Consider the following 54795-nt stretch of genomic DNA (forward strand, 5'->3'; position numbering starts at 1 on the left):
CGCGCACCGGGAACAAGCGGCTGAGCTCGCGGGCTTCGAGCAGGACCGGGGTCGCTTCGTTCATGATGCCGCAGCCTCTTTGCGTTGCCAGGCGTCGGCGGCCAGCGCTTCGTCGCTGCGCAGGCAGCGGTCGGCGCCGGCGCTCCGGGTTCGCAGCGCCGGCGTGCCACTGTCGCAAAGGCCGGCACGGGCGATCGGACAGCGCGGATGAAAGCGGCAGCCTGCGGGCCAGTGGCCGGCGATCGGCACGCTGCCCGGAATCGAGAACAGCGAATGGGCGCGCGACTGCGGACTCAGGATGCTGGCCAGCAGGCCCTGCGTGTAGGGATGGCGGGGCGCCGCGAACAGCGGCGCGACCTCGTTGGCCTCGACCACCTGGCCGGCGTACATGACGTTGACCCGCTGGCAGGTCTCGGCCACCACCGCCAGGTCGTGCGTGATCAGCAGGATGCCGAGGTCGAGTTCCTTGCGCAGCCGCATCAGCAGCTTCAGGATTTCAGCCTGGACCGTGACGTCGAGCGCCGTGGTCGGCTCGTCGGCGATCAGCAGCGCGGGCCGCATCGCCAGCGCGCTCGCGATCAGGATGCGCTGGCGCATGCCGCCCGAGAGTTCGTGCGGATACTGGCGCGCGACCCGTGCGGCGTGCGGCAATTCCATCAGGTCGAGCAATTCGAGGACGCGCGCCTCCAACCCGTCGGTGCGTCCGTGAGCGCGCAGCGGCTCGGCGATCTGGCGGCCGACCGGCATCAGCGGATCGAGGTAGCTGGTGGGGTCCTGGAACACCATGCCCACGCGGGCGCCGCGCACCGCCCGCAGTTCGGCGGCCGGCAGCCGGGCCAGGTCGCGGCCTTCGAGCAGGACCTGCCCGGCGGCCACCCGCGCCAGCGGCGACGGAAAGAGGTTCATCAGCGCGAAGGCCGTCATCGACTTGCCCGAGCCCGATTCGCCGACCAGGCCCACGGCCTCGCCGCGGCGCACCGTGAGCGACAGGTCGTTGACCACCCGCAGCGCGGCCGCGCCCTGCCCGATGTCGACCGACAGCCCGCGCACGTCGAGCAGCAGATCCGAATCGCTCATTTCGGGCCTCGCGGATTCAGGGCGTCGTTGAGCGCGTCGCCGAAGACATTGAACGACAGCACGGTGAGCGCGATCGCGAGGCCCGGGAAGGCCGACATCCACCAGGCGCTGCGCAGGTACTGCTGGGCGTCGTTGAGCATCGCGCCCCAGGACACGTGGTTCGGATCGCCGAGGCCGAAGAAGCTCAGGCTGGCCTCGATCAGGATGGCCATCGCGATGTCGAGCGAGCCCAGCACGATGATCGGCGCCGCCACGTTGGGCAGGATCTCACGCACGATGATCGCGCCGTGGCCCATGCCCGCCACCCGCGCCGCGTCGACGAACTGCGATTGCGCCAGCGCGGCCACCGAGGCCCGCACCACCCGCGCCAGCTGCGGCCAGGAGAGCGCCGCGATCACCACGATCATCTTCAGCACGCTGGTGCCGAACAGCGCGATGACGATCAGCGCCACCACGAAGCGCGGCAGCGTCTGGAAGAACTCGGCGATGCGCATCAGCAAGGTGTCGAGCCAGCCGCCGAAGTAGCCCGCCAGCGCGCCGACGACGACGCCGACGACCACCGCGATCAGCGCGCTCAGCACGCCGACGGTCAGCGAGATGCGGCTGCCGAAGACCACCCGGGCCCAGATGTCGCGGCCCAGGTCGTCGGTGCCGAGCCAGTGGCCCGGCGACAGCGGTTCGAGCAGCGCGTTGTCGCCGCCGCCGAGCGGGTCGTGGCCGGTGGCCAGCGGCGCGAACACGGCCAGCCCGAACAGCAGCGCGAGGAAGGCCAGCGCGAGCAACGTCGTCGGCCGCCGCAGCAGGCGCCGCCGGAAGCCGGCCTTCTGGAAGGGCGTGCCCACCGCGGGGGCCGTCATCGTCAGTGTGATCGGGTCGCTCATGCGCGTTCGATCCGGGGATCGATCCATCGGTGGATGATGTCGGTGACCAGGTTGGCGATCACCACCGTGACCGACACCATCAGGAGGATCGCCAGCATCACCGGATAGTCGCGCTTGGAGATCGATTCGTAGAGCAGCCGCCCGATGCCGGGCCAGGCGAACACGGCCTCGATCAGCGCCGAGCCGGCGAGCACGAAGCCGACGTTGTAGCCGATCACCGTGAGCACCGGCGCCGCGGCATTGCGCAGCGCGTGCACCACCACCACCGTCCACTCGGAGGCGCCGCGCGAGCGCGAAGCCAGGATGAAGTCGGCGTTCATCACCTCCAGCATCGCGGCGCGCGTGATGCGCGTGATCAGCGTGAGGTAGCGCAGCGACAGCGCAAGGGCCGGCAGCACCAGGTAGGACAGGTGCTGCACGAAGCCGTCGAAGCCGGGCAGCGTGCCGCGCACCGGGTTGTTGCCTTGCGACGGCAACCATCCCAGCCAGATCGCGAACACCAGGATCAGCAGCTGGCCGAGCCAGAAGTCGGGAATCGCGTAGCCCGCCGACGAGGCGCCCTGGATCGCCGAGTCGACCAGGCCGCGGCCCGGGCGCGTGGCGGCGCGGGCCGCGACGACGCCGAACAAGATGCCCATGACGCTGGCGAAGGCGAGTGCGCTCAGGGTGAGTTCGAGCGTGGCACCCAGCCGTTCGAAGATGAGCGTCGACACCGGCTGCTGGTTGGCGAACGAATAGCCGAAGTCGCCCTGCGCCACCTTGGCCAGGTAGCGCAGCAGCTGGACCCACACCGGCTGGTCGAGCCCGAACTCGCGGCGCATCTGGTCGAGGTACTCGGGCGGCGCCGGGAAGTCGCCCACCAACAGCGTGATCGGGTCGCCCGGCGTGAAGGCGATCAGCAGGAAGTTGAGCACCACCACCGCGAGCAGCAGCGGGATCGCATGCAGCAGGCGCCGCAGGATGAAGGAAGACATCGAGAGACGACTAGTCCAGACGCTTGACGCCGGCCCACTGATCGCGCGCATCGAGCGCAGGGAAGACCCCTGTGAGCTTCTTGCTCGCCGTGTCGACGGTTTCCTCGTCGAACAGCACCAGGGTCGGCAGGTCCTCGTTGAGAATCGCCTGCAGCTCCTTGTAGAGCTTGGCGCGGGCCTCGCGGTCGGTGGCGGTCGCGGCCCGGGCGAGCAGATCGTCGACCTTCGGATTCGAATAGCCGCTGGCGTTGGTGTTGGGCGCGGTCCCGGTGTAGCTGTTGTACAGGCGGGTGTAGCCGATGGCCGGGTCGCCGGCCGAGAAGTACGAGCCGAGCATCATGTCGTAGTCGCGCTTGGCGAACACGCGGTCGTAGTACACCGAGCGCTCGAGCGGTTCTAGCTTCACCTCGATGCCGATCTGGCGCAGGTTGTCCTGGATGATCTGCGACTGCGCGCGCATCTGCGCGCGGCTGACGTCGAAGGGCATGCGCAAGGTCGTGCCACCGGGCTTGGCGCCGGCCTTCTCGAACAGCGCCTTGGCGCGCGCCGGGTCGAGCGGGTACTTCTTCGCGTAGCTCACCTCGTCGTTGAAGAGCCACTTGAAGCCGTCGCCGAAGGCGCCGGCGCCCGGCCGGGCGATGCCGTTCATGGCCTGCTTCACCAGCCGCTGGCGGTCGATCGCCAGCGCCGCCGCATGGCGCGCCTCGATCTTCGAGAACAGCGGCGACTGGGTGTTGAACATCAGGAAATAGATCGCAGGAATGTTCACGCCGCGGCGCGGTGCCAGGTTCTTGTCGGCCAGGATGCGCGGGACTTCGGGCTTGGGCGTGTAGAAGTCGAGCAGTTCGTCGATCTCGCCGGTCTGCAGGGCCGGCACCCGGTTGGCCGCCTGCGGAATCACCTGGAAGATGATCGATTCGAGGAAGGGCTTGTCGCCGTCCCAGTACTGGTCGTTGCGCACCAGCTTGATGCTGGCGCCGCGCTTCCATTCGCCGAACTTGAAGGGGCCGGTGCCGACCGGCTTCTGGTTCGCAGGGTTGGTGCCGATGTTGCTGCCCTCGTAGAGGTGGCGCGGCAGCATCGGCGCGTCGAACACCGTCATCTGCGACAGCAGCGGCGCGTACGGCTTCTGCAGCCGCACCACCACGGTCAGGGCATCGGGCGTGTCGACCTCGACGCCGAGGCCCTTGAACACCGGCGCCGCCCGCGGATGCAGCTTGCCCACCACCTCGAGCAGCGTGAACTTGACGTCGGCGCTGGTGAAGTCCTTGCCGTCATGCCACTTGACGCCGGGGCGCAAGGTGAAGCGGTAGGTCTTGCCGTCGGGCGAGACCGTCCAGGCGGTGGCCAGCGAGGGCTTGGGGTTGTATTGCGGGTCCAGCCACACCAGGCCTTCGAGGATCTTGGCCGAGACGTCTCCGGCCGCGAAGTCGGTGGTCGTGCCGAGGTTCAGGGTCGGCGGGTCGGCGTCGATGGCCAGCACCGCCGTGCCCTTGCCGGTGGCCGCACGGCCGTAGCGCGAGGTGGCGAGGCTGCCGGCCAGGGCCAGCGCGCCCAGGCTCAGCTGGCGGCGGGTCAGCGGGAGGGGCGAGGAATCGTGGGTGGAATCGGTCATCGTTCTGGAACAGCAATTTCGAGGCCAATGGGCCCGCCATTATTGGCGTGGAAAATGCGAGTCCACTGCAGCATCAAGGCGGCTCCGATGATTTCCGTTCCCATCCACCCAGGCATCCAGGCGTCGACCGAGGAAATGGTCGGCCTGCGCCGGCAGATCCATGCCAATCCCGAGCTGGGCTACGAAGAGTTCCAGACCAGTGACCTGGTGGCCCAGCGGCTGGCGCGCTGGGGCTATGCGGTGCACCGCGGCCTGGGCGGCACCGGCGTGGTCGGCACCCTGAGGCTCGGCCAGGGCGGCAAGCGGCTGGGCCTGCGCGCCGACATGGATGCGCTGCCGATGACCGAGACCACCGGCCTGTCCTGGGCCAGCCGGAAACCGGGTGCCATGCACGCCTGCGGTCACGACGGCCACACCGCCACCCTGCTCGCGGCGGCCCAGGTACTGGCGGCCGCGAAGGGCTTCGACGGCACGCTCAACCTGATCTTCCAGCCGGCCGAGGAAGGCCTGATGGGCGCGAAGAAGATGGTCGAAGACGGTCTCTTCGAACGCTTCCCCTGCGATGCGGTCTATGCCTATCACAACGAGCCCGGCTTTCCGGCCGGGCAGTTCGGCTTCCTGCCGGGCGTCATCTACAGCTCGTCGGACACGGTCGTCATCACCATCGAGGGCAAGGGCGGCCATGGCGCGATGCCGCACACCACCGTCGACCCGATCATGGTCGCGGCGCACTTGATCCTGGCGCTGCAGACGCTGGTGTCGCGCGAGGTCGATCCGAACGACATGGCGGTCGTCACGGTGGGCGCGATGAACGCCGGCAAGGCGCCGAACGTGATTCCGACCAGCGCCGAACTCAAGCTGTCGGTGCGCGCGCGCAGGCCCGAGGTGCGCGCCTTCCTGCGCGAGCGCATCACCGCCATGGCCCAGGGCCAGGCCGCCGTGCATGGCGCCAGCGCGGTGGTGGACTACCAATGGAAGATGCCGCCCTGCGTGAACGATACGGCGGCCACCGACTTCGCGCGCCAGGTGGCGCTGGCCTCGATGGGCGAGAAGGCGCTGATCCCGGACATGGCGCCGCTGCAGGCCAGCGACGATTTCGCCTTCATGCTGGACGCGGTGCCGGGCAGCTACTTCATCGTCGGCAACGGCGACGGCAAGCCCGGCGGCGGTCCGGGCTGCATGGTGCACAACACCGGCTACGACTTCAACGACGAGATCCTGCCGAGCACCGCGAGCTACTGGGTGTCGCTGGTGCAGGCCTACCTGCGTTGAACGCCGTCCAGGATGCATAGACTCTCACCACCATGAACCCTGAAGTCACCTACACCGTCCGCGTCGAATTCGGCGACTGCGACCCCGCCGGCATCGTCTGGTTCCCCAACTTCTTCCGCTGGATCGACGCCGCATCGCGCCACTTCTTCGCCGAGCGCGGCGTGCCGCGCTGGGAGGAAACGGCGCGCACGCTGGGCGTGATCGGCACGCCGCTGGTCGACACCCACACCCGCTTCGTCAAGAGCGCCAGCTACGGCGACACGCTGCAGATCGCGGCCGCGATCCGCGAGTGGCGCGAGAAGAGCTTCGTGCAGACCTACCGCGTGACGCGCGGCGAGGACCTGATCCTCGAATGCGAGGAGGTTCGCATCTTCGCCGCCGCCCGCGAAGGCGGCGGCATCCGGGCGGTGCCGATCCCGCCGGAGATCCGTCGGCTCTGCGAATAGGGCGGTGTCAGTCCTGGGACGCCCGGGCGACGATGCGCCGGTCGAACCAGTCGTCCATCATCGCCTTCTCGTAACGCAGCCGATCGGTGGGCGAATAGCGATTGACCGTCATGAGGTAGTTGAGGTTGGACAGCTCGTCGTCGGCGTCGGCCAGCACGCGGTCGCCGCGGGTCAGCGTGTAGTGCAGCCGCATCCGCGGCCAGGTGATGTCGCGCAGGATGCGGATGTAGGTGCCGGTCTGGAGGCGGAAGCGCCAAGGCTCGAACCAGCCGGCCAGGTCGATGTTCAGCACCTCGATGCGCAGGCTGTCGCCGGGCGGCAGGCCGCGCTCGGCCAACTGCACCAGGTGGCGCTGGACGTCGCGCATGACTTCGAGCCGCTCGGGCTCGCTGCCGTTGGGATGCGAGTAGGCGGCATCGGTGAAGCGCTCCGGATGCACGAAGACGACCGACAACGCGGGCGCGGTGGCCTGCGCGGAGGCGCCGGCCACGAGCAGCGCGGCGAGCGTGGGAACGAGCAGTCGAGGCATGGCACCTCCTGCGAGGGGTTCGGCCCCTTTGGACAAGACGGCGCCGCCCCCGGTTCCCGGCCGCTGCGTCAGCGGTTGGCCCAGAACGCGCGCTGCATCGCGATCGTCTCCTGCGCGATCTCGGTGACCGGGCCGATCAGCTCCACCGGCTTCTGGCCGTGGTCGAAGACATGGCGCGACGACACCCTCATCGTCGGGTTCTCGGCGTGGCTGCCGGTCTCCGCCAGCAACTCGGCCTCGGTCATCGCGAACACCACGCGCCCGATGTTGGCCCAGTAGGCCGTTCCGGCACACATGCAGCAGGGTTCGACCGCCGTGTAGAGCGTGCAGCCCCACAGGAATTCGGGCGTGTAGTTGGTCGCCGCCACCCGCGCCAGTGTGGACTCGGCGTGGTTGACGGTGTCGATGTTGCATTGCTCCAGCAGCACGGTCTCCTGGTCGGGGCCGACCAGCACGGCACCGAAGGGATGGTGCCCCAGCGCGACGGCGCGTAGCGCCACCTCGTTGGAGCGACGCAGGTGACGCAGCATCTGCGCGTGCGTCGGGCGCAGGCCCTGGGGCGGCAGCGGGGTTGTTCCGGACATGGTTTCGAATACTCCTGGATGACGACAGGCAGAGGCTATTACTTTTGCACGGGCAGCGCCGTTGCGGCGCGGCGACTCGCTCGACCATTTGGCAGAGGGGCGCAGCGCCCGCCAGGGAGTACAACCATCGCTCCATTCCAGCGGGAAGACCGATGGCCCAGCCGCAGCGATTTCTCGTCAAGATGCGAGCCCCCGCAGGCCAGGCCTCGGTGCAGCTGTTCGGCGCCGCCGTGCCGCTGCGCATCCGGCCGCTGTTCCAGAGTATCGGCGCCCCGACCGGGCTGGGACTGGCGGCCGGCGCCAGCTGGCACATCGTCGAGCCGGCGCTGGCGCTCGAAGCCGGCAACCCCTGGGACGTCTGCCACGCGATGGTCACCCAGGGCCTCGGCCTGGCGGGCGCCGCCCTGCCCGAGTTCGCCGAACCGGACTTCGCCCAATCCTGGATCACCGGCTCGCCCGAGGCCGAAGCCCTGGCGCTGACCGCGTCTTGCGAGCCCGTCGCCCAGAAGACCGGGAGCAGCGGCTATCCCGGCGCGGACGACCCCCTCTGGCACCAGGACGACGGCCATTCGGAGTTCGCCCGCGCGCTCGCGGACCTGACGCTGCCGCCCGCCGACCAGCGCGTACGCATCGCCCACCTGGACACCGGCTTCGATCCCGCGCACCAGAGCCGTCCGGCCCTGCTCGAGACCGCGCTGCAGCGCAACTTCGTCGACGACCAGGCGCCCGGGGACGCCACCGACACGGCCTCGGGCGTGTTCAACAACCTCGGCCACGGCACCGGCACGCTGAGCCTGCTGGCCGGGTCACCAGCCGGCGGCCTGCCCCGCCTCGGGGCGGCTCCGTTCGCCCGGGTGGTGCCGCTGCGCGTCGCCGACCGCGTGGTGCTGTTCCGCAACAGCGCGATCGCGCAGGCGCTCGACCATGTGCACGCGCTGTGCGCGACACCGGCGACCGCCGTCGATGTCGTGACGCTGAGCATGGGCGGCCTCGCGAGCAGCGCCTGGGCCGATGCGGTCAACGCGCTCTACGAGGCCGGGGTGGTGGTGGTGGCCGCGGCCGGCAACAACTTCGGCAACCTGCCGACGCACCATGTCGTCTACCCGGCGCGGTTCAACCGCGTCATCGCGGCCTGCGGCGTGATGGCCGACCACCAGCCCTACGCCGACCTGCCGGCCTCGAAGATGGCCGGCAACTACGGGCCGGCGAGCAAGATGCGCACCGCCATGGCGGCCTACACGCCGAACGTGCCGTGGGCCAAGCTCGGCTGCGGCACGGTGGTCGACCTCGACGGGGCCGGCACCTCCGCGGCCACGCCGCAGATCGCAGCCGCCGCCGCGACCTGGCTGCAAAAGAACAAGGCCGCGTGCGGCCGCTACACGCAGCCCTGGATGCGGGTCGAGGCCGTGCGCCGGGCGCTGTTCGACAGCGCCGGCGACGGCGACCCGGTCAGGTTCGGGCGCGGCTGCCTGCAGGTCGTGAAGGCGCTCGCCGTCGAGCCCGAGGCCGAAGCCGCACTGAAGGCGGAGGCGCCCGACAACGCCTCCTTCCCGCTGTTCAAGGTGCTCACCGGGCTCGGCCTGCAGGCCCAGGCCACACCGGCGCAGGCGATGCTGGAGCTGGAGGCCCTGCAGCTGTCCCAGTGCTCGGCGATCGAGCGCATCCTGCCCGAGCCCGCGGTCGACCCGCTGTCGCTCACCGGGCCCGAACGGATGGCCGTGCTGGAAGCCCTGCGCAACCATCCGCGGGCCTCGCAGGCGCTGCGGGCGGCCCTGCAGTCGCATCCCGCGCCCGACCCGGGCCTGCCGATCCCGCCGCAGCGGCTGAGCCGCATCGAGGCCCTGCACCTGCAGCACGCCCTGGCGCCGCAGCCGCCGACACCGGCCGCGCGGCGGCTGCGCATCTACGCCTACGACCCCTCGCTGGGCCGCGACCTCGACACGGTCGGCCTCAACGAGACCGTGGCCGAGGTGCGCTGGGAGGCGAAGCTGCAGCCCGGCCCGGTCGGCGAATACCTCGAGGTGGTCGACGTCGATCCGGCCAGCGGCTGCTGCTACGCCCCGGTCGATCTCGACGATCCGCGCCTCCTGGCGACCGACGGCCTGCGCCCCTCGGAGGCCAACCCGCAGTTCCACCAGCAGATGGTCTACGCGGTCGCCATGCGCACCATCGACCATTTCGAGAAAGCGCTGGGCCGGGTGGCGCTGTGGGCACCGCGGGCCGGCCCGCAGTCCGAGCGCTTCGTGCGCCGGTTGCGCATCCATCCGCATGCCCTGCGGGCCGAGAACGCCTACTACAGCCCCGAGCGCAAGGCCTTGTTGCTCGGCTACTTCGCGTCGAGCGCGGCGACCAGCGGGGCGCCGTCGGAATACGTCTTCACCGCCCTGTCGCACGACATCGTGGCCCACGAGACCACCCATGCGCTGCTCGACGGCCTGCACCGGCGCTTCCGGGAGGCGACCAACCCCGACGTGCTGGCCTTCCACGAAGCCTTCGCCGACATCGTCGCGCTGTTCCAGCATTTCTCGATGGGCGACTCGCTGCGCGAAGCGGTCGCCCGGGCCCGTGGCGACCTGTTCCAGCCGACGCTGCTGGCCAAGCTGGCGGTGCAGTTCGGCAATGCCACCGGCCACTATGGCGCGCTGCGCCAGGCGATCGGCAAGGAGGTCCGGGACGAGGCCACCGGCCAGAACGTCTGGCAGCCCGCGGCCCCGCCCGACAAGGGCGACTACCAGCGCTCGACCGAGGCCCACGCGCGCGGCGCGGTGCTGGTGTCGGCGGTCTTCGACGCCTTTCTGAAGATCTACACGCGGCGTGCGCAGGTGCCGATCCGGCTCGCCACCCATGGCTCGGAAGTGCTGCCCGAGGGCGCCCTGCCGGCTCAGCTGGTGGATGCGCTGACCGAGGTCGCGAGCAAGGTGGCGAGCCAGATCCTCGGCATGTGCATCCGTGCGCTCGACTACTGCCCGCCGGTCGACATCACTTTCGGCGACTACCTGCGGGCGCTGGTCACGGCCGACCGCGACCTGGTGCATCACGATCCGCTCGGCTACCGGGTCGCCTTCGTCTCGGCCTTCGCGGCGCGCGGCATCTACCCCGAGAACGTGCGCACGCTGTCGGTCGACACCATCGCCTGGGAGCCGCCGCCGGCACCCTTCCCGCGCCTGGAACGCAAGCTCGCCGCGTTGCAGCTGAACTGGGACCTGCAGGTCGACCGCGAAGCGGCCTGGACGGACGCGCGCGCCAACGCCGAGCTGCTGCACGGATGGCTGGTCGATCCGGAGGTGGTCGACGACGAGGAGCTCGCGGTGCTCGGCCTGCGCCGCGGCGCGCCGGCACTCGTCTCGCTCGCCGGCACGGACGGCACCGCCGTGCCCTGCACGCTGCACGGCATCGAGGTGCACTCGATCCGCCCGCTGCACCGCGTCGGCCCCGACGCCCAGCTGCTGTCGCAGCTGGTGATCGAGCTGACCCAGTCGCTGCATGCCGACGACGGCTCCGGCATGGTGTTCCGCGCCGGCGCCACCCTGCTGTTCGACATCGGCAAGGGCGCCATCGCCTACCTGGTGCGCAAGCGGGTCGACCAGCCGGCGCGGGTCTCGGCACAGCAGGCGCTGTGGGCCGACCGCCGGGCGACCCAGCCCAACAGCTATTCGGGCCTGGCGACCCACGACGCCGAGCCTTTCGCGCTGCTGCATCGCGCCCACTGAGACGGGACACACCATGGCCGCCGCCAAGAAGACCCCGACGCCGAGCAAGAAGCCGCCGCGCGCCACGGTGCGGACCTACCGCCACGGCCTCGGCGACTGCCACCTGGTGACGCTCTACGGTGCGCGGAAGGCCAAGTACCAGATCATGATCGACTGCGGCGTGATCCTCGGCACGGCGAACGCCGGCGCGGTGATGACCGAGGTGATGGACGACATCCTGGCCGCCACCGGCGGCAGCATCGACCTGCTGGTCGCGACTCACGAACACTGGGACCATGTCTCGGGTTTCGCGCAGGCCGCCGAGTCGTTCGCCAAACTCAAGGTCGGAGCGGTCTGGCTGGGCTGGACCGAGGACCCGAAGGACGCCGACGCGAAGCAGTTGCGCGGCGAGCGCGACAACGCCCTCGCGCTGCTGCGGGCCGCGGCCGTCCGGATGCAGCTCGATGGCGGCGGCGATGGCGAGCCGAACCTGCTGACGTCACTGCTGGATTTCTTCGGCGCCGCCGCACGGACCACGACCGCATCGGCGCTGGAACTGGTGCGCGCCAAGGTGGCCCGGCCGCGCTATTGCGACCCCAAGGACCTGCCGGTCGAGCTCGACGGTTTCCGCGGTCGCATCTACACGCTGGGTCCGCCGCGCGACATGAAGATGCTCAAGAAGACGCTGCCGAGCGCCAAGGCGCCCGAGACCTACGGCATGGCGCTCGCGGCGGCCGAGCGGAGCATAGGCCAGGCGCTGGCGAATCCCGAGCAACAACCGTTCTCGAATGCCTTCCGGATCCCGAGCCGGGTGGCGCAGAGCACGCCTTTCTTCCAGCAGCGCTACTGGAACGACGAGGCCTGGCGCCGCATCGATGTCGCCTGGATGGACGACGCTTCCGAACTCGCGCTGGCACTGGACAGCATGACCAACAACACCAGCCTCGTGCTGGCGATCGATCTCGACGATGTCGGCGTGCTGCTGTTCGCCGCCGACGCCCAGGTCGGCAACTGGCTCACGTGGAGCGACTGCAAATGGCGTGTCGGCGGCAAGCCGGTGACCGGCCCGGACCTGCTCGCGCGCACCGTCTACTACAAGGTCGGCCACCACGGCAGCCACAACGCGACCCTGAAGGCCGGCGGGCTCGAGCGCATGACGGCCCTCGACGTCGCGGTGATCCCGGTCGACCACGCCATGGCGCTGAAGAAGAAATGGGGCGACATCCCGCTCGACGCGCTGGTCACCGCGCTCGGCAAGGCGACCACCGAGCGGGGCTACGTGGTGCGCACGGACGAAGAGCTTTCAGCGACTGCGAAACGGCGCGGGGCGCGGATGACGCGGTTGTATGTGGAGGTGGATGTTTTTTGAGATGGCTCGGCGCTTCGAAGGGCGCCCGGCAAGCGGTGCGGGTGTGCAAGCGATCTCGGCGTCTCCAACGCCGATGCAACCCCAGCGTGTCAGCGGTGGTGGGCGGTATGCCCTGGGCCGGCCGTTGAGGCACCGCCGAGCAGCGCAGCGGTGCGCGGAAAAAGGGCCGCGCGTGTTTGAGCGAAGCGAGTTTGCGCGGACCCCGCGTACCGCGAGCAGCGCAGGGCAGCCGCGAAGCGGCCGGTGACGTCGGCCGGCCCAGGGCATACCGCCCACCGCCGACGCGCACGCCTCAGCCCCGCAGCCGACCTCACTCCTTGACCGACCCGGTCAACCCCGATACGTAGTACTCCACGAAGAACGAGTAGATGAAGGCCACCGGCAGCGAGCCCAGCAGCGCGCCGGCCATCAGCGGCCCCCACTGGTAGACGTCGCCCTGCACCAGTTCCGTGACGACACCCACCGGCAACGTCTTGATCTCCGACGACGAGACGAAGGTCAGCGCGTAGATGAACTCGTTCCACGACAGCGTGAAGGCGAAGATGCCGGCCGAGATCAGCCCCGGCACCGCGAGCGGCAGCACGATCTTGACCAGGATCTGCCAACGATTGGCGCCGTCGATCAGCGCGCACTCCTCGAGCTCGGCCGGGATCGACCGGAAGTAGCCCATCAGGAGCCAGGTGCAGAAGGGGATCAGGAAAGTCGGGTAGGTCAGGACCAGCGCCCAGCGGGTGTCGAACAGCCCGAGGTTGAAGACCACGTTGGCCAGCGGAATGAACAGGATCGACGGCGGCACCAGGTAGGCCAGGAAGATCGCCAGCCCGGTCTGGCGCGCGCCCTTGAAGCGCAGCCGCTCGATCGCGTAGGCCGCCAGCACCGAAACCACCAGCGAGCCGAAAGTCGACACCACCGACACCAGCACCGTGTTCCACAGCCATTGCGGATAGGCGGTCTCGAACAGCAGCTTGTGGAAGTGCGCGAGCGTCGGCGCGATGACCCAGAACGGATTGCCCTCGCGCGACAGCAGCTCGACCTCGGGCTTCACTGCCGTGATCGCCATCCAGTAGAACGGAAACAGCAGCACGATCAGGAACACCACCAGCGGCAGGTACACCGTGACCGCCTTGCGCGGCAAGGTATCGAGGTAGCTCATGCCGACGACGTCGATCTGGCCGGATTTGCTCATTTTTGCCAGGCCCGTCTTTGAAGGCCGAAGTAGCTGAACATGATGCAGCCCAGCAGGAAGGGCACCATCGCGATCGCGATCGCCGCGCCCTCGCCCAGCGCGCCGCCCGAGATCGCGCGCTGGAACGACAGCGTCGCCATCAGGTGCGTGGCGTTCAAGGGGCCGCCGCGCGTGATCACGTAGATCAGCTGGAAGTCGGTGAAGGTGAACAGCACCGAGAAGGTCATCACCACCGCGATGATCGGCGTCAGCAGCGGCAGCGTGACGTGACGGAACTGCTGCCACGGTGTTGCGCCGTCGATCGCCGAGGCCTCGTAGTACGAAGGCGAAATGGTCTGCAGCCCGGCCAGCAGCGTGATCGCCACGAAGGGCACGCCGCGCCACACGTTGGCCGCGATCACCGCGAGCCGTGCATTCCACGGATCGCCGAGAAAGTCGATGTAATGATCGATCAACCCCAGCTTCATGAGCCCCCAGCTGATGATCGAGAACTGCGAGTCGTAGATCCACCAGAAGGCGATCGCCGACAGCGCGGTCGGCACGATGTAGGGCAGCAGGATCACGGCCCGGAAAAAGGTCTTGAAGCGGATGTTCTTGTTCAGCAGCACCGCCAGCCACAGGCCCAGCAGGAACTTGAACACGCTCGCCACCACCGTGTAGAAGAGCGTGTTGAAGAGCGCCAGCCGGGTGACCGCATCGCCCCACAGGAAGATGTAGTTCTCGAGCCCGATCCACTCGCCCGGCCGGCCCACCTTGGCGTCGGTGAAGCCGAGCCAGGTGCCCAGGCCGAGCGGATAGGTCAGGAACAGCAGCAGCAGCACCGCCGCCGGCAACATGAACATGAAGCCGAGGGCGTTGCGGCTGTTCTGGAACCTGGCCAGTCGCGTGGTCATGGGCAGCGTCTTCAGACCTTGTAGTAGCGCTCGGCGCGTTTCTGGGCACGCTCTGCCGCTTCCTTCGGCGACTTCGACCCGCTGGCCGCCTCGGCCACCATGTTCGGGATGATGAAGTCGGCCGCCGCGCCGGCCGATGCGTAGCCCAGCTTGCCCTCGTAGCCGGCGGGCCGCAGGTTCTTGACCGAATCGCGGTAGGGTGTGTTCTTCGGATCGGAGGTCCAGATCGGATTGGCCTCGTAGGCCTTCAGCGGCTGCGCCACGTAGCCGCCTGCGCCCTGCAGCCAGTCGTCGAACTGCGGCCGCTCCATCATGAAGCGCAGGAACTCCTTCGAGGCCTGCGGGTACTTGGTGTACTTCATGATCATCTGGTTGAAGAACAGGTGCGACTCGGTCGGCACCCCCACCGGCCCGACCGGGAACACCGCGTGGTTGATGTCCGACGCCATCTCCTTGACCTTCGGATCGGGTGAGTTCTTGGCCGCGTAGTAGATCGAGATGCCGTTGTTCGTGACGCTGATCTGGCCGTCGAGAAAGGCCTTGTTGTTGTTCGGATCGAGCCACGACAGGGTGCCCGGGATGAAGTTGGCGTAGAGCTCCTTGGCATACTCCAGCGCCTTCAGCGTCTCGGGGCTGTCGAGGACCACCTTGTTGTTCTTGTCGACCAGCTTGCCGCCGAAAGACCAGATCAGCCAGTTGGTCCAGGTGCTGTCGCCGGTCGCGTTGCCCAGCGCCATGCCGCCCGGCGTGCCCTTCTCCTTCAGCGCCTTGTAGAGCTTGAGGAAGTCCTCGTTGTTGGTCGGGAACTTGTCGAAGCCGGCCGCCTTGACCATGCTCTCGCGGTAGACGATGAGCGAGCCCGAGGCCCCGAGCGGCAGCCCGATCCACTTCTTGCCGTCGGGCCGCATGAAGAGCTCGCCCGCGGGGTACCAGCCGCCGTATTTCTTGCCCAGGTATTCCGCCAGGTCGGTGACGTCGAGCAGCTTGTCCGGATAGAGGTTGGCGTCGTCGTTGGTCGACAGGATGATGTCCGGCCCGGCGCCGGTGTTGGCCGCCACCGCAGCCTTGGGCCGCACGTCTTCCCAGCCCTCGTTGTCGACCCGCACCTCGATGCCGGTGGCCTCGCTGAAGCGCTTGACGTTGGCCATGTAGGCGTCGATGTCTCCCTGCACGAAGCGGCTCCAGCGCAGCACCCGCAGCTTGGCGCCCTTCTCGGGCTTGAAGGCCAGGGTCTGCGCATTCGCGAGCGACGAGAAGATCGCGGTGCCGACGCCGAGCGAGGCTGCGGCCGCGAGGCCGGCCGAACTCTTCAGAATCTTGCGGCGATTGAAATCACTCATTCATGTCTCCTGTTGTTGAACGGCCGAAAAGGGAAGCTCAGGCCACCAGCCTCTGGCCGGTAGCTGCATCGAAAAGATGGGCCCGCTGAAGATCGGGCTGCAGGTGGATGGTGGTGCCCGGCGCGAAATCGTGGCGCTCGCGAAACACCGCCGACAGTTCCACGCCTTCATGGCGGCAGGCCACGAAGGTGTCCATGCCGGTCGGCTCCATCACCGCGACGCGCGCCGGGATGCCGCCGCCGTCGGCCAAGCTCAGGTGCTCGGGCCGGGTGCCGTAGATCACGGGCTGACCGTCGACGCCGCCGGCGGCCAGCGGCGCGTCGAGCTGGGTGCCGTCGGTCAGCTCGACCCGGGCCGCGCCGGCGCCGCGGCGCAGGGTGCCGGGCAGGAAGTTCATCGACGGCGAGCCGATGAAGCCGGCCACGAACTGGTTCGCCGGATGGTCGTAGAGCTCGAGCGGGCTGCCGGTCTGCTCGATCCGGCCGTCGCGCATCACGACGATCTTGTCGCCCATGGTCATGGCCTCGATCTGGTCGTGCGTGACGTAGATCGAGGTGGTCTTCAGGCGCTGGTGCAATTCCTTGATCTCGCTGCGCATCGCCACCCGCAGCTTGGCGTCGAGGTTGGACAGCGGCTCGTCGAACAGGAACACCTGCGGATCGCGCACGATGGCCCGTCCCATCGCGACCCGCTGCCGCTGCCCGCCCGAGAGCTGGCGCGGATAGCGCTCGAGCAGCGGCGCCAGCGCCAGGATCTCGGCCGCGCGCTTGACCTTGGCCTCGATGGTCGGCTTGTCCATCTTGGCGAGCGCCAGCGCGAAGGCCATGTTCTCGCGCACCGTCATGTGCGGATAGAGCGCGTAGTTCTGGAACACCATCGCGATGTCGCGCTCCTTGGGCGGCAGGTCGTTGACCCGCTTGTCCCCGATGCGGATCTCGCCGCCGTTGATCTCCTCGAGCCCGGCGATCATGCGCAGCAAGGTCGACTTGCCGCAGCCGGACGGGCCGACCAGCACGGTGAACGAGCCGTCCTGGATGTCGATGTCCACGCCATGCAGGATGGCGACATCACCGAAATTCTTCTTGACTGACTGGATCGTGACACTGGCCATGCACTGAAGTCCTGAAAGGTCGCGAGTCGACATCGGGCCATGGAGGACTCCACGCCGCAAGCGCGCAGTATTGACATCGCGGACCGGCCGCGCATCAGGGCAAACCGTTAGGCATTAACCCGTGCAATATTTGTATGATGACCTGATAACCGCCTTTTCCTCATCCTCCGCCGTGCGGGTTTCCGCCACTCCCCAACCCCAGCCGCTGGTCGTCGACCGGCTGTCGGACCGGTTGGCGGCGCTGCTGGGCGCGCAGATCGACAGCGGCGCGCTGAAGGCCGGCGACCGGCTGCCGACCGAGCAGCAGCTGGCCACCGCCCACGGCGTCTCTCGCACCGTGGTGCGCGAGGCGGTCCACCAGCTCAAGTCCAGGGCGCTGGTGCAGTCGCGCCAGGGCTCCGGCGTGTTCGTCGCGCCGCCGCCGGTGAACCAGGCGCTGGCCTTCGACCCGGCCGTGCTGACCTCGGTGCAGGCCGTGGTGCACGTGGTCGAGGTGCGCCGCGTGCTCGAAGGCGAGATCGCCGCGCTGGCCGCCGAGCGCGCCACGCGCAGCCAGATCGCGGCACTGCGCCGCGCCCTCGCGGCCATCGACACCGCGGTGGCCGAGGGCCGCGACGGCGTGGCCGAAGACCTGGCCTTCCACCGCGTGATCGGCGAATCGACCGGCAATCCGCAGTTCCGGCTGCTGCTCGGCTTCCTCGAACAGTACCTGCGCGAAGGCATGCGCATCACGCGCGGCAACGAGGCCCGGCGGGCCGATTTCATGACCGCGGTCCAGAGCGAGCACCGCGCCATCTTCGAAGCCATCGCGGCCCACGATCCGGTGGCCGCCCGGCTGCATGCCAACGAACACCTGATCCGTGGCGAGCAGCGGCTGGTCGAAGGCGGCATCATCGATGGCCGGCGCCGCCAGGCCGCCGCCCGGGTCGCACGCGCCGCGCGCCCGGCGCCCGCACCCGATCGACAAGCAAAGCACTGAAGGAGACCGAAATGAAACTGATGATCACCGGCGGCGGGGGCTTCGTGGGGGCCCGGCTCGCCCGCGCCCTGCTCGCCCGCGGCACCCTGGACGGCCAGCGCATCGAGCGCATGGTCCTGACCGACATCGCGCCCCCGCCTGCCGACCTGCTCGCCGACGCCCGGGTCGAGGCCCGCACCGGCCCGCTGCTGACCCACACCGAGGCGCTGCGCGAGGAGCCCTTCGACGGCATCTTCCACCTGGCCTCGGCCGTGTCGGGCGAATGCGAGCTCGACTTCGACCTCGGCCTGCGCTCCAATCTGGACAGCACCCGGGCCCTGCTCGATGCGCTGCGGGCCCACGTCAACGGCGGGGGCAAGGTCGCGCGGCTGGTGTTCTCGAGTTCGGTGGCGGTGTTCGGGCCCGACCCGGCGGTGCCCCTGCCCAAGCTCGTGGCCGACGACACGCTGCCGGCGCCGCAGACCTCCTACGGCACCCAGAAGCTGATCTGCGAGCACCTCGTGGCCGACTACACCCGCAAGGGCTACGTCGACGGCCGCGCGGCGCGCCTCATGACCGTCACCGTGCGGCCCGGCCGGCCCAACGGCGCCGCCTCCTCGTTCTTCAGCGGCATCATCCGCGAGCCGCTGGCGGGGGTCGAAGCCATCTGCCCGGTCTCGCCCGAGGTGTCGCATCCCATGTCCTCGCCGACCCGCACCGTCGACGGCCTGATCGCGGTCTACGAAGCCACGCGCGAGGCTTTCTGCGGCCGTACGGCGCTCAACCTGCCGGCACTCAACGTGCGCGTGGCCGACATGCTCGACGCCCTCGAGGCGGTGGCCGGCCCGAAGGTCCGCGCGCTGGTGCGCTTCGAGCGCGACGAGCGCATCGCCGGCATCGTGGCCAACTGGCCGGGCGGCGCCAGCGCCGCACGGGCCGCGCGCCTGGGCCTGCTGCCGCACGAGAACTTTGCCGATATCGTCCGGCAATACATCGACGACTGCGCGGCGCTGCCGAACGCAGACCAGACCTTGAAGGGAATGTCCTGATGAAAAGCCCCACGAAGAAAAAGACCCCGGCCACCAAGCCGAAGCCCCTCGCGCTGCGCTCGCAGGCTTGGTTCGACAACCCGGCCAACGCCGACATGACGGCGCTCTATCTCGAGCGCACCATGAACTTCGGGCTCGGCTTCGACGAGCTGCAGTCGGGCCGGCCGATCATCGGCATCGCCCAGACCGGCTCCGACATCGCGCCCTGCAACCGCCACCACCTCGTGCTGGCCGAACGCACGCGCGAAGGCATCCGCGACGCCGGCGGCATCGCCTTCGAGTTCCCGATCCACCCGATCCAGGAGACCTGCAAACGGCCGACCGCGGCGCTCGACCGCAACCTGCAATACCTGTCGCTGGTCGAGGTGCTCTACGGCTATCCGATCGACGGCGTGGTGCTCACCACCGGCTGCGACAAGACCACCCCGGCCCAGCTGATGGCGGCCGCCACGGTCGACATCCCTGCGATCGCGCTCAACTCGGGGCCGATGCTCAACGGCTGGTACAAGGGCGACCGCACCGGTTCGGGCACCATCGTCTGGCGCGCGCGCGAGATGATGGCGGCCGGCGAGATCGGCTACCAGGAGTTCCTCAAGCTGGTCGCGTCATCGGCGCCCTCGACCGGGCACTGCAACACGATGGGCACGGCGTCGACCATGAACTCGCTGGCCGAGGCGCTCGGCATGACGCTGCCCGGCAGCGCCGCGATTCCCGCGCCCTACCGCGACCGCCAGGAGATGGCCTACATGACCGGCAAGCGCATCGTCGAGATGGTGCGCGAGAACCTGAAGCCCTCCGACATCATGACCCGCGAGGCCTTCGAGAACGCGATCGTGGTCAACTCCGCGCTCGGCGGCTCGACCAACGCGCCGGTGCACCTGGTCGCGATCGCGCGCCACATCGGCGTTGAACTCACGCCCGACGACTGGGAGAAGATCGGCTACAAGATCCCGCTGATCGTCAACCTGCAGCCCGCCGGCGAGTACCTCGGCGAGGACTACTACCGCGCCGGCGGCGTGCCCGCGGTGGTCGCCGAGCTGATCGCCAAGGGCAAGATCAAGCCGGCCCTCACGGCCAACGGCAAGACGCTGATCGAGAACTGCGAGGGCAAGTTCACCAGCGACCGCGCCGTGATCTGGCCCTATGCCAAGCCGATGAAGAAGAACGCCGGCTTCCTGAACCTCAAGGGCAACCTGTTCGACTCGGCGATCATGAAGACCAGCGTGATCACGCCCGAATTCCACGACCGCTACCTCGAGGACCCGAAGGACCCGATGGCCTTCGAGGGCACGGCCGTGGTCTTCGACGGCCCGGAGGACTACCACCACCGCATCGACGATCCGAAAATGAAGATCGGCCCGCACAGCGTGCTGTTCATGCGCGGCGTCGGCCCGGTCGGCTATCCCGGCGCGGCCGAGGTGGTCAACATGCGGGCACCGTCCTACCTGATCAAGAAGGGCATCACCGCCCTGCCCTGCATCGGCGACGGCCGGCAGTCCGGCACCTCCGGCTCGCCGTCGATCCTCAACGCCTCGCCCGAGGCCGCGACCGGCGGCGGACTGGCGCTGGTGCGCACCGGCGACCGCGTGCGCATCGACCTCAAGAAGCGCACCGCCAACATGCTGGTGTCCGACGAGGAACTCGACCGTAGGCGCGCCGAACTGGCCGCTGCCGGCGGCTACCCCTTCCCGCCGAGCCAGACGCCCTGGCAGGAGATCCAGCGCGGCATCGTCGACGAGCTGTCGCAGGGCATGGTGCTGAAGCCGGCCGTGAAGTATCAGAAGATCCACGCCACGTTCGGCATCCCTAGAGATAATCATTGACCTCCCCCAGGTTGCCCGCACTTCGTGTCGGGCGCCCACCCCCTCGCCGGGGGCAATACCAGCGGCCCGGCAAAGCCGGTTCCGCGGTATTCCTGGAAGGGAACCCGCCGCTTACTTCGAGGCGGACGGGAATCCGGTGAACATCTTGTCTAGGGCAGCCTGCAAGAGCGCATTCATCTTCGCCGGGTCGTCGTGCAAGGTGCCGCTCGCGGTGCCGCGCCACGCCGAGCGCTTGCTCTGCGCATTGACCATCTCGACCACCAGCGTGCCGACTTCGTAGGTGTCGGTGGGTGCTGCCGTGTTGGGTGCCGGCGGCCCGAAGCCGCCCCAGCCCACGTAGCCCACGCGGTTGTAGTAGGCGCCCTGGCTTTCCTTCTCGGACGACGACACGTGCGCCGACACATGGATGTAGCCATTCGGCGCCAGCTTCCAGCCCTTGGCCTGCAGCCTCGAATCGATGCCGTCGACGATGCGCTGCTGCATCAGCGGCGTTCCGCCGTCGGGCCGGGCCACCCAGCTGTAGGTGCGCACGCGCGAGAAATCGGCGCCCGGATCGACGTCGATCCTGACCGTCGGCCCGCCGACGCTCGCGCAGGCCGAGATCAGCAGCGGAAGGGCCAGTGCGGCCAGGGCAGCGAAGCGTCTGTTCATGTCGTCCAATCCCAAGCGATGTGAAAAAGCAGTTTAGCCATCAGCCGCGGCAGAACAGGAGCACCGAATTCGTGCCGCCGAAGGCGAATGAATTGCTGATGGCGGCGTGCAGGTCGGGCGCCTCGGTGTCGCCGGGCGCCACCAGGTTCAAAGCGCAGGCCGGATCGCCTGCGGCGCCGTGCATGTTCGGCGGCAGCGCGCGCCGATGCAGCGCCAGCACCGTGGCCACGGCCTCCAGCGCGCCGGCGGCACCGAGCAGGTGCCCATGCAGCGCCTTGGTGGAACTCACGCGCAGGCGGTCGAGGTCGTCGCCCCAGACTTCGGCCAGGGCTTCGCGCTCCACCACGTCGCCGATGCGGGTGGCGGTTCCATGGGCATTGCAGTAGCCGACGTCGCGGGGCTGCAGGCCGGCCAGGCGCAGTGCCTGGCGCAGCGCGCGCGCCTGGCCGGGGGCGTCCGGCTTGGTCAGGTGCGTGGCGTCGCAGCTGAGGCCCCAGCCCGCCAGCCGGGCATAGGTCCGTGCGCCGCGCCGCCGCGCCCGCTCGGCCGATTCGAGCACCAGGAAGGCGGCGCCCTCGCCGAGCGCGAAGCCGCTGCGATCGCTGGCGAAGGGCCGCACCGCGCGCGCCTCTTCGCCGGGCTTGACGCTGGCCAGGGTCTGCATCGCCTGCCAGGCGAGCACGACGCCGGGCACGATCAGCGCCTCGCTGCCGCCGGCGATCGCGACGTCGACATCGCCGCGCTGCACCGCCTTGGCCGCCTCGGCGATCGCCACCGAGGACGAGGCGCAGGCCACCGAGTAGGTCAGCACCGGGCCCTGCACGCCCTGGCGCATCGCCACGTGCGAGGCCGGCGCGTTGGGCATGAAGGCCGGGATGGTCAAGGGCGGCACGCGCCCGCCACCACGGTAGGCGGCCTCGAGCGCCGCGGCACCGCCCATGCCGCAGCCGGCGAACACGCCGATGCGCTCGGGATCGAGCGCGCCGACCGCGCCGGCATCCCGCACGGCCAGGTCGGCCGCGGCCACGGCGAGCTGGCTCACGCGGTCGACGCCTGCGAGCTGCAGCTTGGTGAACCAGCGCGATTCGTCGAAGGCGGCCCGGGCCGCGACCGCCGGCTTGGGCAGTTCCGAAAAGACCGGTTCGAGCGCCGAATCGCCGCGCAGCAGGGCATCGAACAGGTTGCCGGGATCGTCGCCGTGGGGAGCCACGACCCCCAGGCCGGTGACGGCGACTGCGTTCACGCGGTCTGCTTCGCCCTGACCTTGTCGACCACCGCGGCCAGTTGGGCCAGCGTGTCGATGTTCGGGTCGTCGTCGGGCATCGAGATGCCGAAATGGTCCTCGATCGCGAACACGAACTCAACCAGCGCCAGCGAATCGAAACCCTTCTCTCGCATCGAGGCCTCCGGGTCCAGCGCGGACGCCTCGATGCCGTACTTCTCGTGGATCAGGTCCTGCAATTCCTTCAGCGAACTCATCGTGCGGTGTCCGTCGTCATTTCTGGCCGTCTCCCTGGCAAACGGCGATGTTGTTCAAGTCGGCCCACGAGTCTCAGCTCCTCCTGGCTCGTCCGCCGAACCGGCCCGCGGGCAGTGTCGCCTCATGATATCCGCTCCAAATGGCCGGAATCGCGGCCGGGCGCGGCCGCCAGCGCAGTGACGGCAGCACGAACACGATGCCGAGCACCGCCCCCGCGACCACGTCGAGCACCACATGCTGCTTGATCGCCACGGTCGACCAGGCGATGGCGGCGAACCACAATCCGTTGACCAACCGCAGGAGCATCGGCGCACCCGCCTGGCGCAGGATGTGCTCGATCCAGATGGCGGTGTAGATCGCGATGGCCACGTGCATCGACGGGCAGGCATTGCCGGCGGCGTCGACCCCCTGCAAGATCGCGAAGCCTGGGAAATCGGTCGGCGGCATCGTGATCGGCGGGATCTGCGTCGGCCAGAAGAAGAAGGCCGCGAGGCCGGTCAGGCACAGTGCTCCAACCCAGAGCCCATACACCGCCAGCTCCCTGAACGTGAGCTGCAGGCCGGGCGCGACGCCGACGTACAGCCAGAGCGAGAAATAGGCGACCAGCGCCTGCGGCTGGAACGGGATCAGGTGGTCGAGTGCGGTCAGCGGCATCACCGCGACCGGACTCGCGGGCTGGCGCAGCAGATGGAAGTAGCCGATGAAGAACAGCCAGGTGAAGGCCGTGGTGCCGATCACCTTCAGGGCGAAGTGGCGGCGGATACGCAACCAGATCTCGACTTTCCAGCTCTCGAAGGGGCGGGGCGCCGGGCGCAGGTCGTGGGGTGGATTCATGAGGCTCGGCGTTGTCGCTGATTCTCGCATCAGCGACAACGCCGGGCGTGTCAGTCGCAACCTAAGGCATGAACACGCCCTACAGGATCAGCAGGGCCCGGAAATCGTTGACGTTGGTATGGGTCGGCCCGGTCACCAGCAGGTCCCCGATGGCGTCGAAGTAGCCGTAGGCGTCGTTGCGGTCGAGGTGGTCGGCCAGCTTGACGCCCGCCGCCTCGGCCCGGCGCAGCGTGTCGGGCGTGACGATGGCGCCGGCGTTGTCCTCGACGCCGTCGATGCCGTCGGTGTCGGCGGCCAGCGCCCAGATGCCCTCGCGGCCGGCCAGCGCGCCCGCCAGACCCATGCAGAATTCGCCCGCCCGGCCTCCGCGGCCCTTGGCCTTCCCGGGTTGCCGCGGCCGGATCGTGACCGTGGTCTCGCCGCCCGACAGGATCACGCAGGGCTTGGCGAAGGGCGCGCCACGCAGCGACACCGACCGCGCCAGCGCGCCGTGCACCTTGCCGACCTCGCGCGATTCGCCTTCGATCTCGTCGCTCAGGACATGGGCCTCGATGCCGGCCGCGCGCGCTGCCGCCGCGGCCGCCTCGAGCGATTGCTGCGGGGCCGCGATCACGTGGGTCAGGTGGCCGTTGAACACGGCATCGCCCGGCTTCGGGGTCTCGAGCGCACCGCTTTCGAGCCGGGCCCGCACCGCCGCGGGCACCTCGATCCGGTAGCGGTCGAGGATCGCCAGCGCATCGGCGCAGCGGCTCGCATCGGGCACGGTGGGGCCGCTGGCGATCACGGCCGGGTCGTCGCCCGGGACGTCGCTGATGGTCAGGGTCACGACCCTCGCCGGTGCGCAGGCGGCGGCGAGCCGGCCGCCCTTGATGCGCGAGAGGTGCTTGCGCACGCAGTTCATCTCGCCGATGTGGGCGCCCGACTCGAGCAGCTGGGTGTTGATGCGCTGCTTGTCGGCCAGCGTGAGTCCTTCGGCCGGCAGGGTCAGCAGCGAGGAGCCGCCGCCCGAGATCAGGCACAGCACCAGGTCATCGGCCGTCAGCCCCTGGGTCAGCGCGAGGATGCGCTGGGCGGCGTCGAGCCCCGCCTGGTCGGGCACCGGGTGCGCGGCTTCGACCAGTTCGATGCGCGATGCCAGCCCCGCGGGACGCGGTGGAATGTGGCCATAGCGCGTGACCACCAGCCCGGAGAGCGGAGCGTCCGCCGGCCAGAGCGCCTCGAGCGCCTGGGCCATCGAGCCGCCGGCCTTGCCAGCGCCGAGCACCAGCGTGCGCCCCTTGGGCGGTGCGGGCAGGCAGGCGCCCATGCTGGCCAGCGGCAGCGCCCGCTCGACCGACACCCGGTAGAGATGTTCGAGAAATTCACGCGGGGCCGAATGCGCGTCGGGGATCGGCCGGGGGATCGTCGGGGTCATGGTCTTGCTTGTCTCCTGCGCAAGATGCTACTTCGTGTTCGCACCGCCTTCGAACCACTTGCCTATCAGGGCCCGCTCGGCGTCGGTGATGCCGGTCGCGTTGTTCATCGGCATGATCTTGGTGACCACCACCTGCTGGTACACCGCCTGCGCATGCGCCGCGACCTGGTCGGCCGTGTCGAGGCGCACGTTCTTCATCTGCACCTGCGCGCCGTGGCACATGTAGCAGCGTTGCTCGAGCACCTTCTGCACATCGCCGAAGCTGACCTTCTGCACCGCCGCGCCGGACGCCGGTGCCGCCGCCGGCTCGGGCTTCATCCAGATGATGGTCAGGCCCAGGACCGCGATGCCGAAGAGCGCGTAAGGGATCGGGTTGCGCGCGTTGCCGAGCTTGAAGCGGTGGCGCACCACGAAGAACTGCCGGATCGCCGCGCCCCCGAGCATGATCAGCAGCAGCACGATCCAGTTGTATTTGTGGGTGTAGGTGAAGCTGTAGTGATTGCTCAGCATGGCGAACAGCACCGGCAGCGTGAAGTAGGTGTTGTGCACGCTGCGCTGCTTGCCGCGCTGGCCGTGCACCGGATCCACCGGCTTGCCTTCGCGCAGTGCCTGCACGTTCTTGCGCTGGCCGGGGATGATCCAGAAGAACACGTTGCCGCTCATTGTGGTGGCCATCATCGCGCCGACCAGCAGGAAGGCCGCCCGGCCGGCGAACCACTGGCAGGCCAGCCAGGCCGCGAAGGCGATGAAGACCGCGACCAGCACGCCGACGATGGTGTCGCCGTTCTTGCGCCGGCCGAACAGCTGGCAGATGCTGTCGTAGACCATCCAGAAGACCACGAAGAAGGCCAGCGCGACGCCGATCGCGGCGCCGGGCTGCCAGTCCATCTTGGACTTGTCGATCAGGTAGGTGCTCGCGTTCCACAGATAGGACATCGTGAACAGCGCAAAGCCCGTGAGCCAGGTCGAATAGCTCTCCCAGTACGACCAGTGCAGATGGTCGGGCAGGCGCTTGGGCGCCAGCGCGTACTTCTGCATGTTGTAGAAGCCGCCGCCGTGCACCGCCCACTGCTCGCCACCGACGCCCTTGTCGAGCGATTCCTGGTCTTCGGGCTTCTCGAGGCTGTTGTCCAGCATCACGAAGTAGAAGGACGCGCCGATCCAGGCGACGGCCGTGATGACATGGACCCAGCGCAGGAGCAGGTTGGCCCAGTCGAGGTAGTAGCTTTCCATTTGCTCTCAACCTTGTCGGCGCATGGGGGCACCGAGGTGTTCCGACCTGCTCACCACTGCGGGCGCTGTAAGCAGAGAAAGTGCCGCGAACGCAGACCCGGGGTGGAATCTCGCTCCGCTGCGGCTTGTTGTGGACCGAAGTGTATACAATTTTAGGGGCTGGCTCGTGGATTTTGCATCGCTTGGCGTGCTGGAAAACCCTGAGCGCCCCTCATGCAGCCGGGAGCGATTGCAACAATTGTGCCGCCACCGCCACCGCGATCACCTCGGGCTCCTTCCCGGTGATGCCGGGCACGCCGATCGGGCAGGTCACGCGGTCCATCTCGCCGGCGGTGAAGCCGCGCGCCTCGAGCCGGTGCCTGAAGGTCGCCCACTTGGTCTTGCTGCCGATCAGGCCGATGTAGGGCAGGTCGTCGCGCTCGCGCAGCCGCTTGAGGCAGGCGATCACGATGTCCAGGTCTTCGGCATGGCTGAAGCTCATGATCAGCACGCGCGAGCCCGGCGCCAGCTGCGCCACCGCCTGCTGCACCGGATCGGAATGCTCGGTCTCGATCTGCGCCGGCAGTTCGGCCGGGAAGACACCGTCCCGGCTGTCGATCCAGCGCACCGCGAACGGCAACGTCGCCAGCAGCCGCGCCAGCGCCGCGCCCACGTGGCCGCCACCGAACAGCGCGACCGGCGCCAGCTGCGCCAGCAGTTCGGACTGCAGCGAAGCCGCGTCGTCGGCATCGATCAGCTGGTAGGACAGGAACACCACGCCGCCGCAGCACTGGCCCAGGCTCGGGCCCAGCGGATAGCGCCGCACACCCTCGATCGGCGGGCCGCCGGCCAGCCAGGCGCGGGCCTCGTCGGTGGCCTGGAATTCGAGCTGGCCGCCGCCGATGGTGGCCGTCAGCCCGTCGGGCCAGACCGCCATCCAGGTGCCGGCCTCGCGGGGGGCTGAGCCCTGGGTCGAGGCGACGCGCACCAGCACGCCGCGCTGACGCTGCAGGCGAAGCAGCAATTCGTCGACGGCGCCGGTCATGTGGGATACCTCCGGTTGCGCGGCGCCCGGCCGGGCACGGTATAAACCCGCCGATGCAATTTCAGACCATTTCGCGCCGTCTCGCCCTGGCGGCCGCCCTCCTCGCCAGCCTCTGGCTGGCCGGCTGCAGCACCGCACCGACCGGCGCCGTGCCGGGCCAACTCAGCAGCGCCCGTCCCGAGCCCGCCGACCACAGCCGTGGCAAGCCGCGGGCATCGAACGCCGCCACGGCGCGCGACTATCGCAAGGACGCCGCCCGCCACGTCTACGAGATCAACAAGGACCGGATCTACGGCGGCAAGCTGCCGCCCTTGCTCTACGCGGTGGGCACGCTGCAGGTCAACCTCGATGCCGACGGCAGGGTGCTCTCGATGCACTGGATGCGGGCGCCGACGCACGCGCCCGAGGTGATCGCCGAGATCGAGCGCACGGTGCTCATGGACGCGCCCTACCCGGCAGCGACGCGGCTCGGCAAGGTGACCTGGACCGACACCTGGTTGTGGGACGAAGGCGGTCATTTCCAACTCGATACCCTGAGCGAAGGCCAGCAGTAGGTCACGAGCCCCGGTAGGTGGAGTAGCTCCACGGGCTCACCAAAAGCGGCACGTGGTAGTGCTGGTCGGTGTGCGCCACGCCGAAATCGAGCGCCACGCGATTGAGAAAATTCGGCTCGGGCAAGGTCACGCCGCGGGCCTTGAAATAGCCCGCGACATCGAACACCAGCCGGTAGGTCCCGACCTTCAGCGTGCTGTTGTCGTACAGCGGGCCGTCGCTGCGGCCGTCGGCGTTCAGCGTGAATCGCCGCACCAGCGTGGCGCGGGCGTCCTCGCCGGTGCCGTCGGTCGTGAACAGCGCCACCTCCATGCCGGCGGCGGGACTGCCGTGCATGGTGTCCAGTACGTGAGTGCTCAGGCCCATCGATCTGCTCCTTCAATGCATTGGGGAAATTACGGTCGACAAAAGTGTATACAGTTCTGGGCTTTGGGTCTATCATCAAAAACATGGACTCGACCACCACCCGCGCGATCGTCGACGCACTCACCAAAGCCATTGTGGAGCACCGGCTGCAGCCCGGCAGCAAGCTGGCCGAACAGAAGCTGGCCGACCACTTCGGCGTCTCGCGCACGCTGGTGCGGCAGGCGCTGTTCCAGCTGTCGCAGAACAAGCTGATCCGCCTCGAACCCGCGCGCGGGGCCTTCGTGGCGGCGCCTGCGGTCGACGAGGCCAGGCAGGTCTTCGCGGTGCGCCGCATGCTCGAGGCCGAGATGACGCGCGCCTTCGTGCGCAGCGTCACGCCGGCCAAGATCAAGGCGCTCAAGGAACACGTCGCGCTCGAGAAGGCGGCGGTCTCGGGCGAGGACATCTCGGGCCGCACCGAGTTGCTCGGCGACTTCCACGTGCGCATGGCCGAGCTGATGGGCAACACGGTGCTGGCCCAGATCCTCGGCGAGCTGATCTCGCGCTGCGCGCTGATCACGCTGATGTACCAGAGCGCCACCGCGGCCGAGCACTCGAACGACGAGCACGCCGACATCGTCAAGGCCCTGGCCGCCAAGGACGAGGAGCGCGCCGTGCGCCTCATGACCGAGCACCTCGAGCACGTCGAGGCCAACCTCACCTTCGACCGCAAGGTTCCCACCCACGACATCACATTGGCGCTGGCCTGACACCCATGAGCATCTACGACAGCACTCTGCCCTACCCGCGCGACCTCATCGGCTACGGCCGCAATCCGCCGCACGCCCAATGGCCCGGCCGGGCCCGCATCGCGGTCCAGTTCGTCCTCAACTACGAGGAAGGCGGCGAGAACTGCGTGCTGCACGGCGACGCCGGCAGCGAGCAGTTCCTCTCCGAGATGTTCAATCCCGCGAGCTATCCCGAGCGCCACATCAGCATGGAAGGGATCTACGAATACGGCTCGCGCGCCGGCGTCTGGCGCATCCTGCGCGAGTTCGAGAAGCGCGGCCTGCCGCTGACCGTGTTCGGCGTCGGCATGGCGCTCGCGCGCTATCCCGAGCTGGCCTCGGCCTTCAAGGAACTGGGCCACGAGATCGCCTGCCACGGCTGGCGCTGGATCCACTACCAGAACCTCGACGAAGCCACCGAGCGCGAACACATGCGCCTCGGCATGGAAGCCATCGAGAAGCTCACCGGCGAACGCGCGCTCGGCTGGTACACCGGCCGCGACAGCCCGCGCACGCGCCGCCTGGTGGCCGACTACGGCGGCTTCGAATACGACAGCGACTACTACGGCGACGACCTGCCCTTCTGGATGAAAGTGCAGAAGACCGACGGCGCGGTGGTGCCGCAGCTCATCGTGCCCTACACGCTCGACTGCAACGACATGCGCTTCGCGCTGCCGCAGGGCTACTCGCACGCCGACCCCTTCTTCCAGTACATGAAGGACAGCTTCGACGCCCTCTACGCCGAAGGCGACGAGGCGCCGAAGATGATGAGCATCGGCATGCACTGCCGGCTGCTCGGCCGACCTGGGCGCATCACCGCGCTGCAGCGCTTCCTCGATCACATCGCCACCCACGACCGGGTCTGGGTCTGTAGTCGGCTCGACATCGCGCGGCACTGGAAGGCGACGCATCCCTACGCCACTCGCCAAGGAGACTGACATGGCGCTCACCATCGACCAACTCAACACGGCATCGGCCGACGAAGCCGTCGCGCTGCTCGAAGGCGTCTACGAGCATTCGCCATGGATCGCGGCGCGATCGCTGGTGTCGCGGCCGTTCCGGTCGCTGCCGCACCTGAAGCACGCGCTGGTGCAGGCCGTGACCCATGCCTCGCGCGCAGAGCAGCTCGGCCTGATCCGTGCCCACCCTGAACTCGCCGGCAAGGCGATGGTCAGCAAGAGCCTCACGGCGGAATCGACCAACGAGCAGAACAAGGCCGGCCTGACCGATTGCACGCCGGAAGAGTTTGCGAAGATCCAGCAGCTCAACGCCGACTACAACGCCAAGTTCGGCTTTCCGTTCATCCTCGCGGTGCGCGGCCCGCGCGGCACCGGTCTTGCCAAGCGCGAGATCATCGACACCTTCGAGCGCCGGCTGCATCACCATCCCGACTTCGAACTCGGCGAGGCGCTGCGCAACATCCACCGCATCGCCGAGATCCGGCTGGACGACAAGTTCGACGCCGCGCCCTCGCTCGGCAACGAGGTCTGGGATTGGCACGAGAAGCTCTCGGTCCACACCGACCCGGGCTATGCCGAGAAAGGCCAGCTCACCGTCACCTACCTCACCGACGCGCACCGCGCCTGCGCTGCGCAGATCGCGGCCGACATGCGCGAGGCCGGCTTCGACAGCGTGCAGATCGATGCGGTCGGCAACGTGGTCGGCCGCTACGAGGGCGCCACGCCCGGCGCCCGCGCACTGCTCACGGGCTCGCACTACGACACGGTGCGCAATGGCGGCAAGTACGACGGCCGGCTCGGCATCTTCGTGCCGATGGCCTGCGTGCGCGAGCTCAAGCGGCAGAACCGCCGCCTGCCTTTTGCCTTCGAGGTGGTGGGCTTCGCCGAAGAGGAAGGCCAGCGCTACAAGGCCACCTTCCTGGGCTCCGGCGCGCTGATCGGCCACTTCGACGACCGCTGGCTCGACCAGAAGGACGCCGACGGCATCACGATGCGCGAGGCCCGCCGCCATGCGGGCCTGAAGGACGAAGACATCCCCGCGCTGCAGCGCGATCCTTCGAAGTACCTGGGCTTCGTCGAAGTCCACATCGAGCAGGGGCCGGTGCTGACCGAGCTCGATCTTCCGCTCGGGATCGTGACCTCGATCAACGGCAGCGTGCGCTATGTCGGCGAAGTCATCGGCATGGCCAGCCACGCCGGCACCACGCCGATGGACCGTCGCCGCGACGCCGCGGCCGCCGTGGCCGAGCTGATCCTGTTCGCAGAGCAGCGCGCCGCCAAGGACGGCGACTCGGTCGCCACGGTCGGCATGCTCGAAGTGCCGAACGGCTCGATCAACGTGGTGCCCGGGCGCTGCAAGTTCAGCCTCGACCTGCGGGCGCCTAACAACGAACAGCGCGATGCACTGGCCAACGACGTGGTGGCGGCACTGAAGGACATCTGCGAGCGCCGCAGCGTGCGCCACACGCTCGAGGAAACCATGCGCGCCGCGGCCGCGCCCAGCGCACCCGAATGGCAGCGGCGCTGGGAGCAGGCGGTCGACACGCTCGGCGTGCCGCTCTTTCGCATGCCCAGCGGCGCCGGCCACGACGCGATGAAGCTGCACGAGGTGATGCCGCAGGCCATGCTCTTCGTGCGTGGCATCAACTCCGGCATCAGCCACAACCCGCTCGAATCGAGCACCAACGACGACATGCAGCTGGCGGTGCAGGCTTTCCAGCTGCTGCTCGACAACCTCGCCACCGAACCGGCCCTCTGACATGACCGACTACACCAAACTCGACGCCTGGATCGATGCCCATTTCGACGAGGAAGTGCGCTTCCTGCAGGAGCTGGTGCGCGTGCCGACCGACACCCCGCCCGGCAACAACGCGCCGCATGCCGAGCGCACCGCCGAGCTGATCCAGGCCTTCGGCTTCGAGGCCGAGAAACACGCCGTGCCCGCCCAGGAAGTGAAGGACTACGGCCTCGAATCGATCACCAACCTGATCGTGCGGCGCAAGTACGGCAACGGGGGCCGGACGGTGGCCCTCAACGCCCACGGCGACGTCGTGCCGCCCGGCGAAGGCTGGACCCACGACCCCTACGGCGGCGAGATCGACGGCGGCAGCCTCTACGGCCGCGCCGCGGCGGTGAGCAAGAGCGACTTCGCGAGCTTCACCTTCGCCGTGCGTGCGCTCGAAGCCGTCGCCAAGCCAGCCAAGGGCAGCGTCGAGCTGCACTTCACCTACGACGAGGAATTCGGCGGAATCCTGGGCCCGGGCTGGCTGCTCGCACAAGGCCTCACCAAGCCGGACCTGATGATCGCGGCCGGCTTCAGCTACGAAGTGGTCACGGCCCACAACGGCTGCCTGCAGATGGAAGTCACGGTGCACGGCAAGATGGCGCATGCGGCGATCCCGACCACCGGTGTCGATGCGCTGCAGGGCGCGGTCCACATCCTCAACGCGCTCTATGCGCAGAACACGCTCTACCAGCAGGTGACGTCGAAGGTCGAGGGCATCACGCACCCCTATCTCAACGTCGGCCGCATCGAGGGCGGCACCAACACCAACGTCGTGCCCGGCAAGGTGGTCTTCAAGCTCGACCGCCGGATGATCCCCGAGGAGAACCCGGTCGAGGTCGAGGCCACGATCCGCAAGGTCATCGCCGATGCCGCCGCGCAGATGCCCGGCATCACGGTCGACATCAAGCGCATGCTGCTCGCCAATTCGATGAAGCCGCTGGCCGGCAACAAGCCGCTGGTCGACGCGATCCAGAAGCACGGCCAGGAACTCTTCGGCGAGCCGATCAAGGCGATGGGCACCCCGCTCTACACCGACGTCCGGCTGTACGGCGAAGCCGGCATCCCGGGCGTGATCTACGGCGCCGGTCCGCGCACCGTGCTCGAGTCGCATGCCAAGCGCAACGACGAACGCGTGGTGCTCGAAGACCTGCGGCGCGCCACCAAGGTCATCGCACGCACGCTGAGCGATCTGCTCTGCTGAGAGCTTGCGGGACAGACCAACAAACTGCGCAGCAGTTTTTGCTCTGTCCTCAACTGATCAGAACGCCTTGCGGGACAGACCAAGAAAACCGCGTCAGCGGTTTTTTGCTCTGTCCTCAACTGATCAGATGTCCCCTATCTGGCAAGGACCGTGAGGCCATTGGTTGAGCCTCGCGTCCCTGCCCGATACACTTGACCCATGCACGCCCCCGCCCGCTTCCAGAACCACGCCGCTCTCGCGCGGCCGTCGTTTTCTGCGCGCGCGGCAGGTCTGCAGCAGACGCCCGCACATTCCTAAGCCCGGCGGCCGCTTCCCTCCCCCATTTAGCGCAACCATCGACCGCCGGGCACCCCCCTCGCGCGTCGCGGTGCCTGCCCGTTGCTTCGGGCGGCCCGCATTCGACTGGAGTGCGTCCCCATGCATGCAACCATCCTCGGCGAGCGCACGCTCACCGAACATGACTTCTCGCGCCTGAGCAAGCTGCTCGACGGGCATCTGCCGCCCGCACTCGCCAACGTCCTCGGCGCGGCCGAGGTGACGCGCTCGCGCGAAGTTCCCGCGGACATCGTCACGATGTATTCGCAGGTCGAACTGGTCGACCTCCACACGCGGCGCAGGCAGACGCTGACCGTCTGCTTTCCCGGCGACGCGGAGCCCAGTGCCGGCTTCATCTCGGTGCTGTCGCCCGTCGGCAGCGGTCTGCTCGGACTGAAGGTCGGCGCGATCGCGCGCTGGCAGATGCCCGGCGGCGAAGAAGGCGCGGCCGAGATCGTCGCCATCGCATTCCAGCCCGAAGCCAGCGGCGACTACGCGCGCTAGCCAGCGCGCCGCCCTTTCCAGCCCACGCAGCGCGCGGTCGCCCCTTGACCGCGGCGCCAGCGCGCGCCAAGCGCAAAGAGGAGACCTCCATGACCATCCGATCCATCCTGGCCGTGACCGACTTCTCGCAGCCAGCCAGCCTCGCCATCGAACGCGCGGCCCGCCTCGCGGCCGAGCACAGCGCCGTCCTCAAGCTCATGGTGCTGCCGACGAGCGGCAATGCGCCGCCCGCGAACGGCGCCAGCCGGCTCGCGACTGCCGCCAGGAAACTGGGCCATCGTTTCGCCATCACGGTGCGGCCCGTCGCCCAGACCGCGAACACGCTGGCACACGTCGCCGAGGAAGCCAGCTGCGCGGACCTGCTGGTGCTCGGTCACTGGCGCGAGCGCACGATGGCCTCGCTGCTGCAGGGGCAGCCCGCGGAGCGGCTGGCGCGCCTGTGCCGCTGCCCGGTGCTCGTGACCAAGACCACGCCGCACCGCGACTACGAGCGAATCCTGGTCGCCGTCGACTTCACGCCCGCATCGAAGCGGCTGGTCCAGTTGGCCTGGACGCTGGACAGCAACGCCGAGGTCGAGCTGTTCCATGCCATCAGCACCTTGAACGAGGCCAAGCTCCGCTCGGCCGAGGCGTCCCGGCGCGCGATCCAGGCCTACCGGCACGAATGCATGCGCCACGCCCGCGACCGCATCTTCTGGCTGACCGATTCGTTCGACACCCGCCGCAATCGCGTCCTGAGCGCCATCGGCTACGGAGATCCCGCCCGTCAGACGGTGGTCCAGCAGGACCACGTGGGTGCCGATCTGCTGGTGGTCGGAAAGCGGCGCAACTCGCCGATCGCGGACTTCGTGTTCGGCAGCGTGGCCCAACGGGTGCTGTGCTGGGCCACCAGTGACGTGCTGGTCGTGCCGGACGATTTCCAGGCCTCGACCCGCGCAGCGGCCCGGCAACGGATCGAGGCCGAACGCGGTCTCAAGGGCGCCTTGAACGGCTGATCCACACCCGGGGCCTGGCCGCTCCGCGACCGGTTCAGTCCGAGGCTGCTGGCTGCGCCAGGCTGTGCAGCTGCGCTTCGATCGCCCGGTCGAGTTCGTCGACGGCCGCATCGAGCTGGGCGAAGGCCGCGTCGGGGGTCAGCGCCGCCTCGCCCTGGCAGGCCCGTTGGAGCATCTCGCACGCCCGCACCACGCGCTGGGCCCGGACCATCCGGGCCGGGCCCAGGATCTTGTGCGCCATCGACGACGCTTCGGACAACGCACCCGACGCGACGTGGGCGGCGAGCTCCCGGACGTCGCTGCGGTTGGTCCGCCACAACGCCTCGAGAAAGCGCGATTCGACCCGTGCGTCGTCGTCGGACAGCCGGCGCAGCGCGAGTGGGTCGAAGGCGGCCTCGAACGGCTCGTGCGGCGGCGCTTCGACCGGCGTCGCAGGCAACGGCTCGGCCGCATCCGCGGGCAGATGGCGATGGAGCGCCGCCGACAAGGCATCGAGGCTGAAGGGCTTCATGAGGCACTCGTCCATCCCGGCCTCGAGGGCGTGGCGCCGTTCCGCCTCCTGGACATGGGCCGTGCAGCCGAGCACCGGGCAGCGCGGCAGGCCGCGCTCGCGTTCCAGCTTTCTGATGGCCACCGCCAGGGCGTAGCCGTCCATGACCGGCATCGAACAGTCGGTGATGACCAGGTCGAAGCCGCCGTCGCGCCAGAGCGCCAGGGCCGTCTCGCCGTCCTCCGCCAGTTCGCACTCGAGGCCCAGGTGCTCCAGCTGGCGCTGCAGCAACAGACGATTGGCCGGATGGTCGTCGACCGCCAGGATCCTGCGGCCACGCTGCGGCAGAAAGGCGCCAGGCTCCGGCGCTGCGGCCGTGGCCGGGGCGGCGACTGGCGGCGAGGCGGCCCGCAGTGCGAGTTCGACCCGGACACAGGTGCCCTGGCCGCGCTGGCTTCGGACTTCGATGGTCCCGCCCAGCATTCGGCACAGGCGCTCGACGATCGGCAGACCCAGGCCGGTGCCGCCGATGGCGCGCGGGCCGGCCGCCTCGGCCTGGAAGAACGGCCGGAACAGGTTCTCCAGGTCCTTGGGGGCAATCCCGATGCCCGTGTCCTCGACCTCGAGGGCGATCGTCTCGACGTCGGCCTCGCGCCCCGCATGGCGCAGCCGGACGGTGACGCTGCCGACATCGGTGTACTTGATGGCGTTGCTCACCAGGTTGTTGGCAATCTGCCTGAAACGCACCGCATCGACGCTGTGCCATTCGCCGACCGCGGGGTCGATGTCGAGCACCATCGACAGGCCGTGCTGGCGGGCCAGGCCGCCGAACATCCGGGCCACTTCGTCGACGATCGCCTGCAGCCGCGCCGGCGCCAGGGCGATCTCGAGGCCGCCGGCTTCGATCTTGGACATGTCGAGGATGTCGTCGATGAGCCCGAGCAGGGCAACCGCCGAAGTCCGGGCCAGGTCCACCGATTCGCGGTCCTTGGCCGACAGTCGGCCTTCGCGCGTCAGCAGTTCGAGCATGCCCAGCACGGCGTTCATGGGCGTGCGGATCTCGTGACTCATGGTGGCGAGGAAATTGGACTTGGCGCGGCTGGCCTCCTCGGCCTTGGCCCGGGCCACCTGGCTCAGGTCGATCAGATGGTGGCGCTCCGTGACATCGATCGCGCCAGCGACCAGCGCGCGCGCCGGCCCTCCCTGCGACAGTGCGATCGGGACCGCCCAGTGCACCATCCGGCGCAACTCGCCATCGAGGACCACGTCGACATCCTCGTTCAGCGACTGGCCGCTCGCCAGCATGTCGAGGTAGCGGGCGTGAAGGAGGGCCGCCTTTTCCGGCTCGATGTACTGCAGTCCGCTTTCTCCGAGAGTCTTGCCCTCCATGGCGGCGCGGTGGGTGCCGCACATCTTTTCGAATGCGGCATTGCAGAAGACCAGCCTGGCCTCGTTGTCGCGCACGCAGATGGCCTGCGGAATGGCCTCGAGCATGGCGCGCTGGAAGGCGAGTTGATCGCGCAATTCGGCTTTGACGGCAAGTCGCCGCCGCATCTCTTTTCGCAGTTTTCGGTTCCAGACCACGCTGATGACGAAGCACAGCGCAAATCCGCCGGCGATTTCATAGCCCCAGGGCGTCAGCCCCGACATTTCCCCCCACATCATTAGCCCCTGTTCAGGAGACGAGGTGATGGGCGCGGGTGAAATCGACCAGTTCGACCAGGGTGGAAATCCCGAGCTTCTCGAATATCCGCGTTTTGTAGCTGCTGATCGTCTTGTTGCTGATCAACAGGGTTTCCGCAATTTCCTTGTTGCTCATCCCGCGGGCCAAGTATTGCAGCACCGTCAGTTCGCGGTCGGAGAGCGACTTCATCAGGACATCGGGCGGCGCACCGGAATGGATGTGCCCGTGCGAAGAGAGCGCCGACGATGGAAACATGCTGTAGCCGGCGAGCACCGTCCTGGCAGCCTGCGCGACGGCGGACATGTCTTCGCTCTTGCTCATGAAGCCATTGGCGCCAGCCTGCACCGTGCGGGCGGCAAAGATGGATTCCGGCTGGGCCGACAGCACCAGCAGCTTGGTCGAAGGCAGGGATTTTCTCAGCCTCTCGATCAGGTCGAGTCCGCTGAGCCGCGGCAGGTCGAGGTCGATGATGACCAGGTCGGGACGCTGGTCGCGAATCGCAGCCAGGGCGGTGGGGCCATCGCCCGCCTCGCCCACGACCTGGAACTCGCCTCCGGATTCGAGGGCAGAACGGACCGCCAGACGAATGGCGGGATGATCGTCGACGACGATGACTGTATGCATATTGATTCCCTTGCGTTGAGTTCGGTGGCCTGTGGCCGCTGGCAAGGGCGACTGATGTTTTCCAGTGTCATCGCCCTCACAATTCAACGTGATTTTAGGGCGATTCTCAATTGACGATGGAATTCATCAGCCATTCAAATATCAACAATGCAGGCAGATTGAGCAAAAGATCACATAATATTTGCCGATATGAAATTTAAAATTTCAGAATTTTCTTATTGCTTCTTTCGAATCTTCCGAAGGTCAAAAGAAGAAATTCAGATTAATCTAATATAAATTTATTAATTGTATTTGTTACTGATATTTTCTGCAGCTTCGCCCGGCCTGCTTTTGGGCTTTTGGGATATCAGGCGCGCTGGGCGCTCTGCAGCTTGTACCCGTTCTGGTAGACGCCGATCACCAGCCCGCTGACCGCGTCGGACGGTCGAGCGGTGACGAACCGGTTGTCGGCTGCCTGATAGACCAGGATGGTGCAGCCGGCGCTCCGGCTCAATGTGCGCGCCACGCCGGTCGCCTGGCTCGCCGTCTTGTAGCTGTTCATGTCCTGTTTCCTTGAGCGTTGGGTCGGCAAATGGTCACGAGCGCGCGGCGGCCAGCAGCCCGTCGATGGCGAGCACCACGCCCTCCCGCGCGTCTTTCGACGGCACGCCTTCGAGCAGCAACTGGCGCACCAGGCCCAGCGTGTTGATGAGCTCGGCCTCCATTTCCGTGAGCAGGGGGATCACGTCGAAGTCCGGGTACTTGCCCTTGGCGCCCATCGGTCGTCCGGGGCCCGACAGATCGACGTCGTAGCCCTCGCTGATTGCCTGTTTCTGAGTCTTCATCGGGACCTCGCAAAGAGATGGTTGATCTTTGGCAGCACCTGCGTTGGCACTGAATCGATGTAATACATTGTGCCTAGTTACTTCTTAAGTAACAAGATGATTCATTGAATCTTGAGTACTTTCTTCGTTCTTTTTCCGACTCCCTGCGGGTCCTTCGCCGTCCAATCAGGGTAATCACGGGGTCTTCCGTCTCACTTACGAACTCAACGACAGAGGCTGCGGTCGACAAGACCGCCACCATCGAAGGCATCGCGCAGGACGTCGCCACCGCGATCGTCGAGAAGCGGCTGCCGCCCGGCACCTGGCTGCGCGAGGAAGCACTGGGGCGGCTCCATTCGGTCAGCCACACCAAGATCCGGGCGGCGCTGCTGACGCTGTCGAAGGAAAAGCTGATCGAGATGATCCCGGACAAGGGTGCTTTCGTCAGCAAGCCCAGCGTGCAGGAAGCGCGCGAAGTCTTCGGGGTCCGGCGCCTGCTCGAAAGCGAGGTGGTGCGGCTGTTCGTCGTCAAGGCGCGTCCCGCCGACTACCAGGCGCTCGAGCAGCACATCCACTTCGAGCGCACCGCCTTGCGCGCCACCACGACCACCGGCACGGTGAGGGAACTGCTCGGCGACTTCCACGTCGCGCTGGCGGAGGCGGCCGGCAACCAGACCCTGGCCGAACTGATCCGCGAACTGGTGGCGCGCAGCTCGCTGATCGCCATGCTGTGCCACTCGTCGAACGATCCGCATTGCTCGTCCGACGAGCACGCCGAATTCCTGCGCGTCTGCCGCAGCGGCGATTCCGAGGCCAACCTTCAGCTTTCGGCCGGCGTGCCGGATCGCCAGCTCGACCTGGTCAAGGCCCTGCTGGCCTGACAAGCGCGGGCCCGTGACTTGCTTGGGCGCGCAGGGCGCGGGTTTTCCGCCATACAGCCGACCGCCTAATCTGTATACAGTTTAGCGTACAGAATGGTGGACGATCCAAGGCGCCGCGCCGTTCGCTCGTCCCTTTTCCTCCACGTTGCCCAGGAGAAACACGCAAATGACGGCTGCCTCGCCTTCCATCCACCCGGTCGACCAGCGCCTGCCGGCCGGCAAGCTCACCGCCCTCGGCCTGCAGCACGTGCTCGTGATGTATGCCGGCGCCGTGGCGGTGCCGCTGATCGTCGGCCGCGCGCTCAAGCTCACGCCGCAGGAGGTCGCGCTGCTGATCTCGGCCGACCTGTTCTGCTGCGGCATCGCGACCCTGATCCAGGCGCTCGGCGCCACCCAGTGGTTCGGCATCAAGCTGCCGGTGATGATGGGCGTGACCTTCGCGTCGGTCGCACCGATGGTCGCGATCGCCAATGCCAACCCGGGCCAGGCCGGCGCGCAGCTGCTGTTCGGCGCGATCATCGGCGCCGGCGTCATCTCGATACTGATCGCGCCGATGGTCTCGCGCATGCTGCGCTTCTTTCCGCCGGTGGTCACCGGCACCATCATCGCGGTGATCGGCATAAGCCTGATGCGGGTCGGCATCAACTGGATCTTCGGCAACCCGGTGGGCCCGACCGCGCCGGCGCTGGTCGACCCGGTGTACGCCAAGTGGCTGGCCGACGTCACCTCGCCCGGCTCGGCCGTGCCGCCGGTTCCGAAGGGCCTGTCGATCGTGCCGTCGGTGCCGAACCCCAAGTACGCCGACCTCGGCGGACTGGCCATTGCGGCCCTGGTGCTGGTGTCGATCCTGCTGATCGTGAAGTACGCCCGCGGCTTCATCGCCAACATCTCGGTGCTGCTGGGCATCGTGATCGGCGCCGTGGTGGCGACCATCTTCGGCTTCATGACCTTCGAGAAGGTCGGCAGCGCGGCCTGGTTCGACATCGTGCTGCCCTTCCACTTCGGCATGCCGAAGTTCGACCCGGTGCTGATCCTCACGATGTCGCTGATCATGGTCGTGGTGATGATCGAGTCGACCGGCATGTTCCTCGCGCTCGGCGAGATGACCGACCGCAAGATCAGCCAGCAGGACCTGGCGCGCGGCCTGCGCACCGACGGCCTGGGCACCTTGATCGGCGGCATCTTCAACACCTTCCCGTACACCAGCTTCTCGCAGAACGTCGGGCTGGTGGCGGTGACAGGCATCAAGAGCCGCTACGTCTGCGTGGCCGGCGGCGTGATCCTTGTCGTGCTGGGCCTGCTGCCGAAGATGGCGGCACTCGTCGAGTCGCTGCCCACCGTGGTGCTCGGTGGCGCCGGCCTGGTGATGTTCGGCATGGTCGCGGCGACCGGCATCCGCATCCTCTCGGGCGTGGACTTCAAGACCAACCGCCACAACGCGATGATCGTCGCAGTGTCGATCGGCGTCGGCATGATCCCGCTGCTGGCGCCCAACTTCAAGCAGTGGATGCCGCATGCGATCCATTCGCTGGTGGAGTCGGGCATTCTGCTGGCCTCGGTCTGCGCCGTGCTGCTGAACCTGTTCCTGAATGGCGCCAAGCACGATGAGGCGGCGATCGTGGCCGCGGCCAAGCAGGCCGAGGCGCACTGACCCCGGCTCAGATCATCGCCAGCGGCCGCTTGCGCCGCGGCGCCGGGTGCAGGCGATCGATCTCGGCCAGCACCTCCGGACCCAGCGTCAGCTCGGCCGCCGCGAGGTTTTCGCGCAGGTGGCTCTCGCGCGCCGCCTTGGGGATCGCGGCCACGCCGGGCTGCGCCAGCACCCACGCCAGCGCCAGCTGCGCCGCGCTGATGCCGAGCCGCTCGGCGATCGTCTGCAGGGCGGCGTCGGCGGCAAGCGCGCCCTGGTCGATCGGGCTGTAGGCCATCAGCGGAATGGCGCGTTCGCGATGCCATGGCAGCAGGCTGAACTCGGGGCCGCGCTCGGCGACCGAGTAGTAGACCTGGTTGACGGCGCAGTCGCCGGCCAGAGCGGCGAGCTCCTCCATGTCGTCGGTGTCGAAGTTGCTGACGCCCCAATGGCGTACCTTGCCTTCGGCGACCAGCGTCTGCATCGCTTCACAGGTGTCGCCGAGCGGATGCTCGCCGCGCCAGTGCAGCAGGTAGAGATCGACGTGGTCGAGCCCCAGACGGGCAAGGCTGCGGGCGCAGGCTTTGGCCGTCCCGTGCAGGCTGGCGTTGTGCGGATAGACCTTGCTGACGATGAACAACTCCTCGCGCCGCACGTCGCCCGCGCGCAAGGCCTCGGCGATGGCTTGGCCGACCACCTCCTCGGCGCCGCCTTCGCCGTACATCTCGGCGGTGTCGATGAGCCGGTAGCCCATCGCGATGGCGGCGCGCAGCGCAGCGACTTCGGCGCCGCGGCGACCCGCGGATTCGCCGATCTTCCAGGTGCCGAGTCCCAACGCGGGGATCGTTCCGCCGCCAGGCAGTTCCAGGGTTTGCATGGGTATTCCTTGTCGACAACGGCGTCGCGTGTTGCATCAGCCAACGATCCTAACCAAGCCGCGGCTGGACGTCGTGTCCAAGATATCGGATACTTATTCCAGCATGACGGATGAAGCAAGCCACCTGAACGAGCGCATCGCCCAACGGGTGCGCGAGCTGCGCGCCGCGCGCGGCCTGTCGCTCGATGCGCTGGCGGCCCACTGCGGCGTCAGTCGTTCGATGATCTCGCTGATCGAGCGCGGCGAGAGCAGCCCGACCGCTGTCGTGCTGGAGAAGCTCGCCACCGGGCTCGGCGTCGCGCTGGCCTCGCTGTTCGAGCCGCCGCGGGCCGGCGACGACCCGGTGGCGCGGCTGGCCGACCAGCCCCTGTGGCGCGATCCGCATTCGGGCTATGTGCGGCGCAACGTCTCGCCAGCGGGCGGGGCCTCGCCGATCCAGATCGTCGAGGTGGCCTTTCCGCCGAAGGCGCGCGTGGCCTACGAGACCGGCGCCCGCGAGCCGCGCATCCACCAGCAGGTATGGGTGCTCGAGAACACCATCGAAGTCACGGTCGGCGATGCTTGCCATCGGCTCGACGCCGGCGACTGCCTGGCCCACGCGCTGGACCGCCCGGTGAGCTACCACAACCCCACGCGACACCTCACGCGCTATGCGGTCGTGATCGCCACCCTGCCCTCGCCCTGGAGGTGACATGCAGACCCGAACACCTTCCGCCCGGCGCATCCGGCGGCTCCAGACGGTCTCCGAAGCACAACTGCGTGCGCTGTCCGAACTGCTGGTCGATTGCGTGGAAGGCGGCGCCTCGGTGAGCTTCATGGACCCCTTGCCGCCCGCCCGTGCCATGGCGTTCTGGCGCGAGGTGGCCGAAGGGGTCGCGCGGGGCGAGCGCGCCCTGCTGATTGCCGAGGATGACGCCGGCATCGTGGGCACCGTTCAACTGGTGCTGGCCCAGCCCGACAACCAGCCGCACCGCGCCGACCTGTCGAAGATGCTCGTGCTCCGGCGTGCGCGCTGCCAGGGCTGGGGCGAGGCCCTGATGCAGGCGGCCGAGCAGGCGGCGCGCGACTGCGGCAAATCGCTGCTGGTGCTCGACACCGCCAGCGAAAGCGCCGAACGGCTCTACGCCCGGCTGGGCTGGCAGCGGGTCGGCGTGATCCCCGGCTATGCGCTGCTGCCGCAAGGCGGGCTCTGCCCCACGACCATCTTCTACCGCGAGCTGGAGCCGCTCCAGGGCGCCCAGTAGGCGACACTGGCGTCATGCCACTCACCGGAGCATGCCGATGATCCCCACCATCACCGCCTTTGAGCAATCTCCCGATCGCGGCCGAGGGCTGGCACGCGACATGCGCGTTCGCTGGGCGCTCGAAGAAGCGGGCCAGACCTATGCCGTGCGTCTGGTTTCGTTCAAGGAGATGAAGGAGCCCGCGCATCGCGCGCTGCATCCCTTTGGGCAGATTCCGACCTATGAAGAAGGCGATCTCGCCCTGTTCGAGTCGGGGGCCATCGTGCTCCATATCGCCGAGGGTCATCCTGGCCTGCTGCCGGACGATGCCAACGCGCGGGCGCGCGCGATCACCTGGATGTTCGCCGCGCTCAACACGGTGGAGCCGCCGATCCTCGATCGCGGCATCGCCATGATGCTGGAGCACGACAAGGCCTGGTTCCAAGAGCGCCTGCCCCTTCTCGAAGGGCGCGTCCGGGTCCGCCTGGGCGAGCTGTCGCGGCGGCTGGGCGCCGCCGATTGGCTCGACGATGCGTTCAGCGCCGGCGACCTGCTGATGGTGACGGTGCTGCGCAGACTGAGCGGGTCGACCCTGCTGGACGAATACCCGAACCTCGCGGCCTATGTCGCCCGCGGTGAAGCGCGGCCGGCTTACCAGCGCGCGTTCGCCGACCACTTGTCGGTGTTCAGGGGCAGCCAGCCACCGCGCGAAACGAACTCGACATGAGATACCGCTTCAACGTCTTCGGACGAATCATTTCCATCGAACGCGTCGGCGGCGATTGGGTCGCCCACCTGACGGGAAACGACGGCAAGCGTCGTCCGGCAGAACTCGCGATTCCTTCCGACATGCGGCACGCCGAGCTGGCACAGTATCTCTACGACGTCTACCACGAGGAAGCGACGCCAACGAATGGCGACGTTTTCGAGATCGTGCCCCGATAGGGCACCCGAGCGCCCGGCAGGCTAGATCGCGACGAGCCTCAGCGCTCGATGGTCTTGTTCCAGCGCGCATTCCACGCCGGCCGGTTCGCGTTGATGCTCTCCCAGTCCACCGTGACTGCCGTCTTCATGTAGCCGTTGATCGCCGCCACCTGGGCAACGCCTTCGCCCACGGCCGGCGCCTTCGGGTTGGTCGGGATCTGGCTGCCGTACTGCAGTACGTTCGCCTGGGCTAGCGGACTCAGCAGGAACTCGGCGAGCTTCTGCGCGAGTTCCGGCTCGCTGTTGTTGGCGATCACGCACTGCCCCACCATCAGCACCACCGCGCCCTCCTTGGGGTTCGCGTATTCGACCGGGATGCCCTTGACCTTCAGCGCCGCCACCGCGGTCGGCGTCAGCGGAAAGATCGCCGCTTCGCCGGTCTGCACCATCTCGGAGATCTTGGCCGAACTCGGGATGTACTCCAGGACGTTCGGGCCGATCGTCGTCGGCCAGGCCTTGAAGCCGGGCTCGACGTTCTGGTCGGTGCCGCCCTGGATGCGGTTGAACATCAGGAAACCATGCAGGCCGAAGGACGAAGCCGAGACCGACTGGAACACCACCTTGCCCTTGAACTTGGCGTCGGCCAGATCCATCCACGAGGTCGGCGCCGCCCAGCCCTTCTCCTTGAACATCTTCGCGTTGTAGGCCAGGCCGGTCATGCCCAGGCTGACGCCGCTGGCCATGTCGCCCTTGAAGCGCGCCGCCGGGTAGATCTCGTTGAGCGCCGCGCTCGGGCGCTGCTTCTCGCACAGCCCCATGCCGATCGCGCGGACCATCACGCCATCGTCGAGGAACATGACGTGCATCTGCGGGCGCTCCTTGTTGGCCTGCGCCTTGGCAAGAATGTCCGACGACGTCCCGGGCACCACCACGACCTTGACGTTGTTCAGCTTCTCGAAGGCCGGGAAGACGTACTGCGTGTACGCCTTCTCCATCGTGCCGCCGTTCATGCCGATGTAGAGCGTCTTGGTCTGGGCGCCAGCCACGCCGCTGGCCATCAGGGCAGCGGCAGCAGCCACGGTGAAGAGCGAGCGGCGCACGGTGAGCCGGAGGGCAATGCGGGCAGAGGACATGACTTTCCTTTCGGGACGGTTGAAGGAGGGATGCAGGAAACGAATGCGTTCAGTGGGCCGATGCCGGCGCGGCTGCCGCGACGTCGACGAAGCGATCGATGGCAAAGGCGCCGATCGGCGTGCGGCTGCGCCCGTCGCGCACCAGTTCGGCCAGGACCTCGCCAACGGCTGGCCCGGTCTGGAAGCCGGCGCCGGCAAAGCCGAAGCCGTGGAACAGGCCCGGCGTGGTGCGGCTGGGACCGATCACCGGCTGGTGGTCGGGCAGATAGCCTTCGGTGCCGCCCCAGGTGCGGATGAAGTGCGCATGGCGCAGCATCGGCAGCAGCTCGATCGCCTGCGTCGAGAGACTCGCGATCGTGTCGCGCTCGGAACGTGCGCGGTCGGCATCGAGCAGGCGCCCAGGACCGCCGCCGAGCACCAGATTGCCGCGCGCCACCTGACGGCAGTACACGCCGCCGCCCTCGACGCCGAGGCTCCATTGCATGAAGAACGGCAGCGGCTCGGTGACGGCCATCGCGGGACTGCGTGAATACATCGGCACCGTATCGCCGAACTGGGTGGCGACCGCATTGGCCCAGGCGCCGGCGCAATTGAGCAGCACGGGTGCCTTCACTTCCAGCGCGTTGGCGGTGCGCAGATGAAACAGCTGGCCGTCGTGCGCGATCTCGTCGACCCGCGTGCGCTCGTGGATCTCGGCACCCGCGCGCTGCGCCGCCAGCGCGAAGGCCGGCGACACGAGACGCGGATTGGCCTGCCCGTCTTCCGGACAGAGCGAGCCGCCGACCGCCTTGCCGCCGAGCCAGGGGCATCGTTCGCGCAGCCGCGGGCCCGACAGGATGTCGATGCCGAGCCCGAAGTCGCGCGCGCGATCCCGGTAGGCCTCCAGCGCGGCCAGATCGGCTTCGCTGCGCGCGATCTTGAAGTGGCCCGAGCGCAGGTACTCGCCGTCGGTGCCGATCAATTCCGGCAGGCGGCCCCAGATCGCATGCGCGCGCTGCGCCAACGGCAGCTGGCCGAGGGGTCGCCCCTGGCGACGGACGCCGCCGTAGTTCACTCCGCTCGAGCGCGAGCCGCAGAAGTCCCGCTCCAGCAGCACCACCCGCAGCCCCATGCCGCGCAACGCCAGCGCCGCCGAACTGCCCACGATGCCGCCGCCCACGATGGCGACGTCGGTGCTGATGCGCTGCGTCATGCGGCTGCTCCTGCCTGCGACGCACTCGATGCACGCTCCAGCTGGATCGGGATCGGCTTGATCGGCGCCTGCCCGCGGAAACGGCCCACCTGCTGCACCGGCTGTCCGGTGGCGTGGGCGAGGATCTCGGCGGCGGCCACGCCGCACATCCGGCCCTGGCAACGGCCCATGCCGACGCGCGTCAGCGCCTTGAGGCGGTTCAGCTCGTTGGTGCCGCTGTCCGCGGCGCTGCGCCGCAACTCGCCCGCCGTGACGTTCTCGCAACGGCAGACCACGAGTTCGTCGGGCGCCTGCGCGGCCCAGTCGGAAGGGAAGGGAAAGGCGCGCTCGAGGCCGGCGCGAAATCCGGTGAGGCGGGCCAGCCGGTGCTGGAGCACGCTTGCGCGCTGCGTGTCGATGGCCATGCCGTGGTCGGCCAGCAGCGTGAGCGCGGCCAGCTCGCCCGCCCATTCGGCCGCGTCGGCTCCCATGATGCCGGCGCCATCTCCCGCGAGGTACACACCGGGGACGCTGGAGCGGCCGGCGGCATCGCGCTCGGGCAGATGCGCGCGATGCAGCGGCGCAAAGGCGAAACGGCATCCCAGCAGATCCGCCAGCTGGGTCTCGGACCGCAGCGCATAGCCGAAGCCGACGGCGTCGCAGTCGAGCCTGTGCTTGCGTCCGGCTTCGCTCCACACGACCGCGCGCACCCGCTCGTCGCCCTCCATGCGCAGCAACCGCACGCCGCGCCGCAACGGCACGCCGTGCGCGCGCAGCCAGGCGACGTAGTGCACCCCCTTGAGGAATACCGCGGGCTGCCTGAGCATCGCCGGCACGGCGGCCAGCTGATCGCCGAAGCGCGCGGTATCGAGCACCGCCGCGACATCGACGCCGGCCTTCGCATACTGCCAGGCCACCAGGTAGAGCAAGGGCCCGGTGCCCGCGAGCACCACGCGCGAGCCGATGGCGCAGCCCTGGAACTTGAGCGCCACCTGTGCGCCGCCGAGCGTGTACACGCCGGGCAAGGTCCAGCCGGGCACCGGCAGCACGCGATCGGTGGCGCCGGTGGCGACGATGAGCTGCCCGAAGGGCACGGTGCGCGTGGTCTGCGTCGGGCCGTGCAGCACGTCGAGCTTGGCGTCCTGCACGTTCCACACCAGGCTGTCGGGCCGATAGTCGATGCGGTCCTGCAGCGCGTCGATGGCCGCATGCACGGCGGTGGCACGGGCCGCCTCGCTGCCGTAGAGCGCCTCGGGCGGCCGGTCGAAATGCGCGGGTGGCCGACGGTAGATCTGGCCGCCGGCGCGCGCGGCTTCGTCGATCAGCACCGGCCGCAGGCCGTGCTTCGCGAGCGTCTGCGCGGCACGGATGCCGGCCGGGCCGGCGCCGACGATCGCCGGCTGGAGCGGTGCAGGCATCAATGCCCTCCGCCGCTCAGCAAGGCCATGCCGGGCGCGATGAAGGTCGAACAGGCGCGAAGTCGCGCACCCTCGGCGGTGGCGATCCAGCAATCCTGGCAGGCGCCCATCAGGCAGAAGCCGGCACGCGGCTCGTGGCTGAATTCGTTGCGGCGCAGTTGCGCGCCCTGCGTCAGCACGGCGGTCAGGACCGTGTCGCCTTCGAGCGCCTGCGCCGGACGGCCGTCGAGGGTGAACTCGACTGCGGCCCGCTGAGTCTCTGCGACCCGGCGCAGCAGCGGCTGAAGGGTGCCGGCGCTCATCGGTGGCCCCCTACCAGCACGCGATCGAGGCCATAGAGCCTGTCGAGGACGATCATCGCGACCGCGGTGATCGCCACCATCAGCGCCGACACCGCGGCCATCAGCGGGTCGATCGACTCGGTCGCGTACATGTACATGCGCACCGGCAGCGTCACCGTGCTCGGCGAGGTGACGAAGATCGACATCGTCACTTCGTCGAAACTGTTGATGAAGGCCAGCAGCCAACCGCCGGTGACGCCCGGCAGGATCATCGGCAGCGTGATGCGCTTGAACACCGTGGCCTGGCTCGCGCCCAGCGACAGCGCCGCCTGCTCGGCGCTGCGGTCGAAGCCGACCAGCGCCGCCACCACGAGCCGCAGCGTGTACGGCGTGACGATCAAGGCATGCGCGAAGATCAGGAAGCCGAAGCTGCCGGTGCCGCCAACCAGCGCGAACAGGCGAAGCAGGGCGACGCCCAGCACCAGGTGCGGAATGATCAGGGGCGACAGGAACAGCCCGTTGAGGAAGTCGCGGCCGGGAAAGTCGTAGCGCGTGATCGCCAGGCCGGCCGGCACCGCGACCAGCGTGGCGAGGGTGGCCGACGCCAGCCCGAGCTGCAGGCTGTTCCAGAACGACTGCATGAAGTCCGGATGCGCGAACACCGCCTGGAACCAGCGCAGCGAGAACTCGGTGGTCGGCAGCGTGAGCGTGTTCTCGGGCGTGAAGGCCACCACGCAGACGACCACCAGGGGCGCCAGCATGAAGGCGATGACGAGCGCGTTGAACGCGAGGGCAAAAGGTCCGTTCTTGCTCATGGTCAACCCAGCGCCTTCTTGTAGCGGCCTTCGACGAGGCGGTTGTAGCTCAGCATCACCACCAGATTGGCGAGCAGCAGCACCAGCGCAATGGCAGCGCCTAGCGGCCAGTTGAGCTCGTGCAGGTATTCGTCGTAGACGACCGTCGCGACCATCTTCAGCCGGCGCCCGCCGAGCAGGCCCGGGATGGCGAAGGAACTGGCCGAGAGACCGAACACGATCAGGCTGCCCGAGAGGATGCCGGGCATCACCTGCGGCAGCACGACGCGCCTGAGCGTGGTGAAGGGGGAAGCGCCCAGCGACAGCGCCGCGTTCTCGACGCCGGCGTCGAGCTTCTGCAGCGAGGTCCATACCGGGATCACCATGAAGGGCAGCATCACGTGCACGAGGGCGATGACGATGGCCGTCTCGGTGTAGAGCAGCTTGACCGGGCCGATGCCGATGATGCCGAGCATCCCGTTGACCAGGCCCTCGGGCCCGAGCAGCATGCTCCAGCCGAAGGCACGCACCACGACCGAGACCATCAGCGGCGCCAGCACCACCAGCAGCAGGATCGAGCGCCACGGGTTGCGCATGCGGCTCAGCACGTAGGCCTCGGGCGTGCCGATGAGAACGCAGATTACGGCGACCAGCGCCGAGATCCAGAAGGTCCGCCAGAAGATGCCGTAGTAGTACGAGTCGGTGAACAGATGAATGTAGTGATCGAGCGTGAACTCGCCGGCCTTCGGACCGGTCGTGGCATCGTAGACGTTGAAGGACAGCACGGCTGTCAGCAGCAACGGCACCAGCAGCAGCGCAGTGAAGAGCAGCAGCGCGGGCGTGGACAGCCACCAGGGCGTGGTCTTCCTTGCGAGGCCGGTCATGCAGCCGCCCTCTGCGCCCCGGCCGCCTCGTCGGCAGGCAGCAGGCGCGTGCAGTGCGGCGGCCAGTCCACGCCGACCGTCGTGCCTTCGTCAAGCGCGTCGCGGCCGTCGTTGGGACTGAGCACCATCAGGTCGCCGACCAGGGTCGCAACGCGATAAAGCCACTGGCTGCCCAGGAAGAAGCGCTCGCCGACCGTGCCGTCGAGCCGGCCGGCGCCACTGGCGGTGAACTGGATCTTTTCGGGCCGCACGCTCAGCAGCACCGACGCGCCGGGACGGAAGCCGGCGTCGTCGACATCGACCCCCAGCGGACCGATCTCGACGCGCGTGCGCGTCCCGGCCGAGGCCACGCGGCCTTCCAGCAGGTTCGCCTTGCCGACGAAGGTCGAGATGAAACGGGTGCGCGGATGTTCGTAGCAGCGATGCGGATGGTCGATCTGGGTCGCGCGGCCCCCCTCCATGACAACGACACGGTCGCTGATGGACATCGCCTCGCTCTGGTCGTGGGTGACCATGATCGTGGTGGTGCCGACCTTGCGCTGGATCTGGCGCAACTCGAATTGCATCTCTTCGCGCAGCTTGGCGTCGAGGTTGGACAGCGGCTCGTCCAGCAGCAGCACCGGCGGCTCGATCACCAGCGCACGGGCGAGCGCGATGCGCTGCCGCTGGCCGCCGGAGAGCTGGCGCGGAAAGCGGTCGGCGTGCGCCTCGAGGTGCACCAGCGCGAGCGCCTGCGCCACGCGCTCGCGGCGCTCGGCCTTGGGCATCTTGCGCATCTCGAGGCCGAAGCTCACGTTGTCGGCCACCGTCATGTGCGGGAAGAGCGCGTAGGTCTGGAACACGATGCCGAGGCCACGGGTGTTGGCCTTGGCATGGGTGATGTCCTTGCCGTCGAGCGCGATGCGGCCGCTGCTGACGGCCTCGAATCCCGCGACCATCTGCAGCGTGGTCGTCTTGCCGCAGCCCGAGGGGCCGAGCAGCGACACGAACTCGCCTTTCTCGACGGACAGGTCGATCGCCGACACGGCGCAGGTCGCGCCATAGAACTTGGTCACGCCGGAAAGTTGAAGAAACGACATCCATGGGCCTTTCGTTGCAGTCGAGGCGGCGGCGGGCTCCACCGGCAACGCGCACTGCTTCGGCGCGCTGCGAGAACTGAATGCCCGTCGCTTTCGCATTGAATCTATTGCAATAACCGAACCATGCCTCCACGGGTATTCCATTAATCGGAACTTTTCTTCGTTTTATTCCATTGAATGAAAGTCTTGCGCTAAACTGCCAGCAAAATATTCCGCAGGAACAAGGTATGACGACGTCCCCGGCCGCCACTGGCGGCGTGCCCCGCGTGTTTTCGGTGATCCGGGCGCTGGCCGAAGCGCAGGCAGACGGTGCACGCGTGACGCAGGTCGCACGACATGTGGGCCTGACCCAGGCCACCACGCACCGTTTGCTGCAGTCGCTGATCGGCGAAGGCATGGTCGAACAGGACGAGCGCACCAAGCTCTACCGGTTGAGCATCGATTTCTTCGCGCTGGCCGCGAAGGCCGGCAATCCCGGCAATTTGCGCGAGTTGTGCCGCCCGGTCCTGCTGCGCCTGTGCGCGAGCCTGGGCGACAGCATCTTCCTGCTGGTGCGCAGCGGCTTCGAAGCGGTCTGCCTGGACCGGAGCGAAGGCCCCTTTCCGATCCGCTCCTTCACGGGCGATGTCGGTGGCCGCGTGGCCTTGGGCGTGGGCCAGGGGGCGCTGGCGATCCTCGCGTTCCTGCCGCAGGAAGAACGCGAAGAGGTCATCCGCTTCAATCTGGCACGGGTGCGCGAGTACGGGGTCTACGACGAGGTCTATCTGCGCACCGAGATCGAACGCGTCCGCCAGGCAGGCTTCGCGGCACGCAACAGCGGGCTGCTGGAAGGCATGGCCGGGGTCGCGGTGCCGATTCTCGATCGCGAAGGCCGCGCGGTGGCGGCGCTGTCCGTCGGCACCATCGCCGACCGTCTCAACCCAGAGCGCCTGCCGACCGTCGTCGAATTGCTCAAGCGCGAAGCGGCGACTATCGGTCCGAAGATCAATCCCTTCGATGCCACGCTGCGGCGGCCCGCACAGAGCCTGGCGAGTTCGCCCGCGCCGCAACGCATCGACGGCACGCAGCCCGGGGCGACGCCATGACGCCAGTCGTTCCGCGTGTGCTGCTGGTCAAGTCAGGCGGAGAAGCCGCCGTCGCGGAATGGCGGGCGCATCTGCAAGGGTTCGCGCCGCACATCGCCGTGCACGGGTGGGACGATCCGTCGGTCGCACCGGACAGCGTCGACTACGCACTGGTCTGGCAGCCGGAGCTCGGCCGCCTGGCCGCCCTGCCGAACCTGCGACTGGTGCTCAGCGCGGGCGCCGGCGTCGACCACATCACCGCCGATCCCGGGTGGCCCCGGCAGGTGCCGCTGATCCGCTCGATACCGCCCGAGACGGCGCAGCGAATGGGCGAATACGTCGCCATGGCGGCACTCGCGCTGCTGCGCAACCTGAAGCGCCTGGTGCGGCAACAGGATGCCCGCGAGTGGACCGCGTTCGAGGTCGAGCGCAGCGCGCCCGACACCTGCGTCGGCATCCTGGGGCTGGGGACCCTGGGCCTGCGATCCGCGCAGATGGTGAGCGCCCTCGGCTTCCGGACCATCGGCTGGTCGCGCACCGCCAAGGCCCTCGAAGGCGTCCATTGCTACGCCGGCCCCGGCGAACTGGATGCCTTCCTGTCCCGCTGCGACATCCTGGTTTGCCTGCTTCCCGCCACGGCGCAAACCGAGGGCATCCTGAACGCCGACCTGCTGGCCCGGCTGCCGAAGGGTGCCGGGCTGGTTCACGCGGGGCGTGGGTCGCAGCTCGACCTGGACGCGCTGCTCGCGGCACTCGATTCGGCGCAACTGAGCGGGGCCTTCGTCGACGTGTTCGCCGAGGAACCTCTGCCGAGGGACCATCCGGCCTGGTCGCACCCCGGGATCTTCGTCACTCCGCACGTGGCCGCCACGGTCACGCGGCGCATGCGCGCCAGGTTCTTCGCCCAGCAGATCGCCGCCTTCGAAAAAGGCGAGCCGGTCCAGGGGCGCTTCGATCCGGTGCGCGGGTATTGAGCAGGACTTCATCCGCCCGCGGGCGCCGTGTGCGCCTGTGCGACGATCCAGTCGCGGAAGGCCCGCAGCAACGGTGCTTCGGCACGCGACTCCGGATAGACGAGGTAGTACGCGTCGGAGCTCGTCAGGGCTTCCGGAAACAGCACCACCAGTTCGCCCGCGCCGATCTCCGCCTCGACCAGGAAGCTCGGCAGCAGCGCGGCGCCGAGGCCCGATACGGCGGCCTGCGCGATCATCGCGAACTGCTCGAAGCGTGGCCCCCGCAGCGCCGGCACGCCCGCCGTGCCGACCTGCGCGAACCATTCGGCCCACTGGGTGGGTCGCGTGCTCTGCTGCAGCAGCACGACCGCGCCGAGGTCCGACACCGAACGGATCCCGTGCGCGCGCTGAAAGGCCGGGCTGCAGACCGGGACCGTGCGCTCGTGCATCAGGTATTCGCAACGAGCCCCGGCCCAATGCGGGGCGCCGAAGTGGATGGCCGCGTCGAAGGGCTGCTGCGAAAAATCGAAGGGCTCGGAGCGGGCGGCGAAATTGACCGTCACCTGCGGATGCCGGCCCGTGAAGTCGCCCAGCCGCGGAATCAGCCAACGCGTGCCGAGGGTCGGCAGCACCGCGAGGTTGAGCAGGCCACCGCCACCGGACAGCGCCATGGCCTTTTGCGTGGCGCCCGAGAACTGTTGAAGCGCGGCGCGCACGTCCGCCGCGTAGACCCGCCCGACGTCCGTCAGGACGACCCGCTGCCGCACCCGATGGAACAGGGCGAGCCCGAGTTGCTGCTCGAGCTGGCGAATCTGCCGCGAGACCGCGCTCTGGGTGAGGTGCAGTTCCTCGGCCGCGCGCGAGATGCTCGCGTGGCGCGAGGCGGCCTCGAAAGCGAGCAGGTCGGCCATGGGGGGCAGGAAGGTCTTGTGGAACATCATGAAGTACGGGAATGATCATCCCGCCGGCCAACGGGCCTCCGCACTTGGACTACCCGACTGGCCCGGCGAGGAGACGGAAGCCTACTTCATTCTCAACGTTCATCAAGTTCTTCCGAATTTTTGCTATGCAAACGTTGCGGATTCGCCGACATTGCATCCACCAACCCATTGCCCCGAGAACCCCTCATGCCAGACGCACCTGCCTCCACTGCCGCCCCCATCGCCGCCCAGGTCGATCAACTGCTGCAACGCCTGGGCGTGCCGAAGTCGGCGTACGCCGATGGCGAACTCGCCGTGCGCTCGCCGATCAGCGGCGAGACGATCGCCCTGGTGCGACAGACCTCGAGCGAAGAAGCCAAGGCCGCGATCGGCCGCGCCCATGCCGCGCACCTGGCGTGGCGCCTGGTGCCCGGACCGCGTCGCGGAGAACTGGTGCGACTGCTGGGCGAAGAGCTGCGCGCGGCCAAGGCCGACCTCGGCCTGCTCGTGACCCTCGAGGTCGGCAAGGTGCCGTCGGAAGGCGCGGGCGAAGTGCAGGAGATGATCGACATCTGCGACTTCGCGGTCGGCCTGTCGCGCCAGCTCTACGGGCTGACGATCGCGACCGAGCGCCCCGAGCACCGGATGATGGAAACCTGGCATCCGCTGGGCGTGGTCGGCGTGATCTCCGCCTTCAACTTCCCCGTGGCGGTCTGGTCGTGGAATGCGGCGCTGGCGTTGGTGTGCGGCGATTCGGTGGTCTGGAAGCCCTCCGAAAAGACGCCCCTGACCGCGCTCGCCACGCACGCCATCGCACAGCGCGCGCTCGCCCGCTTCGGCGATGCGCCCGAGGGCCTGCTCGAGCTGCTGGTCGGGCAGCGCGATATCGGCGAAGTGCTGGTCGACGACCCGCGCGTGCCGGTGCTGTCGGCCACCGGCTCGACGGCGATGGGACGCCAGGTCGGCCCCCGGCTGGCCGCCCGCTTCGCGCGCGCCATCCTCGAACTCGGCGGCAACAACGCGGCCATCGTCACGCCCTCGGCGGACCTCGACCTCGCCTTGCGCGGCATCGCCTTCGCCGCCAT

Annotated in this window: 55 protein-coding genes (2 of these 55 only partly in view); 23 read left to right on the plus strand and 32 right to left on the minus strand. The window is 68.4% G+C overall.

The genetic code is table 11. The features are described from left to right. The 5 genes in view from QZH52_RS00255 to QZH52_RS00275 are tightly spaced (at most 10 nt apart) and all read right to left on the minus strand, a layout consistent with a single transcriptional unit that may run on beyond the window. Nucleotides 1–64, minus strand: partial view of an ATP-binding cassette domain-containing protein gene (locus QZH52_RS00255; RefSeq protein WP_301802224.1) — the start only. The gene continues 773 nt to the left of window position 1, outside the view; only the first 64 of its 837 coding nucleotides appear in the window; its start codon is at nt 62–64; its stop codon lies beyond the left edge, outside the window. After that, nucleotides 61–1077: an ABC transporter ATP-binding protein gene (locus QZH52_RS00260; RefSeq protein ID WP_301802226.1), complete on the minus strand. Its 1017-nt coding sequence runs from the start codon at nt 1075–1077 to the stop codon at nt 61–63. The genes QZH52_RS00255 and QZH52_RS00260 overlap by 4 nt, the downstream gene beginning before the upstream one ends. Beyond that, on the minus strand, nt 1074–1958 hold the full coding sequence (locus tag QZH52_RS00265; protein ID WP_301802228.1) for an ABC transporter permease: 885 nt from the start codon (nt 1956–1958) through the stop codon (nt 1074–1076). Before QZH52_RS00265 ends, QZH52_RS00260 begins: the two co-directional genes overlap by 4 nt. After that, on the minus strand, nt 1955–2932 hold the full coding sequence (locus tag QZH52_RS00270) for an ABC transporter permease (protein WP_301802230.1): 978 nt from the start codon (nt 2930–2932) through the stop codon (nt 1955–1957). Before QZH52_RS00270 ends, QZH52_RS00265 begins: the two co-directional genes overlap by 4 nt. A 10-nt stretch (nt 2933–2942) precedes the next feature. Beyond that, nucleotides 2943–4547, minus strand: a complete 1605-nt coding sequence (locus tag QZH52_RS00275) for an ABC transporter substrate-binding protein (protein ID WP_301802231.1) — start codon at nt 4545–4547, stop codon at nt 2943–2945. An 87-nt stretch (nt 4548–4634) separates the two neighbouring features. On the opposite strand from QZH52_RS00275, the gene QZH52_RS00280 reads away from it, so the two are divergent. Together QZH52_RS00280 and QZH52_RS00285 are read left to right on the plus strand one after the other, a co-directional pair. After that, entirely contained in the window at nt 4635–5819 is a 1185-nt protein-coding gene (locus tag QZH52_RS00280) for a M20 aminoacylase family protein (RefSeq protein WP_301802233.1), read from the plus strand. Between the two features lie 32 nt (nt 5820–5851). Further along, nucleotides 5852–6265: an acyl-CoA thioesterase gene (locus QZH52_RS00285; RefSeq protein WP_286527789.1), complete on the plus strand. Its 414-nt coding sequence runs from the start codon at nt 5852–5854 to the stop codon at nt 6263–6265. Between the two features lie 7 nt (nt 6266–6272). On the opposite strand, the gene QZH52_RS00290 is transcribed toward QZH52_RS00285, so the two are convergent. Next, the gene (locus QZH52_RS00290; RefSeq protein ID WP_301802236.1) at nt 6273–6794 is read right to left on the minus strand and encodes a DUF3016 domain-containing protein; all 522 of its coding nucleotides are present in this window, start codon (nt 6792–6794) and stop codon (nt 6273–6275) included. A 68-nt stretch (nt 6795–6862) separates the two neighbouring features. Then, on the minus strand, nt 6863–7378 hold the full coding sequence (locus QZH52_RS00295; protein WP_301802238.1) for a nucleoside deaminase: 516 nt from the start codon (nt 7376–7378) through the stop codon (nt 6863–6865). A gap of 152 nt (nt 7379–7530) precedes the next feature. Between QZH52_RS00295 and QZH52_RS00300 the strand changes: the two genes are divergently transcribed. Next, nucleotides 7531–11088 (plus strand): S8 family serine peptidase, encoded by a 3558-nt coding sequence (locus QZH52_RS00300; RefSeq protein ID WP_301802241.1) that lies wholly within the window; start codon nt 7531–7533, stop codon nt 11086–11088. Between the two features lie 13 nt (nt 11089–11101). Continuing rightward, complete coding sequence (locus tag QZH52_RS00305; RefSeq protein ID WP_301802244.1) at nt 11102–12436, plus strand: ComEC/Rec2 family competence protein; 1335 nt, start codon at nt 11102–11104, stop codon at nt 12434–12436. A gap of 310 nt (nt 12437–12746) precedes the next feature. Here QZH52_RS00305 and QZH52_RS00310 read toward each other — a convergent pair whose 3' ends face one another. From QZH52_RS00310 to QZH52_RS00325, 4 genes are read right to left on the minus strand one after another with little or no spacing between them, the layout of a single operon-like run. After that, nucleotides 12747–13622 (minus strand): carbohydrate ABC transporter permease, encoded by an 876-nt coding sequence (locus QZH52_RS00310; protein ID WP_436411519.1) that lies wholly within the window; start codon nt 13620–13622, stop codon nt 12747–12749. Further along, nucleotides 13619–14515, minus strand: a complete 897-nt coding sequence (locus tag QZH52_RS00315; protein ID WP_301802246.1) for a carbohydrate ABC transporter permease — start codon at nt 14513–14515, stop codon at nt 13619–13621. The genes QZH52_RS00310 and QZH52_RS00315 overlap by 4 nt, the downstream gene beginning before the upstream one ends. An 11-nt stretch (nt 14516–14526) precedes the next feature. After that, on the minus strand, nt 14527–15855 hold the full coding sequence (locus QZH52_RS00320; RefSeq protein WP_301802248.1) for an ABC transporter substrate-binding protein: 1329 nt from the start codon (nt 15853–15855) through the stop codon (nt 14527–14529). 37 nt (nt 15856–15892) lie between these two features. Then, entirely contained in the window at nt 15893–16966 is a 1074-nt protein-coding gene (locus tag QZH52_RS00325; RefSeq protein ID WP_286536662.1) for an ABC transporter ATP-binding protein, read from the minus strand. A 121-nt stretch (nt 16967–17087) separates the two neighbouring features. On the opposite strand from QZH52_RS00325, the gene QZH52_RS00330 reads away from it, so the two are divergent. The 3 genes from QZH52_RS00330 to QZH52_RS00340 are packed head-to-tail and all read left to right on the plus strand — an operon-like array spanning nt 17088 to nt 20796. After that, the gene (locus tag QZH52_RS00330; RefSeq protein WP_301802253.1) at nt 17088–17945 is read left to right on the plus strand and encodes a FadR/GntR family transcriptional regulator; all 858 of its coding nucleotides are present in this window, start codon (nt 17088–17090) and stop codon (nt 17943–17945) included. 11 nt (nt 17946–17956) lie between these two features. Next, complete coding sequence (denD, locus tag QZH52_RS00335) at nt 17957–18973, plus strand: D-erythronate dehydrogenase (RefSeq protein ID WP_286536664.1); 1017 nt, start codon at nt 17957–17959, stop codon at nt 18971–18973. Further along, nucleotides 18973–20796: an IlvD/Edd family dehydratase gene (locus tag QZH52_RS00340; protein WP_301802255.1), complete on the plus strand. Its 1824-nt coding sequence runs from the start codon at nt 18973–18975 to the stop codon at nt 20794–20796. Before denD ends, QZH52_RS00340 begins: the two co-directional genes overlap by 1 nt. A gap of 111 nt (nt 20797–20907) precedes the next feature. Here the strand turns inward: QZH52_RS00340 and QZH52_RS00345 are convergent, their stop codons facing one another. From QZH52_RS00345 to xdhC, 7 genes are all read right to left on the minus strand, one after another. Further along, nucleotides 20908–21447 carry a DUF4136 domain-containing protein gene (locus tag QZH52_RS00345; RefSeq protein ID WP_301802257.1) on the minus strand — a complete coding sequence of 180 codons (540 nt, stop codon included), beginning with the start codon at nt 21445–21447 and terminating at the stop codon, nt 20908–20910. A 40-nt stretch (nt 21448–21487) separates the two neighbouring features. Further along, nucleotides 21488–22690 carry a beta-ketoacyl-[acyl-carrier-protein] synthase family protein gene (locus QZH52_RS00350; RefSeq protein WP_301802258.1) on the minus strand — a complete coding sequence of 401 codons (1203 nt, stop codon included), beginning with the start codon at nt 22688–22690 and terminating at the stop codon, nt 21488–21490. Continuing rightward, entirely contained in the window at nt 22687–22926 is a 240-nt protein-coding gene (locus tag QZH52_RS00355) for an acyl carrier protein (protein ID WP_301802259.1), read from the minus strand. The genes QZH52_RS00350 and QZH52_RS00355 overlap by 4 nt, the downstream gene beginning before the upstream one ends. A gap of 73 nt (nt 22927–22999) precedes the next feature. Then, on the minus strand, nt 23000–23761 hold the full coding sequence (locus tag QZH52_RS00360) for a phosphatase PAP2 family protein (protein ID WP_301802262.1): 762 nt from the start codon (nt 23759–23761) through the stop codon (nt 23000–23002). Nucleotides 23762–23840: 79 nt separating this feature from the next. Further along, the gene (locus tag QZH52_RS00365; RefSeq protein ID WP_301802265.1) at nt 23841–25175 is read right to left on the minus strand and encodes a glycerate kinase type-2 family protein; all 1335 of its coding nucleotides are present in this window, start codon (nt 25173–25175) and stop codon (nt 23841–23843) included. Between the two features lie 27 nt (nt 25176–25202). Further along, nucleotides 25203–26408 (minus strand): urate hydroxylase PuuD, encoded by a 1206-nt coding sequence (locus tag QZH52_RS00370; RefSeq protein ID WP_301802266.1) that lies wholly within the window; start codon nt 26406–26408, stop codon nt 25203–25205. 211 nt (nt 26409–26619) lie between these two features. Then, complete coding sequence (gene xdhC / locus QZH52_RS00375) at nt 26620–27432, minus strand: xanthine dehydrogenase accessory protein XdhC (protein ID WP_301802268.1); 813 nt, start codon at nt 27430–27432, stop codon at nt 26620–26622. A gap of 53 nt (nt 27433–27485) precedes the next feature. On the opposite strand from xdhC, the gene QZH52_RS00380 reads away from it, so the two are divergent. Further along, a complete protein-coding gene (locus QZH52_RS00380; RefSeq protein WP_301802270.1) occupies nt 27486–27986 on the plus strand; it encodes a hypothetical protein in 501 nt (166 codons plus the stop codon). 1 nt (nt 27987) lies between these two features. Here QZH52_RS00380 and uraH read toward each other — a convergent pair whose 3' ends face one another. Next, on the minus strand, nt 27988–28350 hold the full coding sequence (uraH, locus tag QZH52_RS00385) for a hydroxyisourate hydrolase (protein WP_301802272.1): 363 nt from the start codon (nt 28348–28350) through the stop codon (nt 27988–27990). Between the two features lie 83 nt (nt 28351–28433). Here uraH and QZH52_RS00390 point away from each other — a divergent pair, with 83 nt between their 5' ends. From QZH52_RS00390 to QZH52_RS00415, 6 genes are all read left to right on the plus strand, one after another. Beyond that, nucleotides 28434–29099, plus strand: coding sequence for a GntR family transcriptional regulator (locus QZH52_RS00390; protein WP_286536674.1), 666 nt, complete (start codon nt 28434–28436; stop codon nt 29097–29099). 5 nt (nt 29100–29104) lie between these two features. After that, nucleotides 29105–30055 carry an allantoinase PuuE gene (puuE, locus tag QZH52_RS00395; protein WP_301802277.1) on the plus strand — a complete coding sequence of 317 codons (951 nt, stop codon included), beginning with the start codon at nt 29105–29107 and terminating at the stop codon, nt 30053–30055. 1 nt (nt 30056) lies between these two features. Further along, nucleotides 30057–31835 (plus strand): 2-oxo-4-hydroxy-4-carboxy-5-ureidoimidazoline decarboxylase, encoded by a 1779-nt coding sequence (gene uraD / locus QZH52_RS00400; RefSeq protein WP_301802280.1) that lies wholly within the window; start codon nt 30057–30059, stop codon nt 31833–31835. A 1-nt stretch (nt 31836) separates the two neighbouring features. Next, on the plus strand, nt 31837–33063 hold the full coding sequence (locus QZH52_RS00405) for a M20 family metallopeptidase (protein ID WP_301802283.1): 1227 nt from the start codon (nt 31837–31839) through the stop codon (nt 33061–33063). Between the two features lie 417 nt (nt 33064–33480). Further along, nucleotides 33481–33882 (plus strand): GreA/GreB family elongation factor, encoded by a 402-nt coding sequence (locus QZH52_RS00410; protein ID WP_301802285.1) that lies wholly within the window; start codon nt 33481–33483, stop codon nt 33880–33882. A gap of 89 nt (nt 33883–33971) precedes the next feature. Beyond that, the gene (locus QZH52_RS00415; protein WP_301802287.1) at nt 33972–34877 is read left to right on the plus strand and encodes a universal stress protein; all 906 of its coding nucleotides are present in this window, start codon (nt 33972–33974) and stop codon (nt 34875–34877) included. A 34-nt stretch (nt 34878–34911) separates the two neighbouring features. On the opposite strand, the gene QZH52_RS00420 is transcribed toward QZH52_RS00415, so the two are convergent. From QZH52_RS00420 to QZH52_RS00435, 4 genes are all read right to left on the minus strand, one after another. Further along, the gene (locus tag QZH52_RS00420; RefSeq protein ID WP_301802290.1) at nt 34912–37017 is read right to left on the minus strand and encodes an ATP-binding protein; all 2106 of its coding nucleotides are present in this window, start codon (nt 37015–37017) and stop codon (nt 34912–34914) included. A 25-nt stretch (nt 37018–37042) separates the two neighbouring features. After that, nucleotides 37043–37720 (minus strand): response regulator transcription factor, encoded by a 678-nt coding sequence (locus tag QZH52_RS00425; protein ID WP_301802291.1) that lies wholly within the window; start codon nt 37718–37720, stop codon nt 37043–37045. Between the two features lie 301 nt (nt 37721–38021). Next, entirely contained in the window at nt 38022–38216 is a 195-nt protein-coding gene (locus QZH52_RS00430) for a hypothetical protein (protein ID WP_301802292.1), read from the minus strand. Nucleotides 38217–38250: 34 nt separating this feature from the next. Then, nucleotides 38251–38499, minus strand: a complete 249-nt coding sequence (locus tag QZH52_RS00435) for a hypothetical protein (protein WP_286536682.1) — start codon at nt 38497–38499, stop codon at nt 38251–38253. Nucleotides 38500–38663: 164 nt separating this feature from the next. On the opposite strand from QZH52_RS00435, the gene QZH52_RS00440 reads away from it, so the two are divergent. Together QZH52_RS00440 and QZH52_RS00445 are read left to right on the plus strand one after the other, a co-directional pair. After that, nucleotides 38664–39359 (plus strand): GntR family transcriptional regulator, encoded by a 696-nt coding sequence (locus QZH52_RS00440; protein ID WP_436411524.1) that lies wholly within the window; start codon nt 38664–38666, stop codon nt 39357–39359. A 166-nt stretch (nt 39360–39525) separates the two neighbouring features. After that, nucleotides 39526–41010: a nucleobase:cation symporter-2 family protein gene (locus QZH52_RS00445; RefSeq protein ID WP_301802294.1), complete on the plus strand. Its 1485-nt coding sequence runs from the start codon at nt 39526–39528 to the stop codon at nt 41008–41010. Between the two features lie 7 nt (nt 41011–41017). Here the strand turns inward: QZH52_RS00445 and QZH52_RS00450 are convergent, their stop codons facing one another. Then, nucleotides 41018–41866, minus strand: coding sequence for an aldo/keto reductase (locus QZH52_RS00450; RefSeq protein ID WP_301802296.1), 849 nt, complete (start codon nt 41864–41866; stop codon nt 41018–41020). Nucleotides 41867–41969: 103 nt separating this feature from the next. Between QZH52_RS00450 and QZH52_RS00455 the strand changes: the two genes are divergently transcribed. The 4 genes from QZH52_RS00455 to QZH52_RS00470 are packed head-to-tail and all read left to right on the plus strand — an operon-like array spanning nt 41970 to nt 44034. Then, nucleotides 41970–42557 carry a helix-turn-helix domain-containing protein gene (locus QZH52_RS00455; protein ID WP_301802298.1) on the plus strand — a complete coding sequence of 196 codons (588 nt, stop codon included), beginning with the start codon at nt 41970–41972 and terminating at the stop codon, nt 42555–42557. A 1-nt stretch (nt 42558) separates the two neighbouring features. Further along, a complete protein-coding gene (locus QZH52_RS00460) occupies nt 42559–43110 on the plus strand; it encodes a GNAT family N-acetyltransferase (RefSeq protein ID WP_301802300.1) in 552 nt (183 codons plus the stop codon). Nucleotides 43111–43147: 37 nt separating this feature from the next. Then, entirely contained in the window at nt 43148–43816 is a 669-nt protein-coding gene (locus tag QZH52_RS00465; RefSeq protein WP_301802303.1) for a glutathione S-transferase family protein, read from the plus strand. Then, entirely contained in the window at nt 43813–44034 is a 222-nt protein-coding gene (locus QZH52_RS00470; protein ID WP_301802306.1) for a DUF7661 family protein, read from the plus strand. Before QZH52_RS00465 ends, QZH52_RS00470 begins: the two co-directional genes overlap by 4 nt. A gap of 38 nt (nt 44035–44072) precedes the next feature. Here QZH52_RS00470 and QZH52_RS00475 read toward each other — a convergent pair whose 3' ends face one another. From QZH52_RS00475 to QZH52_RS00505, 7 genes are read right to left on the minus strand one after another with little or no spacing between them, the layout of a single operon-like run. Next, the gene (locus QZH52_RS00475; protein WP_301802309.1) at nt 44073–45146 is read right to left on the minus strand and encodes an ABC transporter substrate-binding protein; all 1074 of its coding nucleotides are present in this window, start codon (nt 45144–45146) and stop codon (nt 44073–44075) included. A gap of 49 nt (nt 45147–45195) precedes the next feature. Then, nucleotides 45196–46338, minus strand: coding sequence for an NAD(P)/FAD-dependent oxidoreductase (locus QZH52_RS00480; protein ID WP_301802312.1), 1143 nt, complete (start codon nt 46336–46338; stop codon nt 45196–45198). Beyond that, entirely contained in the window at nt 46335–47735 is a 1401-nt protein-coding gene (locus QZH52_RS00485) for an NAD(P)/FAD-dependent oxidoreductase (protein WP_301802316.1), read from the minus strand. Before QZH52_RS00485 ends, QZH52_RS00480 begins: the two co-directional genes overlap by 4 nt. Next, entirely contained in the window at nt 47735–48037 is a 303-nt protein-coding gene (locus QZH52_RS00490) for a (2Fe-2S)-binding protein (protein WP_301802319.1), read from the minus strand. The genes QZH52_RS00485 and QZH52_RS00490 overlap by 1 nt, the downstream gene beginning before the upstream one ends. Next, on the minus strand, nt 48034–48831 hold the full coding sequence (locus QZH52_RS00495; protein WP_301802321.1) for an ABC transporter permease: 798 nt from the start codon (nt 48829–48831) through the stop codon (nt 48034–48036). The genes QZH52_RS00490 and QZH52_RS00495 overlap by 4 nt, the downstream gene beginning before the upstream one ends. 2 nt (nt 48832–48833) lie before the next feature. After that, nucleotides 48834–49694, minus strand: coding sequence for an ABC transporter permease (locus tag QZH52_RS00500; RefSeq protein WP_301802324.1), 861 nt, complete (start codon nt 49692–49694; stop codon nt 48834–48836). After that, on the minus strand, nt 49691–50773 hold the full coding sequence (locus tag QZH52_RS00505; RefSeq protein ID WP_301802326.1) for an ABC transporter ATP-binding protein: 1083 nt from the start codon (nt 50771–50773) through the stop codon (nt 49691–49693). Before QZH52_RS00505 ends, QZH52_RS00500 begins: the two co-directional genes overlap by 4 nt. Nucleotides 50774–51000: 227 nt before the next feature. On the opposite strand from QZH52_RS00505, the gene QZH52_RS00510 reads away from it, so the two are divergent. After that, complete coding sequence (locus QZH52_RS00510) at nt 51001–51858, plus strand: IclR family transcriptional regulator (protein WP_301802327.1); 858 nt, start codon at nt 51001–51003, stop codon at nt 51856–51858. Further along, the gene (locus tag QZH52_RS00515) at nt 51855–52811 is read left to right on the plus strand and encodes a 2-hydroxyacid dehydrogenase (protein ID WP_301802329.1); all 957 of its coding nucleotides are present in this window, start codon (nt 51855–51857) and stop codon (nt 52809–52811) included. Before QZH52_RS00510 ends, QZH52_RS00515 begins: the two co-directional genes overlap by 4 nt. A gap of 8 nt (nt 52812–52819) precedes the next feature. Here the strand turns inward: QZH52_RS00515 and QZH52_RS00520 are convergent, their stop codons facing one another. Next, nucleotides 52820–53728: a LysR family transcriptional regulator gene (locus QZH52_RS00520; protein WP_301803315.1), complete on the minus strand. Its 909-nt coding sequence runs from the start codon at nt 53726–53728 to the stop codon at nt 52820–52822. Between the two features lie 189 nt (nt 53729–53917). Between QZH52_RS00520 and amaB the strand changes: the two genes are divergently transcribed. Then, nucleotides 53918–54795, plus strand: the 5' portion of a protein-coding gene (gene amaB, locus QZH52_RS00525) for an L-piperidine-6-carboxylate dehydrogenase (protein ID WP_301802333.1). Its footprint extends 667 nt past the window's final position; 878 of the gene's 1545 nt are visible here — the first part of the coding sequence; its start codon is at nt 53918–53920; its stop codon lies beyond the right edge, outside the window.

It is taken from the genome of Variovorax ginsengisoli, assembly GCF_030486595.1.
Lineage (GTDB): Bacteria > Pseudomonadota > Gammaproteobacteria > Burkholderiales > Burkholderiaceae_C > Variovorax > Variovorax ginsengisoli_B.

Bases quoted from the DNA above. Each gene is read 5' to 3' on its own strand.
- QZH52_RS00285 (WP_286527789.1), top strand. From the start codon at position 5,852: ATGAACCCTGAAGTCACCTACACCGTCCGCGTCGAATTCGGCGACTGC.
- QZH52_RS00295 (WP_301802238.1), bottom strand. From the start codon at position 7,378: ATGTCCGGAACAACCCCGCTGCCGCCCCAGGGCCTGCGCCCGACGCAC.
- QZH52_RS00430 (WP_301802292.1), bottom strand. From the start codon at position 38,216: ATGAACAGCTACAAGACGGCGAGCCAGGCGACCGGCGTGGCGCGCACA.
- denD (WP_286536664.1), top strand. From the start codon at position 17,957: ATGAAACTGATGATCACCGGCGGCGGGGGCTTCGTGGGGGCCCGGCTC.
- uraH (WP_301802272.1), bottom strand. From the start codon at position 28,350: ATGGGCCTGAGCACTCACGTACTGGACACCATGCACGGCAGTCCCGCC.
- QZH52_RS00405 (WP_301802283.1), top strand. From the start codon at position 31,837: ATGACCGACTACACCAAACTCGACGCCTGGATCGATGCCCATTTCGAC.
- QZH52_RS00325 (WP_286536662.1), bottom strand. From the start codon at position 16,966: ATGGCCAGTGTCACGATCCAGTCAGTCAAGAAGAATTTCGGTGATGTC.
- QZH52_RS00305 (WP_301802244.1), top strand. From the start codon at position 11,102: ATGGCCGCCGCCAAGAAGACCCCGACGCCGAGCAAGAAGCCGCCGCGC.
- QZH52_RS00290 (WP_301802236.1), bottom strand. From the start codon at position 6,794: ATGCCTCGACTGCTCGTTCCCACGCTCGCCGCGCTGCTCGTGGCCGGC.
- QZH52_RS00465 (WP_301802303.1), top strand. From the start codon at position 43,148: ATGATCCCCACCATCACCGCCTTTGAGCAATCTCCCGATCGCGGCCGA.
- QZH52_RS00370 (WP_301802266.1), bottom strand. From the start codon at position 26,408: ATGGAAAGCTACTACCTCGACTGGGCCAACCTGCTCCTGCGCTGGGTC.
- puuE (WP_301802277.1), top strand. From the start codon at position 29,105: ATGAGCATCTACGACAGCACTCTGCCCTACCCGCGCGACCTCATCGGC.
- QZH52_RS00485 (WP_301802316.1), bottom strand. From the start codon at position 47,735: ATGCCTGCACCGCTCCAGCCGGCGATCGTCGGCGCCGGCCCGGCCGGC.
- QZH52_RS00460 (WP_301802300.1), top strand. From the start codon at position 42,559: ATGCAGACCCGAACACCTTCCGCCCGGCGCATCCGGCGGCTCCAGACG.
- QZH52_RS00320 (WP_301802248.1), bottom strand. From the start codon at position 15,855: ATGAGTGATTTCAATCGCCGCAAGATTCTGAAGAGTTCGGCCGGCCTC.
- QZH52_RS00450 (WP_301802296.1), bottom strand. From the start codon at position 41,866: ATGCAAACCCTGGAACTGCCTGGCGGCGGAACGATCCCCGCGTTGGGA.
- QZH52_RS00505 (WP_301802326.1), bottom strand. From the start codon at position 50,773: ATGTCGTTTCTTCAACTTTCCGGCGTGACCAAGTTCTATGGCGCGACC.
- QZH52_RS00500 (WP_301802324.1), bottom strand. From the start codon at position 49,694: ATGACCGGCCTCGCAAGGAAGACCACGCCCTGGTGGCTGTCCACGCCC.
- QZH52_RS00495 (WP_301802321.1), bottom strand. From the start codon at position 48,831: ATGAGCAAGAACGGACCTTTTGCCCTCGCGTTCAACGCGCTCGTCATC.
- QZH52_RS00270 (WP_301802230.1), bottom strand. From the start codon at position 2,932: ATGTCTTCCTTCATCCTGCGGCGCCTGCTGCATGCGATCCCGCTGCTG.
- QZH52_RS00490 (WP_301802319.1), bottom strand. From the start codon at position 48,037: ATGAGCGCCGGCACCCTTCAGCCGCTGCTGCGCCGGGTCGCAGAGACT.
- QZH52_RS00315 (WP_301802246.1), bottom strand. From the start codon at position 14,515: ATGACCACGCGACTGGCCAGGTTCCAGAACAGCCGCAACGCCCTCGGC.
- QZH52_RS00310 (WP_436411519.1), bottom strand. From the start codon at position 13,622: ATGAGCAAATCCGGCCAGATCGACGTCGTCGGCATGAGCTACCTCGAT.
- QZH52_RS00415 (WP_301802287.1), top strand. From the start codon at position 33,972: ATGACCATCCGATCCATCCTGGCCGTGACCGACTTCTCGCAGCCAGCC.
- xdhC (WP_301802268.1), bottom strand. From the start codon at position 27,432: ATGACCGGCGCCGTCGACGAATTGCTGCTTCGCCTGCAGCGTCAGCGC.
- QZH52_RS00520 (WP_301803315.1), bottom strand. From the start codon at position 53,728: ATGTTCCACAAGACCTTCCTGCCCCCCATGGCCGACCTGCTCGCTTTC.
- QZH52_RS00300 (WP_301802241.1), top strand. From the start codon at position 7,531: ATGGCCCAGCCGCAGCGATTTCTCGTCAAGATGCGAGCCCCCGCAGGC.
- QZH52_RS00360 (WP_301802262.1), bottom strand. From the start codon at position 23,761: ATGAATCCACCCCACGACCTGCGCCCGGCGCCCCGCCCCTTCGAGAGC.
- QZH52_RS00355 (WP_301802259.1), bottom strand. From the start codon at position 22,926: ATGAGTTCGCTGAAGGAATTGCAGGACCTGATCCACGAGAAGTACGGC.
- uraD (WP_301802280.1), top strand. From the start codon at position 30,057: ATGGCGCTCACCATCGACCAACTCAACACGGCATCGGCCGACGAAGCC.
- QZH52_RS00380 (WP_301802270.1), top strand. From the start codon at position 27,486: ATGCAATTTCAGACCATTTCGCGCCGTCTCGCCCTGGCGGCCGCCCTC.
- QZH52_RS00455 (WP_301802298.1), top strand. From the start codon at position 41,970: ATGACGGATGAAGCAAGCCACCTGAACGAGCGCATCGCCCAACGGGTG.
- QZH52_RS00510 (WP_301802327.1), top strand. From the start codon at position 51,001: ATGACGACGTCCCCGGCCGCCACTGGCGGCGTGCCCCGCGTGTTTTCG.
- QZH52_RS00515 (WP_301802329.1), top strand. From the start codon at position 51,855: ATGACGCCAGTCGTTCCGCGTGTGCTGCTGGTCAAGTCAGGCGGAGAA.
- QZH52_RS00445 (WP_301802294.1), top strand. From the start codon at position 39,526: ATGACGGCTGCCTCGCCTTCCATCCACCCGGTCGACCAGCGCCTGCCG.
- QZH52_RS00390 (WP_286536674.1), top strand. From the start codon at position 28,434: ATGGACTCGACCACCACCCGCGCGATCGTCGACGCACTCACCAAAGCC.
- QZH52_RS00260 (WP_301802226.1), bottom strand. From the start codon at position 1,077: ATGAGCGATTCGGATCTGCTGCTCGACGTGCGCGGGCTGTCGGTCGAC.
- QZH52_RS00480 (WP_301802312.1), bottom strand. From the start codon at position 46,338: ATGACGCAGCGCATCAGCACCGACGTCGCCATCGTGGGCGGCGGCATC.
- QZH52_RS00475 (WP_301802309.1), bottom strand. From the start codon at position 45,146: ATGTCCTCTGCCCGCATTGCCCTCCGGCTCACCGTGCGCCGCTCGCTC.
- QZH52_RS00265 (WP_301802228.1), bottom strand. From the start codon at position 1,958: ATGAGCGACCCGATCACACTGACGATGACGGCCCCCGCGGTGGGCACG.
- QZH52_RS00410 (WP_301802285.1), top strand. From the start codon at position 33,481: ATGCATGCAACCATCCTCGGCGAGCGCACGCTCACCGAACATGACTTC.
- QZH52_RS00275 (WP_301802231.1), bottom strand. From the start codon at position 4,547: ATGACCGATTCCACCCACGATTCCTCGCCCCTCCCGCTGACCCGCCGC.
- QZH52_RS00470 (WP_301802306.1), top strand. From the start codon at position 43,813: ATGAGATACCGCTTCAACGTCTTCGGACGAATCATTTCCATCGAACGC.
- QZH52_RS00340 (WP_301802255.1), top strand. From the start codon at position 18,973: ATGAAAAGCCCCACGAAGAAAAAGACCCCGGCCACCAAGCCGAAGCCC.
- QZH52_RS00435 (WP_286536682.1), bottom strand. From the start codon at position 38,499: ATGAAGACTCAGAAACAGGCAATCAGCGAGGGCTACGACGTCGATCTG.
- QZH52_RS00345 (WP_301802257.1), bottom strand. From the start codon at position 21,447: ATGAACAGACGCTTCGCTGCCCTGGCCGCACTGGCCCTTCCGCTGCTG.
- QZH52_RS00280 (WP_301802233.1), top strand. From the start codon at position 4,635: ATGATTTCCGTTCCCATCCACCCAGGCATCCAGGCGTCGACCGAGGAA.
- QZH52_RS00420 (WP_301802290.1), bottom strand. From the start codon at position 37,017: ATGTCGGGGCTGACGCCCTGGGGCTATGAAATCGCCGGCGGATTTGCG.
- QZH52_RS00365 (WP_301802265.1), bottom strand. From the start codon at position 25,175: ATGACCCCGACGATCCCCCGGCCGATCCCCGACGCGCATTCGGCCCCG.